Origin of the sequence: Pseudonocardia oroxyli (assembly GCF_900102195.1) — a bacterium.
Taxonomy (GTDB): domain Bacteria; phylum Actinomycetota; class Actinomycetes; order Mycobacteriales; family Pseudonocardiaceae; genus Pseudonocardia; species Pseudonocardia oroxyli.
The window spans coordinates 1-49,518 of the sequence record NZ_FNBE01000005.1 but is presented as its reverse complement, the minus strand read 5'-3'; the positions used below and the strand labels follow the sequence as shown (position 1 = coordinate 49,518).

The window sequence follows — 49,518 nt, the reverse complement described above, 5'->3', positions numbered from 1 at the left end:
CGCTCGTCGAGCTCCCCCGCGGAGAACGCCTCCCGCACCTTGTCCAACCCGGCGTGCAGATCGCGGGCGAGCCGCAACTGGGTGCGCGCCCGGGTGGGCGAGACCCGCAGGGCGAACCCGAGCTGCCCGACGATGCTCGCCTCGACCCGCTCGGGATCGGCGAGCGCCTCCTCCAGGCGGGCCTCGACCTCCCGCTGCGCCGCCGCCCGCACCTCCTCGGCGATCTCGGCGTCGATCCGGTTCCGCAATGCGACCAGCCGCTCGATCCGCCCGAACCCTGCGGCCCGCTCGTCCCGCGACGGCACGACACGTGTCGCCGTCGAAGGGTCTGCGAGAGTCGCGGTCATGCAGTCATCATAGCAGCTCAATCGACACAAAGCGAACATATGTTCGAAGAACAGGAGCAGTCGTCACGTCCTGCCGTGAGTGCATGAGTTGTGCGTGCTGGAGCCGCGCGGCGGAGCATGCACTGAGGGAGCGGCTACTGCGCCCACGTCTCGACGCGGGCCCGAGCAGCGCATCGCCCCGGCCGAGCTGAGCCCACGATCTCGACCGCACGGGCCCGGCCGCGCTAGGTTGGCGCGGTACCGCACCGGTGGCGGGTTCCTGGGACGCGTCGAGTGCGGGAGTGCGTATGGCCACCGATGGTGTGCGGTTGTGTCGTCGGAGCGACCGCGATCAGCTCACCCATCTCGTCAACGCCCACGCCCAGGCCGTCGTGCCGGGCCTGGCCATCTCGGTGAACGCCGTGCTGAGTCAGCTGGAGAACGAGCCGGGCGAGTTCCTCGTGGAACCGTGGGTCGAGGACCGGGTGATGCTCGCCGTCGAGCGCCGCGGCCGGATCACCGCCGCTGCGTACCTCGTGCGCTACGGGTCGGGCGAGCACGTGGGCCAGGCCTTGCGCGGCGTCGGCGAGATCCGATGGTTGCTCTTCCGGCCGGACTCCGCCGCGACCGGGCGGGTGGTGGCGGAAGCGGCTCTGGCGACCATGCGGCGGTGGGGCGTTCGCCGCGTGCGAGTCGACGGCACGCTGCCGGGTCCCGGTGTCTACGGCCTTCCGGAGCAGTGGCCGCACGTGCGGGGCCTGGTCGAGGACCTCGGGTTCGTGCGTGGTGAGAGACACGAGATCGTGCTGCTCGGCGCGGTCAAGGATCTGCGGCGCACTGCGGATCCCCGGCGGTACCGCGTGGACCGGACGCTCGGGGTCAGCGGCACCCGGCTCACGGCCCGACTCGGGGACGTGAGCGTCGGGTACATCGAGGTCGACACCGCCATCGCGGGAGTCGGGCGGGTCTCCGGGACATGGGCCGACATCGGCAACCTGGTGGTGGCGCCGGAGCACCGACGGACGGGCGTGGGGCGCCGGCTGATCGCCGAGGCCGCGGAGTGGCTGCATCTCGCGCGCGTCGACCGTCTCCTGGCCTACGCCGCTCCGGAGGACGTCGCGATGCTCGGGTTGCTGGAGGGCACCGGCTTCGTCCGGCTGACGGAGACGGCCCGCGAGTGGTCGATCGAGCTGTGAACCGGGGACGAGTGGGTTCGACGGCCCGTCAGCCGCCCCGGCCGGTGGCGACGCCGCTGATCAGGATGTCGGCGACGACTCGCGCGCTGCGTTCGGGATCGAGGTCCGGGTTGGCGTCGAGATGGTCCAGCATGCTGTCGACCGCGCCCTGGTAGGTGACGGCGAACAGCCGGGGGTCGACGTCGTCCCGGAAGTCACCGTCGGACTGGCCGCGCCGGACGATGGCCTCCTGCGCGGTGTAGAGGTCGTCGAGGTCCCGCTGGGTGAAGCGGAGCTCGCCGTCAGCCCGTCTGAGGTTCTGGACGATCTCGCGCATCGCACGGCGCTCGGGCCCGTGCGTCAGGCGCAGGGCTGCGGCGGCGCGGACCGCAGCCCTGATCACCGCCGGCGCGGGCGCCCGGAGATCGATGCTGCTCGCCACGGCCTCGGTGAGCAGCCCGAGGGTGCGACGCGCGGTCTCCTCGAACAGCTCGTCGAGGTCGGCGAAGTAGTGCCAGAGCAGACCCTTGGACGTCCCGGCCAGCCGGACGATCTCGTCGGCCGTCGTCGCGTGGAAGCCGCGGACCGCGAGTGTCTGGACCGTGGCCGCCATCAGCTGTTCGCGCCGCTCCGCCGAGGTCAGTCGAACTCGGCGGGTCACCACCTCGCACTCACCGCCGCCTGCCCAGGATGAGCAGCGCGACCGCCACCATGAGGGCCGCCATCGCGAGCATCTCCACCCGCATCCACGGCGGGAAGAACCCCGGCACGGCCGCCTCGACGATGTTCACCACCACCAGGACGGCCGCGATGACTCCCGTGGCCGTGCGGGCTCGGGCGTTCCCCCGCTTCGCGGCACGCCATCGCATGTGCAGCAGGGCCGCGAACACCGCGACGACAACGGCGTGCCCCCAGGCCTCGTTCGTCGCCTGAGCCGGCGCGAGGACCGTCAACGCCACCAGCACACCGACGGTCGCCACGGCGGCCACGACGTAGACCGCGATGAGCCACGTGACCAGCCCGATCTCTCGGCGTGACACGCCGGCGCTACTATTGACCATGCAGTCAATAGTAGCGACCGCCCGCTCACCGCTCAACCGCGGCACATGAGCCCGGCGCTCCGGGCCGGCCGCGCAGGCCGGTCCCGCGGCTGCACTGGACTTCCAGGCCGAGAGCCCAGGACGAGGAGGTCGAGCGGCTCCTGGGCCCGGGTGCGCCACAAGATCGCGAAGGTCGGACCCGGGCGGACGCGTAGAGGGCACGCCGGCGATGTCGATCAAGAAACGACGAAGGCCCAGCTCCGGTGTGGACACCGTCTGAGCTGGGCCTTCGCTATGAGAGCGGATGACGGGAATCGAACCCGCGTATTCAGCTTGGGAAGCTGATGTTCTACCATTGAACTACATCCGCAGTGCGTGGGATGGACTCTAGCATCCCCGCTGCGGGCCTCCCCCGACCTCCCCGACCGGGGCATGTCCTAGGGTCACACGCGTGCTGCTCTCGGACCGCGACCTGCGCAAGGAGATCGACTCCGGGCGTCTCGGGCTGGAGCCGTGGGACGAGGCGATGCTCCAGCCGTCGAGCATCGACGTGCGGTTGGACCGCTTCTTCCGGGTCTTCCAGAACTCCAAGTACACCCACATCGACCCGGCGCTGCAGCAGGACGAGCTGACCAGCCCGGTCGAGGTCGGCGAGGGCGACAACTTCGTGTTGCACCCCGGCGAGTTCGTGCTCGGCAGCACCTTCGAGCAGGTCTCCCTGCCGGACGACCTGGCCGGGCGGCTGGAGGGCAAGTCCAGCCTCGGCAGGCTCGGCCTGCTCACCCACTCCACCGCCGGGTTCATCGACCCCGGCTTCACCGGCCACATCACCTTGGAGCTGTCCAACGTGGCCAACCTGCCGATCACCCTGTGGCCGGGGATGAAGATCGGGCAGCTGTGTCTCTTCCGGCTCTCCAGCCCGGCCGAGCGGCCCTACGGCAGCGACGGCGTCGGGTCGAAGTACCAGGGCCAGCGCGGCCCCACGCCCAGCAAGGCGTACCTGAACTTCCAGCGGAAGTAGCAGGCGGCGCGAGGGCTGCTCCCCAGAAACCCTCGCGCCGCGAAGTCCGATCAGGTGGAGCGGTCCGCGCCGCTCGCTGATACGTCGATCAGGTCCGGGCTTCCCAGCGGAAGTTCCGCCGGGCGTACGTCGCGAACACCGCGGGCCACAGCACCAGCGCCGCGACCTGCACCAGCGAGAACGCGCTGCCGCCGAACGCCACGTTCGACAGGCTGCCCAGCGCCGCCCCCGGCACGAGGTTGACCATGATCGCCATGCCGTCGAGCGGCAGGAACGACAGGACCACGGCCGCGCCGACCATCACGAAGAACAGCGGCAGCGTGGTGATCTGGGCGCGCTCGGCGGTGGGCGTGACGATCGACGTCGCGAGTGCGGCCGTGACCACCAGCGCCACCCCGCCGACGACGGCGAGGACGATCGCGAGCGGAGACGTCGGCACCGGCAGCCCGAACGCCATGTCCACGCCGACGAACAGCACCATCTGGACCAGCGCGAGCACCGCGGCCGGCGCGATGGTCGCGACCAGCAGGCCCCCGTCGGAGATCCCGCTGGTCCGCAGCCGCTTCAGGACGAGGCTCTGGCGGCGGGCGACCAGCGTCTGCGTCGCCGTGACGTAGATGCCCAGCCCGAGCACCATCACGAGCTGCATGGCGATCACGTTCGCGCCGGAACCCTCGCCGAAGCCGGTCAACGCGAAGAAGACGCCCATGCCGAGCGGGATCGCCAGCGTCGAGATCAGCACGGTCTTGTTGCGGAAGATCGTCCGCAGCTCGCTGCGGGTGAGCGCGAGGACGCGGTCCATGTCAGCTCTCCGTCCGGATCGACAGGTAGATGTCGGCGAGCGACGCGGGCGCGGCCCGCAGGTCGCTCAGCGTGACCCCGAGGTCCGCGGCCCAGCCGAGGAACGCCGTCAGGTCGCGCTGCAGGTCGTCGGTGTGGACCAACACGTCCGGGCCGTCGATCCCGGGCGGGGGCGTGACGCCGGCGGGCAGGGTCGCCGAGAAGGAGGCGGGTCTGCTGGCGAGGATCTCCGACAGGGAGCCCGCGACCACGACCCGGCCCTCGTGCATGATCGCCACACGGTCGGCCAGCGCCTCGGCCTCCTCCAGGTAGTGCGTGGTCAGGATGACGGTGCGCCCGCCGTCCTGGAGCTCCTGGATCGCGTCCCACGTCCGGCGGCGAGCGGCCGGGTCCAGCCCGGTCGTCGGCTCGTCGAGCACGACGAGCTCGGGGGAGCCCCAGACCGCGGTCGCCAGGTCGAGGCGCCGCTTCTCGCCGCCGGACAGGGCGGAGACGCGGACGTCGGTGCGGTGTGCGAGGTCGAAGCGCTCCAGCAGCCGGGCCACCCGGTCCGTGCGCGGCGAGAGCTGTCCCCACAGCTCCAGGGTCTCCCCGACCGTCAGCTCCTCGACGAACCCGCCCTCCTGGAGCTGGATCCCCATCCGCTCCCGCAGGGCGTGCCGCTCGCGGCCGGGGTCGAGCCCCAGCACCGAGACGTCCCCGCTGCTGCGGGCGCGGAAGCCCTCCAGCACCTCGAGGGTCGTCGTCTTGCCCGCCCCGTTCGTGCCGAGCAGCGCGAACACCTCGCCGCGCCGCACCTCCAGGTCCACCCCTCGCACGGCCTCGAAGTCGCCGTACCGGACCCGGAGGTCACGCACGCCGATCGCGAGGTCGGTCCGCACTGCCGTCTCCGTCATGCTCACCACGGTGCCGTTCCGGGTGGGCCGCCCGGTAGGACGCCGAGTCACGGGTCCGGCTGACGCCGACACGGTGCCGGGATGACAGCTGTCATGCGGCTACGTTGGTCCGTGTGGTCCTGACGCCGGAGGAGAAGCGCCTGCGCGCGGCGCGCCGGTTCGGCCGGATCGGGCTGATCTGGACGACCCTGTCGTTCCTCTTCGTGCCGGCCTTCGCGCTGCTGCCCGGTTGGGACCCGCCGGGCGCGGTCGCCGTGTTGGCCGTGCTGTTCGTGGCTGCGCTGGTGCTGCACGTGTGGCGGATCCGCCAGCACATCCGGGTGCTCGGCACGGTCGCGCCCGCCTGGTACGCGGTCGTGACGTCCCTGGTCGGGCTCGCGCTGGTCTGGGTCGGTGCCGCGTCGAGCCCGACGGGCTGGATGTGGGCGATCATCGGCGGGATCCTGCTGGGGGACATCGTCGCCGGGCTCCGGGCACGGTTCGCGCTGCTCTGGGTGGCGGTGGCGGTGGTGGTGTCCGCGGCGCTCGCGTTCCAGGCCGCGAGCTACGTCGACTCGCCGCTGGTCATCGCCCAGCAGGTCACGGCCGCGATCCTGACCGCGGTGTACGTGGGTTCCTTCTGGATCCTCGACGTCGAGCGGCTCTGGTGGCTCAAGGCCGTCACCGACCTCGACGACTCGCGCCGCACCGCCGCCCAGCTGGCGACGACCCGCGAGCGCCTGCGCCTGGCGGACGACCTGCACGACATCCTCGGCCACGCGCTCGAGGTCGTCGCGTTCAAGAGCGAGCTGGCGGCGCGGCTGCAGGAGGTCGACCCGGTGCGCGCCCGGGCGGAGATGGAAGAGGTCCAACGGGTGGCACGCGAGTCGTTGACCGAGGTCAGGGCCCTGGTCCGGAGCGGGCGGGACACCGATCTCGCCGCGGAGCTGGCGGGTGCGCGCGCCGTGCTCGGGTCGGCGGGGATCGTCCTGCAGGTCACCGGTGACCCGTCACTCGTGCCGGAGGAGGGTCGCAACGTGCTCGGCCGGGTGCTGCGCGAGGGGATGACGAACGTGCTGCGCCACGCCCAACCCAGCCACTGCAGCATCGAGATCACCCCGAACAGCCTCGTGCTGTGCAACGACGGGGTCGGCGGGGACGGCTGGGACAGCGACGGGACCGGCACCGGGCTCGTCGGGCTGACCCGGTACCTCGAGGAGCACTCGGGACGGCTGCAGGCGGGCCGCGACGGCGGGACGTTCCGACTCGAGGCGGTGCTCGGATGATCCGGCTGGTCCTGGCGGACGACGAGTCGCTCACCCGTGGGGCGGTCGGTGCGCTGCTCGGTCTGGAGTCCGACCTGACCGTCGTCGCGGAGGCGGGCGACGGGGACGAGGCCGTGGCGGCGATCGCCGAGCATCGGCCGGACGTCGCGGTCCTGGACGTCGAGATGCCGGGTCGAGACGGCGCCGAGGTCGCCCAGTGGGTCAAGGCCAACGCACCCGAGGTGCGGTGCATCATCCTCACCCGGCACGCCCGGCCCGGAGTGCTGCGCCGGGCGCTGGCGGCGGGGGCGGCCGGGTTCGTCACGAAGAGCGCACCGGCGACACAGCTCGCCGACGTGATCCGACGGGTGCACGGCGGCGGCCGGTACGTCGACAACGACCTCGCGATGACGGCCCTGACCACCGAGGACTGCCCGCTGACCGACCGCGAGCTGGAGGTGCTCCGCGCGGTCGACGCGGCCGGTCCCGCCGGTACCGCGGCCGACATCGCGGCGAAGGTGCACCTCTCCGCGGGCACCGTCCGCAACTACCTCTCCGCCGCCATGCAGAAGCTCGGCACCGCGACGCGCGCGGAGGCGGTGGAGCAGGCGAGAGACCACGGCTGGATCTGACCGGGCCAACCCACTCCTCCGACCCCACCACCGCCCCGCGAGTCCCCCGCGCCGGCCCCGCGAGTCCCTGGTTTTCGGACGCGCGAGTCGGACGTCGCGTCCCCGGCGCTCGCTAGGCTGGTCGGCGATGGACTCGCCCGAGCGCCCGCGCACCCCCGCCGAGCCCGGCGGAGAGGTCGAGACGTGGCGCAGTGGGCGCCACACCCCGGCCCACCCGGCCGACGCCCCGATGCGGGACGACCCGCCGTCGTCGGGAGAGGGGGTCAAGGACCCGATCGCCGTCCTGCGACGCTTCCGCCCGCGCAGCCTCAAGGGTGCGACCGGGCTCGGGATCGCCGCCGCCGCGGTGCTGCTGTTCGTCTTCCTGGCCTTCGACGACCGCGCCCGCTTCTGGGTGCCGCTCGCCGCGGGTTTCGTCGTGCTCGTGCTGTTGGCCCTGCTGCGGCTCGACCGCTTGCTCAAGGGCTGGACCTGGCACGTCGCGGGGCTGGCGTTGCTGGCCGGGCTCGTGGTCGAGACCAGCGGGAACCCGTGGGCGTGGGCGTTCGCCGCGAGCATCGGGATCCTGGTGGCCGGGCTGCTGCGGCTCCCGCGGTGGCGGCTGGTGGCGGTCGGGGCGGTGCTCGTCGCGGTGTCCGCGATCGGCTACCAGCTGCGGGCGTCCGAGGTGCGGGAGCAGGAGGCGCAGGTCGCGCAGCAGGCCGGCACCGAGATGCGATCGGCGTTGGGGGTGTCCCGGCCCGCCCTCGTCCTCGTCGGGCTGGAGAAGGGCATCCGGACCCCGGACGCCCAGGCCGTGTGCCGCCTCCTCGACCCGCAGCCGACCACGCAGCTCCTGCAGGCGACCGGCGCCCCGACCTGCGAGGCCGCCGTCGCCGGGCTGCACGACAAGGTCCCCGCCGCGACGCCCGAGCCGAGCGCGCCGCGAGCCTCGGGCGCGGAGGTGCAGCCGCCCGGGACGGTCGTGGCGCTCGACGGCTGCGGCTCGCTCTGGGGCCACACCGTCCCGGCCCTCGGGACGGTCGACGCGATCCGCACCGACGCACCCCGCGAGACCTGGCGGGTCACCGCCTTCCGTCCCTGCGCCTCGACGGCCTGAGTCCCCACGGGCCCGACACCGCAGCAGCCGATCCGCTGCAGCTCGACGTCGGCTCGCGCGCCCGGAGGGGACGCGTGTGGAGTGGGGGACTCGCGGGTGGCGGGCCGGGACACGGGTCGGCCCCGCGACCTGAGGCCGCGGGGCCGGTGCCGGTGCCGGTGTGGCGACTACTTCGAGTCGGGCTTCGCCTGGGACTCCGAGCCGACGTGGCCGTTGGTCTCCGGCTTGCCGGTGATCGGGTCCTGTGCCGGCTTCGCCTCGGTGCCCGGGGTGGGCGAGTCCGTGATGAGGGCGTCCTTGGCCGGGCCGTCCTCGGTCTCGGCCGGGGCGTCCTTCGCCGAGGCGGCGAGTGCCTCGTCGTTCTTCTCCGTGGTGACCTCGGAGCGCTCCGCCGCAGGCTCCGTGGTGGCCGACGCGGTGTCCGGCTCGGTGGTGGTGCTTTCGGTCAGGGGGGTCTCGGTCGTCTGCTCGACGTCACCCTCGGTCGTCTCCGACGGGGTCTGTGCGTCGCCGCGTTGGACGGAGGCGAGCAGCATCTGTGCCACGTCCTGGACCTGGACGTTCTCCCCGACCCCGGCGGCCTGCTTGGCGGTGAGGCCGTCGCCGATCATCGTGCGGCAGAACGGGCACCCGACGGCGATCGTGCCCGCGCCGTCCGACGAGGCGGAGGAGAGCGTGTCGACGGCCTCCTCGGTGCGGGTGACGTTGATCCGCTGCCCGATCCGCTCCTCCATCCACATGCGCGCGCCACCGGCGCCACAGCACATGGAGCGGTCGGCGTGGCGCGGCATCTCGGTGAGCGTGCCGACGGCCGAGACCAGCTCGCGCGGCTCCTCGTAGACCTCGTTGTGCCGGCCGAGGTAGCAGGGGTCGTGGTAGGTGACCCGGGTGGCTGAGTCCGGGTCGGCGACCGGGACGAGCTTGCCGGTGCGGACCAGCTTGTTCAGCAGCTGGGTGTGGTGGATGACCTCGTAGTGCCCGTCGAGCTGCGGGTACTCCCGCGACAGCGAGTTGAGGCAGTGCGGGCAGGTCGTGACGATCTTGCGGGTGCCGGGCTCGCGGCCCTCGAACACCGCGTTGAGCATCTCGGCGGTCTGCTGGGCCATCATCTGGAACAGGAACTCGTTGCCCGCGCGCCGGGCCGGGTCACCGGTGCAGGTCTCCTCGGTGCCCAGGACCACGTAGTCGACCCCGGCGCGGTGCAGCAGCTCCGCGGTGGCCTTGGTGGTCTTCTTGGCGTTGTCGTCGAACGCGCCCGCGCAGCCGACCCAGTAGACGTACTCGGTGTCGGGGGACAGCTCACCGTCGAACACCGGGACCTCGAAGGGCAGCTCCGCAGCCCAGGCGAGGCGGTCCTTCTGGTTCGACCCCCACGGGTTGCCCTTGTTCTCCAGGTTCTTGAACAGCCCCGACAGCTCCGACGGGAACTCGGTCTCGATCATGACCTGGTAGCGGCGCATGTCCACGATGTGGTCGACGTGCTCGATGTCGACGGGGCACTGCTCCACGCACGCCCCACACGTCGTGCAGGACCACAGGATGTCCGGGTCGATGACCCCGAGGACGTCCTCGCCGCCGATCAGGGGGCGCTCGGCCTCCTTGCGGGCGGACTCCGGGATCGCCGCCAGCCGCGCCTCGGCGTCCTCGCCGGTGATGCCGACCTCGTCGCCGGCCATGTCGGTGGAGCCACCGGCGAGCAGATAGGGCGCCTTGGCGTAGGCGTGGTCACGCAGAGCGTTGACCAGCAGCTTCGGCGACAGCGGCTTCTCGGTGTTCCACGCCGGGCACTGCGACTGGCAGCGGCCGCACTCGGTGCAGGTCGTGAAGTCCAGCAGACCCTTCCAGGAGAAGTCCTCCACCCGGCCGACCCCGAACACGTCGGTGTCCGGGTCGGCCTCCTCCAGGTCGAGGGCCTTCCCGCCGGAGGTCATCGGCTTGACGTTGCCCAGCGCCTTGCGGCCGTCGTCCTCACGCTTGAAGTAGATGTTGAAGAACGCGGTGAACCGGTGCCAGGCCACGCCCATGGTGGGCTTGGCGGCGATGACGATCAGCCACACCATCGCCGAGAGCACCTTGATCGCGGCGAACACGCTGATCAGGGCTGGGGAGGCGGGCAGGATCGCGCCGAGGGCCTTGGACACCGGCGCGGACCAGGTGGGCACGTCGAAGACGCCGAGCGCCTCCTTCGCCCCCCGCACGACCAGGATGCCCAGGCCCTCGAGGAACACCACGATCTCGACGAAGTAGGCCCGGCCCATGTTCGAGCCGTAGAACCGCGACGCGCGCCCGAGCCGCTTCGGGTTCTTGACCTGGCGGTAGACGATCAGCGGGATGATCCCGACGATCGTGCCGACGCCGAGGATCTCCACCCACAGCGAGTACGGGCCCCACTCGCCGATGATCGGCAGGTGGAACCTCGGGTTCCACACCTCGACGAACGCCTCGACCAGCGCCAGGATCAGCCCGCCGAAGCCGACCATCACCAGCCAGTGGAACACCCCGACGTGCGACCACTTCATCATGCGCGTGTGGAGGAGGACCTCCTTGAGCATCGTCGCGAACCGCGGACCGAACGGGCCCGTGCGCGACGGGTCCGGCTGCCCCAGCCGGATCGTGGCGATCATGCTCGCGGTGGTCCGCCACACCATGACCACGGCCACCACGGCCACCGCCACGGTGAGGATGCCGAGCACCCACTGCACCCACGTCATCGGCTGTCTGACCTCCCTGTCGATCCCCGGCAGGAAGGCTAGGTTACTCGCCGGTAACTGGCTGGTACGGCCTCTCTGCGGTCCGCGACTCCTCGCGTGGACCGGAGACTAAGGCAGCGAACGTCCGTTCTGCGCTGTGACCGAGGCGGCATGGGGGCTGTGGCGGCACATTCTCCCCGGTCGGGGCGATATGTGAGGGTGACCTACTGAGATCGGAATCACCGAAAAGTGTGCGCTATGCGAACACAGACGTTGTTCACGCGGAGTGAGGGATCCGGCGAACGGGTGGTAGCGGAGCGCCTTCACGCGGTGCTCGCACGGACTCGTTAGCCTGGTCCGCTGGGCGGCCCGCGCTCCCTGGACCATCTCGCGGGCACGATCAGGCGGGAGACGAGAGCGATGACCGAGTTCGCCCAGGCGGCCCTCACCACAGGGGGGTTGCAGGGCTGGATCCAGCAGAACATCGTGCCGCTGATCCTGCTCGGGATCGCCATCATCCTGCTCTGGATCGGAGGCCGGGGCGACAACGCCGGCGTCGCGCGGCGCAGCATCGGCCTGCTGATCGGGCTGGTGGCGCTGGGGATCGCGGTCAGCGGGCAAGGACCTGCCGTCGGCCAGTTCCTGGCCAACCTGATCGTGGGCTGACCGGGCGTGTTGGTCCGCACGGATGACGAGGTCTACCGGGTCGACTCGGTGTGGCTCGGCCCGCCGCGCGCCACGTTCCCGTGGCGGGCGCGGTACGTGTCCTACGGGGTGGGCCTGCTCGTCATGATCGCGGTGATGTTCGTGCAGCGGCGCGTCGGCATCGGGCTGGACTTCTTCTCCATCGCCTGGTCGCTGATCATCACCGTGCTCATCACCCGGTTCCTGGGCAAGCGGATCGACTACGAGCGGCCGCTGGGTCAGGTCGCGGAGCTGTTCCGACACGAGGTCACCGGCCCCCGACCGCGACGGGCGGGCGCGGGCGGACCCGTTCGCTTCGCGCACGTCCGGACGCAGCGGGTCCTGCCCGCCCAGCGCGGTGCCACCCGCCCGGAGGCCGCGCCCCCGGTCGAGGCGCTCGAGGCGCCCCGGCGGCCCGAGGTCACCGCATCCCCGCAGCCCGGACTGCGCGACATCACGCCCGTGCGCGCCGCCCCGCGCCGGGTCCGCCCCGCGGCCCGCGCCCAGGAGCCCGCCCCGTGGGCCACCGCCGCGCAGCGGAGGGGCCACCGTGGCGCGTGAGAAACGGGACCCGTTCCGGGACGGCCGCCGCCCGGCCGGGCGCGCGCTGCAGGGCGAGGCGAAGCTCCCGACGTTCAGTCCCACGATCGCGCTGCGCAGCATCGACGGCCATGTGACCAGGACCGGCACCCAGGTCATGGCCTGGTACCGGCTCTCCCCGCAGGCGTGGAGCTTCCGCAGCGACGGCCAGCGCGAGATCCTGATCCGCCAGATCGCGGCCCAGCTCGGCGAGCTGCAGGGGCGCTGGCTGCACCTGCGCGTCACCACCCGGCCCTACCCGGTGCACATGTGGGCGGAGTCGTTCGACCAGAACGCCCTCGGCCGCATGCCGGACGTTCCCGGCGCGCTGGGCTGGGAGGCCTTCCTCGAGGGCGAGCAGCGCCACCTCATGGGCCTGTCCATGAGCGACAAGGAGGTCTTCCTCGGCGTCGAGGTCTCCGGGCGCAGCATGATCGACCGCTGGGTGGAGCGGGCCGCGCCGATGCTCGGCCGGGTCGTGCCCGCCGCGGTGCGGGCGGAGCTGAGCGCGCTGGAGTCCGAGCTCAACCACCTGGACGCCCTGGTCGCCGGCGCCGGGCTGGACGCCGTGCCCGCGGGCGCGTCGGACATGTCGTGGCTGATGCACCGTTCCGTCGCGCTCGGGCTGCCCGCGCCGCGCAGCCTGTCCGACGTGCCGGTCGGGGTCGGGCGCTGGGAGTCCGAGGACCTCGCGACCTTCACCGACGGCGTCGAGCTCTACCAGGACCCCTACGCCCCCACCGTGAAGGTCACCGGGCGGGTGCGCGGGCAGTCCGTCACCCGGGACGTCGCCGTGCTCTCCGTGGGGCTGATGGAGGGCCTGCGCATCCCCGAGGTGGACGACCCCTGGATGCAGCACTCGGACCGCCTGCCCTTCCCCGTGGAGTGGTCCGCGCGGATGTACATCCGCAAGCCGGAGGAGGTCACGGGCGAGCTGCAGCGCCAGATGGGCAAGGTGCGCAGCCAGATCCGGCACTACACCCACGACCACGACCTCGAGCCGCCGATGTCGCTGGCCCGCCAGGCCGACCGGGTGCTCGAGGTCGAGGACGAGCTGACCAGCGGGCTCACCCAGCTCAACACCCGGCTCTACGGCTGGTGGCGGATCGCCGTCTCCGGCCGGGACGAGTCCGAGGCCATCCAGCGCGCCCAGCAGGTGCTGGACCTCTACTCCCCCAAGGTGCAGATCGAGCACCCCGAGGCGCAGTACCGCTACGCGCGGGAGTTCATCCCGGGCGAGCAGCTGGCGTCCACCGCCTACCGCCGCCGCGGGTCGGTGACCTGGGCGGCGGCGGGCGTGCCCGCGGCCACGGCGTCGGTCGGTGACCGGCGCGGGATCATGCTCGGCGAGACCTGCACCGCGACCCGCCGCCCGGTGGCCTGGGACCCGTGGCTCGCCCAGGAGGTCCGCCGGGCGTCCGGCCTGACGGCGGTCGTCGGCGGCCTGGGCTCCGGCAAGTCCTTCCTCACCGGCCTGATCGTCTACAAGACGCTGCGCGCGGGCGCCCGCTGGACGGTGCTGGACCCCTCCGGGCCGCTCGCCGAGCTGACCCGGCTGCCCGAGCTGGCGTCCTTCTCCCGGCACATCAACCTGCTGCGCGCCGATCCCGGCATCCTCAACCCGTACCGGGTCGTGGCCGAGCCGCGGCCCGAGCACTTCCTCGACGACGAGGACCCCGAGCGCTCCTGGCGCCGCGAGCGGCTGCTGGCCGCCGCGACCCGCCGCCGCCTGGTCCTCGACGTGCTGTCCGGTCTGCTGCCCTACGACGTCGCGCGGATGCCGCACACCCGGATCGTGCTGCTCCGCGCGGTCCGCGAGGTCGGCGGCGCCGCGGACCGACACCCCGGCCTGGTGATCGACGCGCTGCGCCGCCACCAGCGCGAGGGCGAGGACCACTCCGGCGTGGTCGCGGACTTCCTCGAGGAGCGGCGCGAGCTCCCGCAGGCGGCCCTGCTCTTCCCGGACACCAGCCGGGACGACCCGTGGGCCGCGGACCGGGACTACCGGCTCACGGTGCTGACCATGCAGGGCATGACCCTGCCGCGACCCGGCAGCCCGCGCGAGGAGTGGACGGACAACGAGGCGCTCGCCGTCGAGCTGCTGAACCTGGCGTCCTGGCTGACCCAGCGCACGATCTACGACGCGGACCGCAACATCCGCAAGGGCGTCGCGCTCGACGAGACGCACTTCCTCTCGCAGGTCCCCACCGGGAAGGTGCTGATCGACCGGCTCGCGCGGGACTCCCGCAAGTTCAACGTCCGGGCCCTGTTCGCCTCGCAGCTGGCGGGCGACCTGCTCCGGGTCTCCGGCTTCGCGTCGCTGGTCAACGCGGTGTTCGTCGGCCGGACGGACGACGAGGAGGCCCAGACCGAGGCGCTGCGGCTGCTGCGGGTGCCCACCGGCGTCGGCTACGAGCAGATGCTCGGCACGCTGTCCCCGCGCCCCCGGCACGACGACCGCCCGGACGACACCCCGCGCCAGTTCGTCTTCGCCGACGGGCACGGCGGCGTCGAGAAGATCCGGATCGACCTCGAGGCGCCGCACCTGGACCACGTGCGCGAGGCCCTGGACACCAACCCGGACGCGAACCGGGTCGCGGTGCGCGGCGTGCCGACCGAGGGCACCCGGGCGCCCGACGAGCCGCGGGCCGTCGGCGCCCGCCAGGTCGTCGTGCCCGCGGGCGGAATCGATCTGGACGACGACACCGACCCGGCCGACCTCCCCGACCTCAGCGCGGCCGAGGTGCGCTCCGGCGCCGCCACCCGGGTCGGCCCGGGGGACGAGTCGTGGGGCCTGCAGGTCATCGACCCCGAACGGGACACCGCGGACGACACGCAGCTCGAGCTCCTCGACGACCTGGAGGAGGGCTGGGCGGACATCGACGAGCAGGACGGGCTCGCCGAGCCCGCCGAGCTGCAGGACCACCGGGCCGGCGAGGGCGGGCGGTGACCCCCGCGGGTCTCACGGGCGGCGGACTGCTCGGGCTGCTCGCGGTGCTGCTCGTGCTCGTCGCCGCCCTGGTCCGCGGCCTGCGCCGCCGCCCCGACCCCGCCTTCCTCCCCCGAGATGGACATCAGGGCGATTCCCGGCCCTCCCGAACCGCCCTGAGGTTCCTCTCGGCGCGGCCTGCCGCCTTGCTCGTCGTCGTCGGCATCGTGGTGGGGACCGGTCTGATCGGGGCGCCCGCGTCCGCCCAGCCCTTCGACTGCAAGAGCGCGCCCGAGCCGGACCGGCCGGGGACGGGGCTCGTCGGCTCGCTCGACCCGCCGCGGATCGACGGCGGCGAGCCGGGTTCGGTGTACCGCGAGGTCGGCTACGCCGGGATGACCTGGCACAACTACGACCTCGGCTGTGGCGGCGGCGTCCTCAATCCCGCGACGACCACGGACACCTGGCTGGGCAACCAGACCTTCAACGTGGCGAAGTTCGCCGTCGGCGGCGTCAACTGGGCGCACTACCTGATCGCGGACGGCGGTGCCCTGCTCGACCCGCTCGACGGGGTCATCACCTCCGCCACCCGGGCGATGTACGAGTCGGTGTTCCTGCCGTGGATCGGCGTGGCGCTGGTGATCCTCGCGATCGTCCTGCTCGTCCTCGCCATGCGCGGCGACCTGGCCCGGCAGACGCAGCGGGCGGCGCTGGGCATCGGCGCGCTGATCCTGGCCGCGGCCGCCTACCTGGCCCCGGTGAACTGGGCGCGGGCCGCGGACACCCTGCTCCTCGACGGCGTCACGCAGATGCAGGAGGGCTTCCTCGCGCAGGTGGGCCTCGGCGACCGGGACACGCTGCCGACGGTGCTGGTCGACCAGGTCGTCTACCAGAACTGGCAGCGCGGGAACTTCGGGTCGCCGGACGTCCCCCAGGCCCAGGATCTGGGCCGACCCCTGCTGCGCGCCTCCACGTTCACCATCGACGAGGTCGCCACCGGGGCGGACACCCCCGAGCTCGCCGAGCAGAAGAAGGCGGACTTCGAGGCGCTCGCCGGGCAGATGGGCGACCGCTACTCCTACTTCCAGGGCGAGTCCGGCAGCCGCGTCGGCGTCGGGGTGCTCGCGGTGATCCAGGCGGTGTGCATCGCGCTGTTCCAGCTGCTGTCCAAGGTGCTGGTGCTGGTCTCGATGCTGCTGCTGCGGCTCATGGTGATGACGGCGCCGGTGATCGCGGTCGTCGCGGTGCTCAAGCCGGACGTGCTGCCCGCGCTGCTGCGGGTGGCGGGCGCGGCGATCGTGAACACGGTGATCGTCGGGGCGCTCGCGGGCCTGCACGCGCTGCTGGTGGTCTCGCTGTTCCGGCCCGGCTCGGGCATCGACCTGTGGCTCGCGCTGCTGGTCACCGGTGTGGTGACGGTGGTGCTGTGGGCGGTGGCGCGGCCCTTCCGCAGGCTCGTGTCCATGGTGTCGTTGACCCGGGACCAGTTCGGCGGGATCGTGCCCGGCGCCGGTGGCGGCCCGATGTCCCGGGTCTGGCAGCGGATGCGCGGCCCCGAGCCGGAGTCGCGGCAGGGCCGCTGGTGGGACGAGCGGCGGGTGGGCTCCGCGGGCGGCGACCCCGACGCGGTCCGACCCGAGGCCGAGTACCACGCGCCCCCGGTGCAGGGGACCGTCACCCAGGCCGGGCCGGGGGCACGGACCCCGCGCAGGCACCCGCAGCCCGTGGCGCCCGCCCAGCGCGGCGCCCTGCCCGCCGTGGGCGGCGGCGCCCAGGCGATCGCCGCCCGCCCGCCCGCCCGCACGGACCCCGGCGAGATCGACGAGCGGGTGATCTACCGGCGTCGCGCCCCCGAGGTGCGCGCGGCCGAGCCCGAGGTCGTCGACGGCACCACCGTCTACCGCATCTACCGCCCCGCGAGGTCCGGCCGTGCCGATTAGGTCTCCGCGCGGACGGGCCGCCGCGTACCGGGCCCTCTGGTCCTGGCCACTGGGCAGCCCGCTGCGGCTGGCGGCCACCGCCGTCGTCGTCGTGGGGCTCCTCGTGCTGGCCGGGTTCGCGCTCGGCGGGCGCGAGTCCGCGGAGCGCGGGATCGCCTCGCCGACCACGACGACGGCCGTCCGGGCCCCGTCCTCGGCGGGCCCGACGGCGTTGCCCCCGGTCGCGCCGCTCACGCCGACCACGCTGCCGTTGAGCGCGGTCCCGCCCGCCGCCCTGCAGGTGGCGGCGAACTGGGCGGCGGCCTGGGTGAACCACCCCGACGGCGTGACGAACGAGGTGTGGGTCAACGGCCTGGCCCCCTTCACGACGTCGGAGTACGTCGGCACCCTCTCCGGCGTGGATCCGGCCAACATCCCGGCGAGCCGGGTGACGGGCCCGGCGCGGGCCACCGAGGTCTCCCCGCGCAGCGTGGACGTGGACGTCCCGACGGACGCGGTGACCCTCGCGATCACCGTCGTCGAGACCGAGGCGGGCTGGCGGGTCGCCGGCTACGACCAGGCCTGAGCGATGCGCCTGTTCCGGCCGCTGCGCCTGCTGCTGCCGTTCGTCGCCATCGGGGTGGCGCTGGTGGTGTTCCTGGCGCTCGGGTTCCTCGCGTTCGCCCCGAACCAGGCGCAGCCGGGCCCCACCATGGGCGCCTGCGACGCGGGCATCGGCGCGGTCGGGCGCTCCACCGCGGGACAGCAGGCGGGCGCGACGCTGGAGACGCTGAGCGACGAGCAGAAGCAGAACGCGAACACGATCATCGGCGTCGGCAAGGAGATGAACACGCCCCCGCGGGCCTGGCTGGTCGCGCTGGCCACGGCGATGCAGGAGTCGACCCTGCGGAACATCGACTACGGGGACCGGGACTCGTTGGGGCTGTTCCAGCAGCGCCCCTCCCAGGGGTGGGGCTCGCCCGCGCAGGTCACCGACCCGCTCTACAGCTCGCGGACCTTCTACGAGCGGCTGCTGCAGGTCCCGCGCTGGGAGCAGATGCCGGTGACCGTGGCCGCGCAGACCGTGCAGCGCTCGGCCTTCCCGGACGCCTACGCGAAGTGGGAGACCCTCGCCGCGGGTCTGGTCGGGCAGTTCGGCGGGGTCGCCGACCCGGCGGGGTGCGGGCCCTCGGCCGCGTCCCTGCCCGCGGGCGTGGCCCGGGCCGCGATCGAGTTCGCCCTCGGCGAGGTGGGCAAGCCCTACGTGTGGGGCGCGACCGGGCCGAACACCTACGACTGCTCCGGGCTGATGCTGCGGGCCTTCGAGGCGGCGGGCGTGCAGCTCCCGCGGGTGTCCCGGGACCAGTACCGGGCGGGCGGGCACCTGCCCGTGCGCGACGCCCAACCCGGCGACCTGATGTTCTACGCCTACGACCGCAACGATCCGCGCACCATCCACCACGTGTTCCTCTACCTGGGCAACGACCAGATGGTCGAGGCGCCCTACAGCGGGCAGAACGTGCGGGTCCAGCCGGTAAATTGGGAGTACGACGAGCTGGTGCCCCTCGCCACCCGGCCCGGCACGCCTGCCAACACCGCCTGAACAGGAGCCCCGTGAGCCGCCCGGACCGCCCCCAGTCCGCCCCCTCGTCCTGGTCCACCCCGCCGCGGCCGCGCTCGACGACGCCGCTCGCGGACTACCTCGACCGCCCGGTCCCCGGCGCGGGGCCGGACTACCTGGTGGTGCCGCGGTCGCTGGCGGAGGCGATGCCGCTGCGCTGGCAGCAGGTCTTCGCGGGCCTGCTCGCGGACCTGCACGACGCCTACGGCCACCTCGACTGGCCGGACTACCGCGTCGTCCCCTCGCGGTGGGAGCTGCTGGCGGACCTGGACGAGGAGCAGCTCGCCGCGGCGGGCTACGTCGCCGACCTGACCGCGGACGGCACCCTGGAGTACCGGGACGCCGCCGGGCGGCCCGCGCCGGACTCCCAGCGTGCGCTCGCGCCGGTCGAGGAGACGCTGCCGCACCGGGGCGACGAGGTGCCCCCGCCCCGGCCCGCCCCGCCGCTGTAGGGGCGTCTTCGGCTCTCTAGTCCGAACCCGAGAATGCGGGATACGGAGAAAGTTGAGCCGGGTGGGAACAACCTCCGGAGGCCGCCCGTTGGACCGGTCAGAGAGTTGAGCGAACCAGGCTCAAGCCCGAGTTGACGGGCCGCGCCCGGAACGCAAGACTTGAGCCCGATCCGCTCAACGGAGCGGTCACCAACATTTCGGAGGCATCAACCATGGCTCGTGCGGTCGGCATCGACCTCGGGACCACCAACTCCGTCGTCGCCGTCCTCGAGGGCGGGGAGCCGACGGTCATCGCCAACTCCGAGGGCGCTCGGACCACGCCGTCGGTGGTGGCGTTCGCACGCAACGGCGAGGTCCTCGTGGGCCAGTCCGCCAAGAACCAGGCCGTCACCAACTCGGACCGCACGTTCCGGTCGGTGAAGCGCCACATCGGCGGTGACTGGAAGACCCCGGACATCGACGGCAAGACCTACAGCACGCAGGAGATCTCCGCGCGCGTGCTGCAGAAGCTCAAGCGGGACGCCGAGTCCTACCTCGGTGAGCCGATCACCGACGCGGTGATCACCGTCCCCGCGTACTTCGAGGACGCGCAGCGCCAGGCCACCAAGGAGGCCGGCCAGATCGCGGGCCTCAACGTCCTGCGCATCGTCAACGAGCCCACCGCGGCCGCGCTGGCGTACGGCCTGGACAAGGGTGAGACCGAGCAGACGATCCTCGTGTTCGACCTCGGCGGCGGCACGTTCGACGTGTCCCTGCTCGAGATCGGGGACGGCGTCGTCGAGGTCAAGGCCACCAACGGCGACAACCACCTCGGTGGAGACGACTGGGACGAGCGGATCGTCACCTGGCTCGTCGACAGGTTCAAGAGCGCGCAGGGCATCGACCTGACCAAGGACAAGATGGCCATGCAGCGGCTCCGCGAGGCCGCGGAGAAGGCGAAGATCGAGCTGTCCAGCTCGAACAACGCCACCATCAACCTGCCGTACATCACGGTCGACGGTGACAAGAACCCGCTGTTCCTGGACGAGACGCTCTCCCGCGCCGAGTTCCAGCGCATCACGCAGGACCTGCTCGACCGCACCCGCGCCCCGTTCAACCAGGTGGTGAAGGACGCCGGCATCTCCGTCGGCGACATCGACCACGTGGTGCTCGTGGGTGGCTCCACCCGCATGCCCGCCGTCACCGACCTGGTGAAGGAGCTGACCGGCGGCAAGGAGCCCAACAAGGGCGTGAACCCGGACGAGGTCGTCGCCGTCGGCGCCGCCCTGCAGGCCGGTGTGCTCCGCGGTGAGGTCAAGGACGTCCTGCTGCTGGACGTCACCCCGCTGTCCCTGGGCATCGAGACCAAGGGCGGCGTGATGACCAAGCTCATCGAGCGCAACACCACCATCCCCACCAAGAAGAGCGAGATCTTCACGACGGCGGACGACAACCAGCCGTCCGTGCAGATCCAGGTCTTCCAGGGTGAGCGCGAGATCGCGGCCTACAACAAGAAGCTCGGCATGTTCGAGCTGACCGGCCTGCCGCCCGCCCCCCGGGGCGTCCCGCAGATCGAGGTGTCCTTCGACATCGACGCCAACGGCATCGTGAAGGTCACCGCGATCGACAAGGGCACCGGCAAGAGCCAGGACATGACGATCACCGGCGGCTCGGCCCTGAGCAAGGACGAGATCGACCGCATGATGGCCGAGGCCGAGGCGCACGCCGCGGAGGACGCCAAGCGTCGTGAGGAGGCCGAGGTCCGCAACCAGGCCGAGACCCTCGTGTACCAGACGGAGAAGTTCCTGAAGGACAACGAGGAGAAGGTCCCCGCGGACGTCAAGGAGTCGGTGGAGTCCGGGCTGAACGAGGTGCGGGAGGCCCTGAAGGGCACCGACGCCGAGGCCATCAAGTCCTCGATGGAGAAGCTGGCCACCGAGTCGCAGAAGCTCGGCCAGGCGCTCTACCAGCAGCCCGGCGCCGAGGGTGCCCCCGCGGGTGACGCCCCGGGTGCGGACGCGGGCGGCGCCAAGGCCGCGGACGACGACGTGGTGGACGCCGAGATCGTCGACGACGAGGAGAAGAAGGACAAGTGAGCACTCCCTACGGATCCGACCGCAGGCCGGGCCCGGAGGGGGAGCAGGAGCAGCCGATCCGCTTCACGGACCGGCGCCGGATCGACCCCCTGACGGGCGAGGTCCGGACCCCGGAGGAGGGGGGCGCCCAGCAGGGTGCCCCCGCCCCGGGGGCGACTCCCCGCCCGCAGCCCGAGCCCGAGATCGAGCTGGACGACCCGCGCATCGCGGACCTCGAGAAGCAGCTCGAGGAGCGCACCAACGACCTGCAGCGCGTGCAGGCCGAGTACGCGAACTACCGGCGCCGGGTGGACCGGGACCGGGAGGCCACCCTGGTCAGCGCGAAGGTCTCCTTCGTCAGCGACCTGCTCACCGTGCTGGACGACATCGCGCGGGCCGAGCAGCACGGGGACCTCACCGGGCCGTTCAAGTCGGTGGCGGACAAGATCGCCGGTGTCGTGGCCGGGCTGGGGCTGGAGTCCTTCGGCGAGGACGGGGAGCTGTTCGACCCGTCGTTGCACGAGGCCGTCCAGCACGAGCCGGCCGAGGCCCCCGGGCCCACGGTCACCGTCCTGACCGCCGTGCTGCGGCAGGGCTACAAGATCGCCGACCGGGTGCTGCGGCCCGCGATGGTCACCGTCGCGGACCGCCCGGACACCGCGCCGGACGACCCGGCGGCGACCGCTGAGCACACTTCGGAAAGCTGAGAGGAGGCGGGATGACCCAGCGCGACTGGATCGAGAAGGACTTCTACCGTGAGCTGGGCGTCTCGTCCACGGCGTCGGACTCGGAGATCAAGAAGGCGTACCGCAAGCTCGCTCGCGAGCTGCACCCGGACGCCAATCCGGGCGACTCCAAGGCGGAGGCCCGGTTCAAGGCCGTCTCCGAGGCGTACGGGGTGCTCGGCGACCCGGCCAAGCGCAAGGAGTACGACGAGACCCGCAGCATGTTCGCGGGCGGCGGCATGCCCGGCGGTTTCGGGGGCGGCCAGGGCTTCCCCGGCGGGTTCGGCCCGCAGGGCGGGGCCCAGGGCTTCGACCTGAACGACCTGTTCGGGCAGGCGGGCCGCGGCGGCGGTGGCGGCGGTGGGCTGGGGGACCTCTTCGGGGGTCTGTTCGGCAACCGCGGCCCCGCCGCGGGTCCCACGTCGCAGCGGGCCCAGCAGGGCTCCGACGTGGAGAGCGCGCTGCAGATCTCGTTCGAGGACGCGGTCCGCGGCGCCACCATGACGCTGACGGTCACGTCCCCCGGCACCTGCGACACCTGCCACGGCAGCGGCGCGCGGCCCGGCACCTCGCCGCACACCTGCCCGGTGTGCGGCGGATCCGGGTTCGTGAACCGCTCCGAGGGTGCCTTCGCGATGTCGGAGCCCTGCCGCGAGTGCCGCGGCACCGGGTCCGTGATCGACGACCCGTGCCCCGAGTGCCACGGGGACGGCGTCAGCACCAAGGCACGGCCGCTGACCGTCCGCATCCCGGCGGGCGTGGAGGACGGCCAGCGCATCCGGCTGGCGGGCAAGGGCGGTCCGGGGCGCTTCGGCGGCCCGTCCGGCGACCTGTACGTGAAGCTCTCCGTGACCCCGCACCGGCTGTTCGGCCGGTCCGCGAAGGATTCGCGCGATCTCACGCTCAAGGTGCCGGTGACCTTCCCCGAACTCGTCCGGGGTGCGACCCTGACCGTGCCCACCCTCGACTCGACCGTGTCGCTCAAGATCCCCGCGGGGACCGCGAGCGGCCGGACCTTCCGGGTCCGCGGGCGCGGGGTGCAGGCGAAGAAGGGTGCGGGCGACCTCCTCGTCACCGTCGAGGTGGCCGTCCCGCAGCGGCTGGACGACGAGGCGGCGGCGGCACTGGAGGCCTACGCGGACGCCACGAAGTCCTTCGACCCGCGAGCCGACCTGCTCGCGCGATAGGAGGTGACCGATGGCTGACGACACCGGGCTCCCGCCTGGCGCGAGTGCGGACACGCCGGTCTTCGTCATCTCCATCGCCGCGGAGCTGTCCGGGCTGCACGCCCAGACGCTGCGCAGCTACGACCGGCTGGGGCTGGTGAGCCCCGGCCGGTCGCCGGGCGGCGGTCGGCGCTACTCGGCGCGGGACATCGCGCTGCTCCGCGAGGTGCAGCGGCTCTCCCAGGAGGAGGGCGTCAACCTGGCCGGGATCAAGCGGATCATCGAGCTCGAGCAGCTGGTGGACCAGCTGAGGGAGCAGGTGGCGGCGCTGACGGAGGAGCTCCGCCAGCGCGACATCCCCGCGTCCTACCGCACCGACCTGGTCCCGGTCGACCGCAGCGCCGTGGTGGTGTGGCAACCCCGCCCGTCCCGCCGCAAGACCTGACGCATTATGGGCATTATGGAACCATAATGTCGGTTCTGGGCCCAAAAAACGACGTTATGGTTCCATAGTGCGTTCGACCACGCCCGCGTCGATCTCGCGTTCGACCTGGGCCAGGGGCTTTCTCGCGATCGTGCCCGGGACGGCGGTGTCGAGGATGGACTCGTCGTCCTCCACCACGTCCGCGATCACCGCGCTGCCGCCCGCGGGCACGGCCTGGGCGATGTGCCGCAGCGCCAGCCCCTCCTCGGACTGCTCGGCGGCGCCGTAGAGCGCCACGAGCTGGTTGCCGAACAGCAGCGTGTCGACCGGGCCCAGCAACAGCGTGACCAGCGCGCCGAGCCGCGGGTGCGTGTCGGCGAAGGTCAGCGCGTCCCCGGTCTGTTCGTCGAGGGTGAGCTTCCCGTCCGCCGCTCGATGGACGATGGCCGCCGCGCGCAGCTCGATCGCCTCGGACGCCCGCAGTGCGCTCAGCGCCTCGGCAGGATCCGAACCCGTTACCACCAGCACGTTCTCGGCCACGACCGCACGCTATCCAACCCGGGCGACGGGTGCGCGGCCGAGTAGCCCGCCCAGCACGACGGCGGCGACGAGCGGCACCACCGCCAGCACCAGCCACGGGACGACCGGCGGCCCGTCGAGCAGGGCGCCCACCGCGGTGCTCCCGATGAGCACGGCGACCCCGCCCGCGGACGACAGCACCCCGAAGTACGCGCCCAGCCTGCGTTCCCGCGCGAGCTGCGGCACCAGGTCCTGCGCGATCGGCACGGCCAGCATCTGCCCGGCCGTGAGCACCACCACGAACACCACCGCCGGCCACAGCGCCCGCAGCGGCAGAGCCACGGCGACGACGGCGAAGGCCAGCGCCATGAGCGCGAACCCCGCCACCAGCGCGCGGGTGCCGTTCGTGCGGGCCCACCGCGTGACGGGCACCTGGCCCGCGATCACCATCACCGACGCGACCACGAACAGCCACCCCAGCGCCGACTCCGACCCGGTGCGGCTCAGCTCGGCGGGCAGCGCCAGGTACAGCTGGTTGTAGCAGAGCAGGTAGGCCGAGTAGCCCGCCGCGAAGGCGAGGAACCGGCGGTTGGCGAGCACCTCCGCCCAGCCCGCGAGCATCGGCTCGTCGGCGTGCGGGGCCGGGCGGCGCGGCAGCCAGACGGCGTGGGCCACCAGGATCAGCACGAACGCGCCCGCGGCGACCAGGCAGGCCAGCCGGAAGTCCACGAGCAGCAGCGCGGTCCCCACCAGCGGCCCGACCACGGTCCCCAGCTGCCCGCTCACCGCGAACATCGCGAAGACGTCCGCCCGGGTGAGCCCGCCCCGTCCTCCCGCCCGCTCCAGCAGGCCCGCCTCCCTGGCCAGCGACGACTCGACCGCCGGGGAGAACAGTGCGGCCGCGAAGCCGGTGAGCAGGGCGCCCCCGATCACGCCCGCCAGCGAGCCGGAGACCCCGAGCAGGACGAAGCCGCCGACGCGCAGGATGCAGCCCACCAGGATGACCGGTTTCGCACCCCACCGGTCGGCCAGGATCCCGCCGACCATGAACAGCCCCTGCTGGCTGAACGTCCGCAGCCCGAGCACCAGCCCGACGACCCCGCCCGCCAGCGCCAGGTCCTCGGACAGGTGCGCCGCCAGGTACGGCAGCACCATGTAGAAGCCCACGTTGAAGGCGCCCTGGGTGGTCACCAGGAGCTTCATCACCAGCGGCAGTCGGCCGAAGTCGGCGAGGGCCGCGAACCGGCGCAGGCCGGTGCGGGAGGCGGGTCCGGACATAATCGCCTATTAGTAGCATCAGCAGGTGGTTCGCGACACTGTGACCTGTTCCGTCAAACATGCAGGTCGACGCACATGATTGACAGAGCGTTCAGGTATCCGCACGATCTCTGCGGCCCTCACCCGATCGCCTGAAAGGCCCTCGATGCCCTCCACCGTTCGTCGGCTACTCGCCGTGGGAGCCCTGCTCGGGCTCGTCGCGGGCTGCGGCGGGAACGCCGCGTCGACCGGCACCCCCGTGCCGGACGGCGAGCTGCGGATCGCCGCCCAGTTCGCCCCCCGCTCCGGCTACGCGATGGACACCGACGACGCGTTCGTCGTGGCCAACCTCGGTTCGTCCGAGACCCTGGTGAAGGCGGGTTCCGACGGGACCGCGCAGCCGTCGCTGGCCACCTCGTGGACGCAGGACGGCGCCCGGTGGACCTTCACGCTGCGGCCGGGGGTGACCTTCCACGACGGCACCCCACTCACCCCCGCCGCCGTGGTCGACTCCCTGACCTGGGTCGCCGGGGTGTCCGCGCCGCCGCGGGCGATCAGGGGCATCGGCCTGACGGCCGCCGAGAGCGGGCCGGACGCCGTCACGGTCACCACGGCGAAGCCCGACCCGATCCTGCCGCTGCGGCTGAGCTCGGTGAACACCGCGATCCTGGCGCCGAGCGCGTACACCGGCGGGCCGCCGAACGTCGTGGGGACCGGCACCGGTCCGATGCGGATCGTGTCCGCGCAGGGCACCCAGGAGGCCGTCGTCGAGCGGAACGACGCCTACTGGGGCCCGCGCCCGCAGCTGGCCCGGGCCACGGTGCAGTTCGTGACGGACCCGGCCGCGCGGGCGCTCGCGCTGCGCGCCGGGGACGTCCAGATCGCGCAGGGCCTGCCCGAGTCGTCCCTGCTCGAGTTCACCGAGGGCAACGGCTACACGAACCAGAGCGTCGCGGCCCCGCGCACGGTGTCGCTGATGCTCAACGAGTCCCGCGCCCCGTTCGACGACATCCGGGTCCGGCAGGCCGTCGCGAAGGCGATCGACCGCACCGCGCTGGCCGAGCAGGCGCTCGCCGGGTCGGCCCTGCCCGCGTCGGAGCTGTTCGGCCCCGCGGTCGCGTGGGGCAGCCAGGACCCGCCGCCCGCCCCGGACGTCCAGGGCGCGAAGGACCTGCTGGCCGCGGCGGGCAACCCGCAGATCAGCGTGACGCTGGCGACCTACCCCAACCGGCCCGAGCTGCCGACCCTGGCCACCGCGGTGCAGGGCATGCTGCGGGAGATCGGCGTCGACGCCCGGATCCAGATCGGCGAGTACGGCCCGCAGGAGCCGGGGCTGCTCGCGGGGGACTACGACATGTTCCTGCTCTCCCGCAACTACCTGACCGACGTCCCGGACGCCGGGTCCACGCTGGTCAGCGACTACTCCTGCGCCGGGTCGTACAACATCAACCGCTACTGCTCGCCGGAGTTCGACGCGCTGCTCGCCCCGCTGGGCACCACCTCCGACCCCGCGGAGCGGCAGCGGATCTTCACCGCCGCGGCGGCGAAGCTGGACGCGGACGCCGTCGGGCTGCCGCTGGTGCACTCGCAGGAGAACGCGGTCGGCAGGGATGTCGCCGGTTACACGATCGACCCGCTGGCCAAGCAGCTCCTCACGACCGAGGTGACCCGGACCGAGTGACCGGACTCGTCGGACGTCGGCTGCTCACCGTGCCGTTCGTCCTCCTCGGCGCCGCCCTGCTGATCTTCCTGCTGCCGCGGCTGGCCGGGGTGGACACGGTGCGGGCGGTGCTGCGCAGCCGGACCGCGGAGGCCGAGCCGGACCCGGCGGTCGCCGCCCGCGTCACCGCCGAGCTGGGGCTGGACCGCTCCTGGGTCGAGCAGTTCCTGCGCTGGCTCGGCCACGCCCTGCGCGGTGACCTCGGCACCTCCTTCGCCACCCGCACGCCGATCGCCCCGCAGCTGGGGGCGGCGCTGGAGGTCTCCGCCGTGCTCTCCGCGCTGGCCCTGCTGGTCGCCGCGGTGGTCGGCATCCCGCTCGGGGTGCGTGCGGCGCGGCGCCGCGGCGGGCTCGCCGACCGGGTGGTCACCGCGATCTCCGTGGTGGGGGTGGCGGTGCCGGAGTTCGTGCTGGCCCCGGTGCTCGTGCTGCTGCTCGCGATCGCGGTGCCACTGCTGCCCGCGACCGGCTGGGGCACCCCCGCGCAGGCGGTGCTGCCGGTGCTCACCCTCGCCTGCTTCCCGGTCGCACTGGCCGCGCAGCTCACCCGGGCCGAGACCCTGGACGCGCTGGCCCGTCCGCACGTCACCGTGGCCCTGGCCAAGGGGCTGGGGCCGTCCCGGCTCGTCTGGCGGCACGGGGCGCGGCTGGCCCTGACCGGGGTCACCGCCCTGTCGGGGATGTTCTTCGCGGGGCTGCTGGGCGGCGCGGTGGTCGTCGAGGTGGCCTTCGGCATCCCGGGGCTGGGGCGGCTGCTCTACGACTCGGTGATCGGTCAGGACCTGCCGATGCTGCAGGCCGGGCTGCTCGCCGTCGTCGCGGTGGCGGTCGTCGCGGGCATCGGCGCCGAGGCGGTGGCGCTCGCCCTGGATCCCGTCGCCCGCAGCGAGGCCGAGGGATGAGGCGCGATCCGGTCCTCGTGACCTGCGCCGTCGTGGTCGCGGTGCTGCTCGTGGCCGCCTTCCTGCCGCTCGACGCCGTCTCGACGAACCTGGCCGAGCGGTTCGCGGGGCCCTCACCCGCGCACCCGCTCGGCACGGACAACCTGGGGCGGGACGTGCTGGCCCGGCTCGTGGTGGGCACCCGGCTCTCGGTCTGGTTCACCCTGGTCGCGGTGGTCGTCTGCGCCGCGATCGGCACCCTGGTGGGTCTGCTGGCGGGCTACGCGGGCGGGGCGGTGGGGCAGCTGCTGCAGCGCGTCCTCGACGTCCTCGTGGCCATCCCGACGATCATCGTCGGCCTGGTCGTGGCGGCGGTCCGCGAGCCCGGGCTCGGCACCCTGGCGATCGCCGTCCTGCTCACCGGCTGGACCCCGTTCGCCCGGCTCGCCTACCAGCTCACGGTGCGGGAACGGGCCCGCGAGTACGTCGAGGGGGCGGTGGCGCTGGGCGCGGGCGCGGGCCGGATCGCGCTCGTCCACATCCTGCCGAACGCGATCCGACCGCTGACCGCGCACGCCTGCCTGCGGTTCGCCAACGTGCTGTTGTCGCTGGCGGGCCTGTCCTTCCTGGGGCTGGGCGCCCAGCCGCCCACCCCCGAGTGGGGCGCGATGCTCGCCGAGGGCAGGCAGTTCCTGTTCGCCGCGCCACAGCTCGTCGTGCTGCCCGGCGCGGCGGTGGTGGTCGCGGCGCTCGTCGTCACGCTGCTCGGGCGACGGCTGGATGCGCGGTGGTCCGGCAGATAGGGTGCTCTTGCCAGTGAGTGGCGAGAGAGGGTCGGTGCCGGGATGGCGGTCACGAGCGCGAGCGGTCGACGGAGCGGCGAGGTCCGCCCCGAGTGGAAGGAGACCCTCGGGGCCGTCGGCGTGGTGCCCCCCGTCGTCACGGACCTGCGGGCCGGGCTGGCCGAGGCGGGCGCGGTGATCGTCCCGGGTTACGCGACCGACCCGGAACGACTCGTCGACGCCGCCGCCACCGCACTCGGCGGCGGACTGCGCGAGCTGTTCGGGATCCGGGCCCAGGGCGGCACCGACGCCCCGATCCTGGGCCTGCACTCCGACGGCGCGAACGTCGTCGTCGACGTGCACGGGCACCCGGTGCGGCTGCGGGACCCGGACGAGGACTGGCTGCTCATGCTCTGCGGGCGCGCCGCGGACTCCGGCGGGGACTCGGTCCTGGTCGACGGGTACGCGCTGGTCGAGGCCCTGCGCACCGCCGCGGAGCCGGAGCTGCGCGAGGTGCACGAGTTCCTCGTGGGCACGGACGTCGACTTCTTCGGCAGCTGGGTCCAGCCCGCCCGCGGGGTACCGGCGACCCCGCTCGTCCGCCGGATGGTGGAGTACACGCGCGCCGGCCGTCGGGCGGTCCGGGCCAGTGACTACGCCGCCCCCGTCCCGCGCTCGCCGTACTGGGACACCGAGCTGGCGCTGATCGAGCGGTACGCGGACGTCCTCGCCACCGCGATGGAGGTCGCCCCGCGCTTCCGCCTCGACGCGGGCGACCTCTTCGTGCTGGACAACTACCGCTTCCTCCACGGCCGGGACGCCTACCGCGGCGAGCGCACCCTCCACGTGCTGACGGTCCGCTCGGTCGGCGCCTTCGGCGCCCGTGCGTGGTAAGTGGTGCCAGAGCACCACTTACCACGCACGACCGCGGGGGGCGCCCGCTAGCGTTGCGCTGTGGAATTGCTGATCATCGGCGTCTGCGGGCTGCTCGCGATCGCGGCGTGCGCCGTGCTCTCGGAACGGGTCGAGGTGGCGGCGCCGCTGGTGCTCGTCGTGGTCGGGCTGCTGGTCAGCATCGTGCCGGGCGTGCCGGAGTTCGCCGTCGACCCCGAATGGATCCTCGCGGGCGTCCTGCCGCCGCTGCTGTTCTCCTCCGCGGTGTCGATGCCCGCCATGGACTTCCGGCGCGAGCTGGGCGCGATCAGCGGGCTGTCCGTGCTGCTCGTCGTGCTGTCGACGGCGGTGCTCGGCCTCGTGGTGAACGCGCTGGTCCCCGACCTGGGCCTGGCCGCGAGCGTCGCGCTCGGGGCCATCCTGAGCCCCACCGACGCCGTCGCCACGTCCATCGTGAAGAAGGTCGGCGTCGCACCGCGGATCACGACGCTCCTCGACGGCGAGAGCCTGCTCAACGACGCCACCGCCCTCGTCGTGCTCCGCGCGGCGATCGCCGCCACCGCGGCGTCGGTGTCGGTCGGCGGGGTGCTGGCGGACTTCGTGGTCGCCGTCGTCGTGGCCGTCGTCGTCGGCCTGGTGGTGGGCAGGCTCGGGCTCGTCGTCCGCTCCCGCATCCGGCAGGCGCCGGTGAGCACCGTGGTGTCCTACGCGCTGCCGTTCGCGGCGTCGATCCCCGCGGAGGAGCTCCACGGGTCCGGGCTGGTCGCGGCCGTCGTCGCGGGGCTGGTGACGGGGCAGGGCGCCATCCGGTTCCTGTCGCCGCAGCACCGGCTGTCCGACAGGCAGAACTGGCGCACCGTCGAGACCGTCCTGGAGGGCGGGATCTTCCTGCTCATGGGTCTGGAGCTGACGACGGTGCTGGGCGACCTGCGGGCGGACGCCGGCTCGGTCTGGGCCGGCGTCGGGCTGGCGGCCCTCGCCCTGGTGCTCACCCTCGCGGTCCGGGCGGTGTTCCTCGCCCCGCTGATCACCATCCAGAACCGGTTCGCCCGCCGGGGCGCGTCCCTGCGCCCGCGGCTGGCGGGGGTGGACGAGAAGCTGCAGGTGGGGAACACGATCGAGTTCCGCGGCCGCTCCCGCGAGATCGACGACCCCGAACGCGCCGAGCGCTTCCGCACCCGGCTGCGCCGCAAGATCGCCGACATCGACTACCTGCTCGCCGTGCCGCTCGGCCCCCGGGAGGGGGCCGTGCTCGTCTGGGCCGGGATGCGCGGCGCGGTCACCCTCGCCGCCGCGCAGACCCTGCCCGAGGACACCCCGCTGCGCTCGCTGCTGGTGTTCGTCGCGTTCCTGGTCGCGGCCGCGTCGCTGCTGGTCCAAGGCGGCACGCTGGCCTGGTTCGTCCGGCTGGTCAAGCCCGCGGCCCCCGATCCCGACGAGGTCGCGGCCGAACGCGGGGAGCTCATCGACCGGATGCGCGCGGCGAGCTGGACGGTGCTGGAGCAGCACGCGGCCAACCCGCAGGTCGCGGAGTTCCTGGAGCGTTCCGCCGACGAGGCCCAGCGACCCGACCCCGGCGACCTGCGCGCGCTGCGCCTGGAGATGATCGAGGCGCAGCGCACGGCCCTGGTCGCCGCCCGCGCCGAGGGCACCTTCGACGCCGGGGCGCTGACCACGGCCCTGGAGAACCTCGACGCCGAACAGATCAGCATCGAGCTGCGCGGCGGCGGGTGACGGCACCATGGGGTGCATGACGGTGGAGATCTTCGTGGACCCGGTGTGCCCCTTCGCCTGGATCGCCTACGAGTGGATCCGCGAGGTGGAGCGGCAGCGGGAGATCGAGGTCCGGCTGCGGATCATGAGCCTCGCCGTGCTGAACGACGAGGTCGAGTCCGAGAGGGGCCGCGACAGCGCCTGGCGGCCCGTGCGGGTCGGGATCGCGGCCGGTGAGCGGGCATCGCCCCCGTCGGCCTGGACGTCGGCACCCCGACCTTCCACGTCGAGGGGACCGCGTTCTTCGGCCCCGTCCTGAGCGCGGTCCCCCGCGGCCAGGACGCCCTCGACGTGTTCGACGGCGCGATCCTCCTGGCCCGCAACCCGCACTTCTCCGAGCTCAAGCGCACCCGCCGCCCCCTCGACCCGTGAGCGGCGATGGTCGCCAGGGCGACTCCGCTCGCCCACCCCGCCGCCTCCGGCGGCTGCCGACACCCGGCCGCCGCTCACGGGTCAGGACCTGCGGAAGGCCCGGACGCCCAGGGCCAGCCACCCCAGCGCGATCAGGATGATCCACACCCCGGCGACCATGAGGCCGAACCCGCTGGCCAGGGCGCCGACGTAGAGCAGGAGACACAGCGCGAGCGCCACGTAGGTGACCGTCAGCGCGCGGTCCGTGCCGACGGCCTTGCGCACCACCGGCCAGGTGCGGCGCGGCAGGTCGCGGGTGGTCCACCAGGTCAGCGCCGCGGTGAGCACGAGCACGACCGCCGCGGAGACGCGCGCCCCGGTCGTCGAGCCCAGCGAGGCGCCGAGGGTGACGATCGTGACCACGAACAGCCACATCCGCAGGCGCCAGGACAGCTGCCACAGCACCACGACGACGGTCCGCGCGACCTCCGGCATGGTGGGGTCCAGCCGGCCGGCCGCGATCAGCCCGGCGAGGGCCTTCGCGGGGCGGCGGCCGCGGGCGTCGAGCAGGGCGAGATCGTGCTTCGCCGCCGCGTTCTCCGGGTCGATCCGCAGCGTGGCCTCGTACTCCCGGCGGGCCAGGTCCCGGTGCGCCTTGTCCCGCAGGTCGCTGGCGCAGTCCGCGAGCAGCAGGTGCGCCGCCGCCGAGTCGGGATCCAGCTCCACCACCCGCCGCGCCACCTGCACCGCGTCCGCGGGGCGCCCCGCGCGCTGCAGGACCTTCGCGTAGCCGTGGGCGGCGGCGGGCTCGTCCGGCGACAGGGAGACGGAGACGTACCCGGCCTGGAGCGCCTCGGCGTGCCTGCCGAGCAGCGACAGGTGCAGGGCACGCAGCCGGTGCGAGCGCTCCAGTTCGGGGCCCGCGGCGCACGCGGCCTCGGCGACGGCGAGCCCTTCCGCGTACCGCTTCGCCAGCAGCAGCGTCGAGGACAGTGTGCCCAGCAGCCGCGGGTCCTGCGGGTCCAGCGCGACGGCCTCGCGCGCCGCCTGCTCGGCCTCGGCGAGGCGGCCGACCTGGCCGAGCTGCTCGGCCCGCAGCGCCAGGTCGAACGGCCCGCTCACAGACGTCGGTTCTTCTTGAGGTAGGCCGCCAGGTCGTCGTACGACCCGTCGTGGTTGGCGAACAGGGCCACGTTGCGGGCCGTGGCGAACCACGGGCCGGTGCTCGGCTGGACCTCCTTGAGCGCGGCCTGGAGGTCCTTCATGGTCAGCGGCCGGACCTGTCCGCTGCGCATGGAGTCCGCCAGCGCCCGCTCGGCCGCCGTCTCGACGAGGTGGGCGAGATCGGCGCCGGAGAAGTGCTCGGTGGCCTTGACCAGCTTCCCCAGGTCGATGCCCTCGACCGGCCGCTTCTCCAGGTGGCGGCGCAGGATGGCGGCCCGGGCGCCCTCGTCGGGCGGCAGGACGAGCACCATGCGGTCGAAGCGGCCCGGCCGACGCAGGGCCGAGTCGATGTCCCACGGGTGGTTGGTGGCCCCGAGGACGTACACGCCGTCGTTGTCCCCGGACATCTCGGCCAGCAGCGTGTTCACGGTGTTGCGCAGCGACGAGCTGTGCGTGAGGTGGGAGCGCTTCTGGCCCAGCGCGTCCACCTCGTCGAAGAACAGGACGTGCGGGGCCCGGCGCCGGGCGTCGTCGAACACCGCCTTGAGGTTGCGCTCGGAGGCGCCGACCCACATGTCGAGGACGTCCGCGATCCCGATCTCGGTGAACGACGCGCCCAGCTCGCCCGCCACCGCGCGGGCGAGGAAGGTCTTGCCGCACCCGGGCGGGCCGTAGAGCAGCAGGCCGCCGCTCGCGCTCTTGCCGAAGGCCTTCGCCATCTCCGGGTTGCGCATCGGGCCGAGGAAGGAGAGCTCGAGGCGCTCCTTGACCTGCTCCATCCCGCCGACGTCCGCGAGCCGGACGGCGGGCCGCTCGGCCTCGGCGACCACCGGGTCGCCCGCCTCCTCCACGAACGCGGGCGCCGGGGCGAAGTCCTTGACCTGCTCCTCGGCCTGCCCCCAGTCGAACGACGCCGGGTCGTTCTCGGTGGGCTCGGGCAGCGCCCGCACCGGGAACGGCTGCGTCGGCGGGTGCACCGTCGGGAGCGGGTTGGTGGGCGGGTTCGGCGGGTCCGACAGCGCCCGCGTGACGCGCTGCAGCAGGGCGAGCGCGGCCGGGTCGCCGGGCGCGTTCGCGAGCGCGGTCGTGGTGTGCTGCAGCGCCTCCGCCGCCCGGTCGCGGGCGAGCAACAGTTCCGCGACGTGCAGCCGGAGCGGGACGTCCGCGGGGGCGGCTTCGACCGCGGCCAGCAGGCTGGTGAGGAGCGGATCGGTCATCGCGGACCAGTATCCCCGGTCGTGGAAAATAGTTGGCCTTGAGTGGAACAGACTCAAGTTTCCTGCCGTTGAAGACAGCGACGGGGTTACGATGACCCCGGAGACACGCACGATCCGAGGAGAACATCGGTGGATTCCTTCAACCCCACCACCAAGACCCAGCAGACGATCTCCGCCGCCGCCCAGGCCGCGGCCCTCGCCGGGAACCCGGACGTCGGTCCCACCCACCTGCTCGGTGCCTTGCTGGCCCAGGGTGACGGGATCGCCGCTCCGCTGCTGTCCGCCGTCGGGGCCGACCCCGCCCGCGTCCGGTCCGAGCTCACGCAGCTCGGCAACCGGCTCCCGAGCGCGTCCGGCTCCAGCGTCAGCGCGCCCCAGCTCAACCGCGAGGGCCTCGCGGCGATCACCGCCGCCCAGCAGCTCGCCACCGAGATGGGGGACGAGTACGTCTCGACCGAGCACCTGCTCGTCGGGCTCGCCGAGAAGGGCGGCCCGGTCGCTGCACTGCTGAGCAGGCACGGCGCCACCCCGGACGCGCTGAAGGAGGCCTTCACCAAGGTCCGCGGCTCGTCCCGGGTCACCAACGCCGACCCCGAGAGCACCTACCAGGCGCTGGAGAAGTACGGCCAGGACCTCACCGCGCGGGCGCGCGAAGGCGGCCTCGACCCCGTCATCGGGCGGGACACCGAGATCCGCCGCGTCGTCCAGGTGCTGTCCCGGCGCACCAAGAACAACCCCGTGCTGATCGGCGAGCCGGGCGTCGGCAAGACCGCGATCGTCGAGGGCCTGGCCCAGCGGATCGTGGCGGGCGACGTGCCGGAGTCCCTGCGCGGCAAGCGCGTCGTGGCCCTGGACCTGGGCTCGATGGTGGCGGGCGCCAAGTACCGCGGTGAGTTCGAGGAGCGGCTCAAGGCCGTCCTCAAGGAGATCACCGACTCGGCCGGTGAGGTCATCACCTTCATCGACGAGCTGCACACCATCGTCGGTGCGGGCGCGTCCGGCGAGGGCGCGATGGACGCGGGCAACATGATCAAGCCCATGCTCGCCCGCGGCGAGCTGCGCATGGTCGGCGCCACCACGCTGGACGAGTACCGCCAGCACATCGAGAAGGACCCCGCCCTGGAGCGGCGGTTCCAGCAGGTCCTGGTGGGCGAGCCGTCCGTGGAGGACACCGTCGGCATCCTGCGTGGGCTCAAGGAGCGCTACGAGGTGCACCACGGCGTCCGGATCACCGACACCGCGCTCGTCGCCGCCGCCACCTTGTCGGACCGCTACATCACCGCGCGGTTCCTGCCGGACAAGGCGATCGACCTGGTCGACGAGGCCGCGTCCCGGCTCCGCATGGAGATCGACTCCCGGCCCGTCGAGATCGACACCGTCGAGCGTGCCGTGCGCAGGCTCGAGATCGAGGAGATGGCGCTGGAGAAGGAGTCCGACGCCGCCTCCGCCGAGCGCCTGACCGCGCTGCGCGCCGAGCTCGCGGAGAAGCGCGAGGAGCTCTCCGCGCTCACCGCGCGCTGGCAGAACGAGAAGGGTGCGATCGAGGCGACCCGCGAGCTCAAGGAGCAGCTGGAGCAGCTCCGGGGCGAGGCGGACCGCGCCGAGCGGGACGGTGACCTGGGCAAGGCCGCCGAGCTGCGCTACGGCCGGATCCCCGCGCTGGAGAAGGAGCTCGCCGAGAAGACCGAGGTCATCGAGCGGCACGAGGACGTCATGCTCAAGGAGGAGGTCGGGCCGGACGACGTCGCGGACGTCGTCAGTGCGTGGACCGGCATCCCCGCGGGCCGCATGCTCGAGGGCGAGACCGCCAAGCTGCTGCGCATGGAGGACGAGCTCGGGCGCCGCGTCGTCGGCCAGGCCGAGGCCGTGCGTGCGGTGTCGGACGCGGTCCGGCGTGCCCGCGCGGGCATCGCGGACGAGAACCGGCCCACCGGCTCGTTCCTCTTCCTCGGGCCCACCGGCGTCGGCAAGACCGAGCTGGCCAAGGCGCTCGCCGAGTTCCTGTTCGACGACGAGCGGGCCATGGTCCGCATCGACATGAGCGAGTACTCGGAGAAGCACTCCGTGGCCCGGCTCGTCGGTGCGCCCCCCGGCTACGTCGGCTACGACCAGGGCGGGCAGCTCACCGAGGCCGTGCGGCGCCGCCCGTACACGGTGGTGCTGCTCGACGAGGTGGAGAAGGCCCACCCGGACGTCTTCGACACGCTCCTGCAGGTGCTCGACGACGGCCGCCTCACCGACGGCCAGGGCCGCACCGTGGACTTCCGCAACACGATCCTGGTGCTGACCTCCAACCTGGGCAGCCAGGCGATCGCGAACCCGGGGCTGGACGACCGGGAGCGCAAGGACGCGGTCATGTCCGTGGTGCGCGGGCACTTCAAGCCCGAGTTCCTCAACCGGCTGGACGACGTGGTGGTCTTCCACGCGCTGTCCACCGCGGAGCTCACGCACATCGTGGACATCCAGCTGGACGTGCTGCGGACCCGGCTGGCCAAGCGCCGGCTCGTGCTGCAGGTGTCCGAGGGTGCCCGCGAGTGGCTGGCGATGAACGGGTTCGACCCGGTCTTCGGCGCCCGCCCGCTGCGCAGGCTCGTGCAGTCGAGCATCGGCGACCAGCTGGCGAAGGAGCTGCTCGGCGGCACGGTGCGCGAGGGCGACACGGTCCGCGTCGACCTCGACCCCACGGCCGAGGGCGGCACCGGCGGGCTGATCGTCGGCAAGGGCATCCCCGCCGCCCTGTGACCCCCGCCGAACGGCGCGTTCGCTCACCCCGGTGAGCGGACGCGCCGTTCGTGTCTGCGGGTTCTGACGTCGGGGTGTTCTCGATCGCGAACGGCTCCGGCGAAAACGCCCCGGGCCGCGGGCGCGGTGTCTACGGTCCGCCGCCATGACCACCGACGGGCGGGCCTGGCTCGCCGACTACCGCAACCGGCTCGACGAGCTGCGCGAGCGCGCGGCCCGGGTCCAGCTCGAGATCACCACCCTCACCGCCACCGTGACCAGCCGGGACGGGGCGGTCAGCGCCACCGTCGACCACACCGGCGCGCTCAGCGGGCTGTCCTTCGGCCCGGCCGCCGAGTCCGTCCCCCGGGAGCGCCTCGGCATGCTCGTCGTGCAGGCCACGGCGGACGCCGCCGCCGAGGTCGCCCGCCGCGCCGCGCGCGCCCTCGACCCCCTCCTCGACCGGTGAGCGGGTTCCGGGTCGACCCCGACCTCCTCGCCGGACACGCCGTCGAGCGGGACCTCGCGGCGGACCGGGTGGCCGCCCATCCCCCGCCCGCCGCCGCCCCGGAGGGCTCCTTCGGGATGATCGGGGAGGTCTTCGCGCTCGGGGTGGGCGCCGCGGCCGAGGCGGGCGCGCACGCCGTCGGGGAGACGGTGGCCCAGTTCCGCCTCGTCGCCGACGAGCTGGCGGCCGCGGCGGCGGCCTACCGGGCCGCGGACGGTGCCGCGGCGGTCGGGCTCGCCGCGGCGCCGTCGGATCCACGGTCCGGGAGCTGAGCGTGCTCGAGGGTGCGGGGATCGTGTCCAGCGTGGCGGACGTCCTCGGGGCGGACGGCGCGGTCGGGCTCGGCGCCGCGGGCGTCGGGCTCGCCCTGGACGCGGTCGACTTCGCGAGCGATCCCCTCGGTGAGTTCACGTCCGCGGGGTTCGGCTGGCTCATCGAGCACGTCTCGTGGCTGCGCGAACCGCTCGACGCGCTGGCCGGGGACCCCGGGGCGATCACCGCCGCGGCCGCGGGCTGGGGCGAGACCGCGGACATGCTGCGGCGCGAGTCCGCTGGGCGCGGCGCCGCCCCGGCCTGGGAGGGGCGGGCCGCGCAGCGCTACGCCGAGGCGGAGCGCGCCCTCGGCGACCGGCTGGCGGAGGCGGCCGACCGGGCCGATGCGGTCGCGCAGCGGATCGTGCTCGCCGGCCTCGCCGTCGGCACGGTCCGCGCCCTGGTCAGGGACGCGATCGCGGACTTCCTCGCCGCCGCGGTGCGGTGGCTGGTCGCCACCCTCGCGACCTCGGGCGTCGGGCTGCCCGCGCTGATCGTCTCCGTCGTGCAGGAGGCCCTGGTCCTCGCGGGGCGGGCGGCGCTGCGCCTGGAGGACCTCCTCGCCACGCTCGCGCTCGAGTCCGCCGGGCTGCTGCGAGACGCAGGCGTGGTGCGCGAGCTCGTGTCGCACCTCCCGGTGCGCGACGCCGCCGTGGAGTGGACCAAGCAGGCGAGCACGGCGCCGTTCGGCGCAGGTCCGACGACGTCCCCGGACGGGTGATCGTGGCGTTCCCGGACTCCGGGGCGTCGCAGCGCTAGGGTCGCGGGCGTGCCTACCTGGGTGTGGTTCCTGATCGCGGTGGTGGCGTTGCTGGCGGGCGTCGCCCTGCTCCTCGCCGACCGGCGCGCCGGGGGCGCCGCGGAGCCGGGCGCCCGCGACCGCAGGCGCTGGGCGTCGGTGCACGACTGGGAGTACCACGACTCGGACTCCCTGCTGACCAACAAGTGGCGCTACGGCACGGTGCAGAACGGCGGGCCCGGCATCGCCCGGGCGGTCGCCGCGGGCACCGTCCCCACGCCCGAGGGCGGCCGCGCGGGCTACGTCTTCGACCACGAGCAGCAGAGCAAGGTCAACGCGGTGGTGGTGGCGGTGGAGCTGCGCGAGCCGCTGCCCGCCGCCGTCGAGCTGCGGCTGCCGTCGGCGCCCCTGCCGGACTCGCACGGCGGCGCGGGCCTGGACCTGCTGGAGCCGGTCGGCGAGCGCTACTCCTTCGTCTCGGACGCCGACGCGATCCGCCCGTTGCTCACCCAGCGCGTCGCGGACGCGTCCGACGCGGTGGGGGACGACATCGAGCTGGTCTGGGCCGAGGACGCCTGGGTGCTCGCCGCCGCTCCCGTCGACACCAGCCCGGAGCGGGCGCAGGACCTGCTGGCGGACGTCGCGCAGGTCGCGACCGCTCTCGAGAACGCCCTCGACGAGGCCCGCCACCCCGCCTAACCGCGCCGGTACGAGTTCGGCGTCAGCCCCAGCACGGTGCGGAAGTCACCGGTCAGGTGGGCGTGGTCGGCGTAGCCGAGGTCCGCGGCCACCTGCGCGATCGTCGTGTCCGGGTCGGTGCGCAGCCGCTCGGCGGCGGCCTGGAGCCGGTAGCGGCGGATCACCGCCAGCGGCGGGAGCCCGACGTAGCGGCGGGCGAGCCGCTGCACCCCGCGCATGGACATCCCCAGCCGTGCGGCCACCTGCTCCACCCGCACGATCTCGGGATCGTCCGCGATCAGGTCCTCGAAGGCGTTGGCCGTCTCCGCCGCCGCGTCGGGGGCGGGCACGTGCGCCGACACCCAGTCGGTGAACGCGTGCACCGCGGCCCCCACGTCCGGCATGGCCCCGACGACGGCGGCGTGCAGGTCGGGCGCGTCGACCGGGATCTCGCGATCCCGGACCTCCTGCGGCTCGGCGTGCAGTGCGGCCAGCGCGGCCGGGCGCAACAGGGCCCCGACCGCCCAGCCGGTCCCCCGCAGGTCGCGCGCGGAGATCCCGGTCGTCGGGCCGGCGAGGGTCACCCCCTCGGGCTGCACCACGAGGTTCGAGGCCGGGAAGGGCAGGACCTGCTGCCGAGACGTCCGGCCCGGGGCGAGGTCCCATTGCGGGATCCAGAACCAGCGCACCAGGCCGGCGAGCTCCGGTGCCGCGGGCACGCGCTGGAAGGTGGGGAGCCGGGCCGGGTAGAGGATGCCGCGGCCGTCGCGCGGGTCGCCCACGTGCCCTCCTGTCGCGTCCGTTCAAGCCGGCACCCCGCACCCTGCCGAACACTGGACGACATGAGCGAGCACAGCGGCGTCACCGGCAAGTACACCACCGACGGCCTCCCTCACGGGGCCACGACCCTCACCCCCTTCCTCGCGATCGCGGGGGCGGCGCAGGCCATCGAGTTCTACCGGGACGTGTTCGGGGCCCGGGTGGTCGACGTGACCGAGATCGGCGGCGTCGTGGCGCACGCGGACCTGGACTTCGGCACCGGCAGGCTGCAGCTCGGCGAGCCCTCCCCGGACTACGGCCTCGTCGCGGCCCCCGCCGGGGACGCCGACTGCTACTCGATCGGCCTCTACACCTCGGACGCCGACGCGGTCGTCGCGGCAGCCGAGAAGGCGGGGGCGGTGATCCGGGAGCCGCTGACCACGTTCGTCTCCGGCGACCGGTACGCCTCGATCCGCGACCCCTTCGGCGTGCGCTGGTCGGTGATGAGCCGGGTCGAGGACCTGTCGGAGGAGGAGAGCGCCCGGCGGGTCGCCGAGTGGGCGGCCACCCAGGGCTAGTCCCCGGACGGGCCCGTGACCGCATAGGCTCGACCGCGTGCCCACCGCCTTGATCACCGGAGCCACCTCCGGCATCGGTGCCGCCTTCGCCGATCGGCTCGCGGCCGAGGGCCGGGACCTCGTCCTCGTCGCCCGCACCGTCGAGCGGCTGGAGGAGGTCGCCGCCCGACACCGGGAGACGGGGGTCTCGGTGGAGGTGCTGGCCGCGGACCTGACCGAGCCCGACCAGCTCGCCCGGGTCGCGCGCAGGCTCGCGGACCCGGACGTCGCCCCGGTGGACCTGCTGGTCAACAACGCGGGCATGGGCCAGGCGGGGTCCTTCCTCACCCTCTCCGTCGAGGACCTGCAGCGCCAGCACGACCTGAACGTGACGAGCGTGCTGCGGCTGACCCGCGCCGTCGTCCCCGGCATGGTGGACCGCGGCCGCGGCGCCGTGGTGAACGTGTCGAGCGTCGCCGGGTTCCTGCCGGGCAGCGGCTCGACCTACACCGCCGACAAGGCGTGGGTCACCGCGTTCACCGAGGGGGTCGCCAACTCCCTGGTGGGCACCGGGGTGCGGGCGCTCGCGCTGTGCCCCGGGTTCGTCCGCACCGAGTTCCACGAGCGCGCGGGCATCGACGCGGGCGCGCGCACCGGCCCGCTCTGGCTCGACGCCGCGCGGGTCGTGGACGACTGCCTGGCCGACCTGGCGGATGGCCGGGTCGTGTCCGTCCCCAGCCTGCAGTACAAGGCCATCTCGTCGGTCGTGGGCGTGCTGCCCCGCCGCGTGGTCCGCAGGCTGGTCGCCACCTTCGACCGGGAGCGATAGAGGTTATGAGCACCTACACCGACACCGACCGGCTCCGGCTGGCCGAGCTCGTCCGCGAGCTGGGCGTCGTGCACGGCAGGGTCACCCTGTCGTCGGGCAAGGAGGCGGACTACTACGTCGACCTGCGCCGGGTCACCCTGCAGCACGAGGCGGCGCCGCTGATCGGGCGCCTGCTCCGGGCGCTGACGGCGGACTGGACCTACTCGTCCGTCGGCGGGCTGACGCTGGGCGCGGACCCGGTGGCGGACGCGATCCTGCACGCCGCCGCGGCCGAGCGCGCCGACGACCCGGCCGTGCTGCCGGTCGACGCCTTCGTGGTCCGCAAGGCCACCAAGGAGCACGGGATGCAGCGGCTGATCGAGGGCCCGGACATCGCGGGCCGGGCGGTCCTGGTCGTCGAGGACACCTCGACGACCGGCGGCTCGGTGCTGCAGGCCGTCCGTGCCGTCCGCGAGGCGGGGGCGACGGTCGTGGGGGTCGTGACCGTCGTCGACCGGGACACCGGTGCCAAGGAGGCGATCGAGGCCGAGGGCGCGCCGTACCGCGCGCTCCTCGGCCTCGCCGACCTCGGCCTCTGACGGGGTGTCCGGCGGGCCCGCCCCATCCCGGCCGTCGACGCCGGGTCGGGCCGCCAGGCCTCGGTCGGGATCAGTGGCGGGACACGCCTACTCGACGGTGATCCGCACGGAGTCGAACGCCGGGATCTGGTTCGCGCGCTCCATCATCGGGATGCGGTGCGAGCCGTCGCCCGCCCACACGGCGCACTGGTACTTCCCGGGCTTGTCGAGCTTCGGGATCTCGACCTTCACGTCGCTCACGCCCTCACCGCCCTTGTTGTCCTGGGTGGCGAGGAAGAAGGCGGGTGCGGGGGCGGGGTCGGGCGCCGCGGAGCCGTTGCCGATCTCCCGGCAGGCGGTGTGGAAGTGGCCGCGCTGGATGCCGCCCTCGAGGACCGAGCTCTCCAGGTAGTAGCCGCCCGCCGCCGCGCCGAGGAAGCGGTCGCGGATCAGGTTCTGGGTGCTCACGGTGAGGGCGAAGGCCTCGCCCGCCTTGATGGTGTCCGGCGACTCGGTGATGAGCAGGGTCGGGTTCTGCGCGGCGGAACCGACCTCGCCGAAGGCGGTGTCGACGCAGCGGTCGCCCTTCTGGAACCCGTCGTGCGGCGGGAGCTGGGACTTCGAGCAGTCCCGGGCGAGGACGTCGAGCCCGTTGTTCGCGGGCGCGGCCGGCTTCTCGTCGTCCTTCTTGCCCTCCCCGCCCTGCTCGGCCGCGGAGGTGGGGGCGGCACTCGAGCTGGTCGGTGCCGCGGTCTCCTGCTGCTCCTGCGGGTCCTCCGACGTGCTCGGCTCGGCGGACCCGGTGGCGGTCGCGCCGGACGAGGAACCGGACGACGAGCTGGACGCGTTCTCCACCGTGCCGTGCCCGGAGTGCTGGCCGGAGGCGCCGTTCGAGTTCTGCGGGATCCGGTCGGAGGCGATCGCGTAGTCGCAGGCGGTGGGAACCAGCACGACGACGGCCGCGGCCGCCGCGGTGGCCAACACGCGCCTGATCCGGCGGGTCTGGGGATCGGTCAGGGGAGCCATCAGCGGGTCATTCCTCGGGTCGGGGTGTGGGGGGAGCGGTCGGCGCGGTCGGGGTGGCCGTCGCCGAGCAGGTCGTCGAAGCGGAAGTTGCCGGAGGTGGCGGAGCGGGCGCGGCGGCGGGCGCCGGTGTCCGACACGGCGCCGAACCCGCCGGAGTCGCTCACCGCGGTCGCGGTGCCGCCGACCCGGTGGCCGCCGGTGTCCGACGAGCCCGCCGATCCTGCGGCGCGGAACCGGCCGGTCCCGCCCGCGGAGCGCCGCGTCGCCCGGAAGGCGCCCGAGTCCGTGGCCTGGGTGGGGATGGCGCCGGAGTCGAGGTCGGCGGGGCGGTCGGTGCGCAGTGCGTCGTCCCAGCGGAAGGCGCCGGAGTCGTCCCGGCGGAAGCCGCCGGTGGCCGAGCTGTCGGCGCCGGAGCGCGACCGCCGACGCCGGTGCCCACCGGTCTGCGACACCGCGGGCGAGCCGCCGACCGGCAGGGACGCCCGGCCGCGTCCGCGCGGTTCGGGGAAGGTCACCATCGGCTGGGCGTGCAGGGACGCGAGCTGGCTGCCGGTCGCGGGCGCCACCGGGGCCGGTCCCTTCCTCTTCCGGCCCCGGCGCAGCGTCACGATCAGCCCGGTCGCGGCGCCGATGCAGGCCAGGAACACCACCGCGGGGACGATCAGGTCGGCGGGCGTGACGGACCCGCTGAACAGGCCGGGGGACGGCGGGGCGGGCAGCGCCGAGTAGTCCACCAGACCGGTGGCCTCCAGCATCGCGATGTGCGTGGTGACGTACTGGAAGGCGGTGTCCGCGAAGGCCCTGACCTCGGAGTTGCGGGTGCTGACCCGCACCTCGGCGATCACCGGCAGGACGATCCCGTGCGCCATCCGGACGATCTGCACCGCGGTCCGGTCGTAGTTGTCGCCCGTTGCGCCGCTGATCTGGTTCATCCACGAGACCTGCTGGGCCGTGGGGCTGCTCGGGAGCTGGACGTCGAGCTTGTCGGCGACCCCGCGGACGATCTGGTCGAGCACGGCGTGCTGCTCGGCCAGGTGCTGTCCGGTCTCCTTGACCTGGGGGTTGGTCGCCTGCTGGGCCATCTGCTGGCCGGTGGGGGCCTCCCACAGACCGGCCTGCCGGACCTTGATCAGCAGGTCGCGGTCGGCGGGGCTGAGCGGACCCCACTGGGTCTGCTGCCAGCCGCCGACGCCGGGGGCGCCCGCCGTCCAGGACTGCACCACGGAGGCCGTGATGGCGCCGAGGACGGCGACGAGCAGGACCCAACGCACGGAGCGTGGGATGCGGTGCAACATCGGGGGGACCTTTCGGGGGGAGCGGCCCACAAGGGGGAGCTTGCGGACCCGCCCGTCGGAACGGGAGCGGGGAGCCTGCCCGGCACGAGGGGGAGCGAGCCGGGTACTGCGGGGTGGTGCGGGGGTGGTGGTGCGGGGTCAGGCCATGTCGAACTGTTCGGTGTGGATCCGGTCGTCGGGCACGCCCATCGAGGTGAGGGCGGCGAGCACGTCGTCGACCATCGACGGCGGCCCGCAGAGGAAGTAGTCCAGTCGCGGGGCGGCGTCGACGGTCGTCAGGACGGTGTTCAGCAGCGCGACGTCGATCTCGCCCGTCGCCCCGGTCCAGGTCGCCGACGGCCTGCGCAGGACCTCGGTGACCTCCAGGTCGAGGTAGTGGCGCAGCTGCGCGAGCTCCTGGCGGAACAGGAGGTCGGCCGCGTCGCGGGCCACGTACACCAGGCGGTGCGGGCGCTGGTCGCCCCGGTCGGCGGCGGTGCGCAGCATGGACATCATCGGGGTGATGCCCACGCCCGCCGCGATGAGGACGAGGCCCTGGGTGGGCACGGCGTCGGAGGTGAAGGAGCCGTACGGGCCGTCGACCCACACGGAGTCCCCCGGCCGCAGCTCGCGCACCGAGGCGGCGAAGTCGCCGTTGCCGCGGATCGTGAACTCGGTGTGCTGCGGATCGTGCGCGCTGCTCGCGATGGTGAAGGGGTGCTCCTCCACCGCGGAGCGCTGCAGCCGCATCCAGGCGAACTGTCCGGGGGAGAACCGGAGCTGCGGGGACAGCACGACGGTGGTGACCGTCGGGTTCTCGGCCCGCACCTGCGCCACGACGAACTCGCCGCCGCGCTCGAGCACCGACCGGCCCCACCACCGCATCACGAACACGGCGACGACGAGCAGGCCGAGCCCGGCGAGGATCGGCGCCATCACGGCGTCGGTCACCATCTGCTTGAGCCACAGCACGTGCAGGGCGGAGCCGCCGAGCACCAGCACCGCGAGGAACAGGTGCATCCAGCGCCAGACCTCGTAGCGCGCCCGGATCCGGCGGCGCTCCAGCGCGAGCACCACCAGCAGCGCCAGGGCGACGGTCGCGCCGACCGCCGCCTGCGCCCGTGCCGGGGCCGACGGCACCAGCAGCAGGGCGACCTGCGCCGGGTTGGCCGCCACGACGGCGGCGAGGTGCAGCGCGATCAGGACCGCGCACAGGATGCCGAGCTGGCGGTGCAGCCCGACGACGGTCTCGATGCCGAACGTCCGGGTCAGGCCGCGCAGCCGCGAGGGGAGGCACGCGGTGCAGACCAGCGCGGACAGCGCGACGAGGCCGGTGACCGAGGACAGCTGCTTCCACAGTCCGGTGGTGGGCGAGGTCAGCAGGTAGGCCACCGCGGGCCCGGCGAGGACCACGAGCAGCACCGCCGCCCACGCCCCGCGCGCCCCGTCGCGGCTCTCCCGCTCAGTCGTCCTGTCCACGGCGAGCGACGGTAAGGAGGGGCCGTGCGTCGGGTACGGAAACTTAAGGGTGGCGCCGGGCGGCGGCGTCCGAGGCGGGACGGGCGGTCGGTCACGTGCCCGAAATGAGACTGAACGCCCCGAATATTGCTCCATTCGCCGAGCAACCTCTTCAGGTTCGCCACGCACCGAGGCCGAACGGTCGCACCGCGCACCCGCTCGCCGACGTCCCCGACCGCACGGCGCACGCCACGCCGAAGGCGCCCCCGAGTCGTCCTGGACGCGGCGCGGTGGGATGGTCACACTCCGGCCGGGGCGAAACCTGGTCGCAACCTGAACGGTGCAGTGTCGCGAGCGTTTCGTGCCGCATACTCGAAGGTCACGGAACAGTCACGGCGGGGGAGGACATCCATGGCAGGACGTACGGGGCGGCCCGTACTCCTCGGGGCGGCGGTCGTGGCGGTCGTGGCGGCACTGACCCTGCTCGTCGGGTGCGGGGCTCCGTCCTGGACCTACGTCACGAACTCCGCGGACCGCACCTACCTGAAGGTGCCGACCTCCTGGAAACAGGTGGACCCGGCCCAGGTCGCCAGCCAGCTCGGGGTCGAGTCGGCGGACGACTCGTCCCAGGGGGTGTGGATCGAGGCCTACGACTCGGACGCGCAGCCGTCGCTCAACCACATCATCGGCGAGGCGGCCGAGTCGCCCGCGATCCTGGTGACCGTCCAGCCGATCCCGGAGGAGTCTCGCGGGCAGATCTCGCTGGACACCGTGCGGGACTTCATCTACCCGGTGTCGCAGTCGGCGCGCCAGCAGATGCAGCTCGGCGGGGCCGCGAGCGGCCTGACCGGCTTCACGCTGCTCGGCGACGAGGTGCTCACCCCCGGCGACGGGATCCGCGGCGTGCACTCGGTGTTCTCCTACCGGGTGAACGGCGGCGAGCCCCAGATCTTCGACCAGACCGGCTATCTCAACGACGACGCGAGCAAACTTTATCTCGCCTTGGCACGCTGTTCGGTTGACTGTTTCGAGAAGAGACAGTCCGAGATCGACGGCGTCGTCTCCTCGTTCACGGTCCGGGAGGGCCCATGACCATCGTTGACGACACCGTCGGCGCGCCGCAGCCCGAGGGCTCGGCGCACCACGAGCCGCCTCCGCCGAAGTACGAGGCGAAGCGCAAGAAGATGTCCCTGTGGGACCGGTCCAAGATCCTGCTGCTACTGGTCATCGCGTTCTTCGTGATCGTCTGGTCGCAGGTGGCGGACAACCCGCTGATGACGTTCCCGGACGCGCTGCGCATCGAGCTCGTCGACTCGCAGTGGCTGCTCTGGCTGGCCGGGGTCGAGGTGCTGCGCCAGCTGCACTACTTCCTCTCGGAGCGGTGGTCGGCCTACCACGTCTTCTGGACCCAGAAGGTCTTCGGCGGCACCGACCGGATGCTCAAGCGGCGCTGGTCGGACTGGACCCGCTTCCGGGTCGCCCGGGCGCTGAAGTGGGTCGCGTTCATCGTCCTGGTGGCGCTGGTCGCCGGCGCGGCGCTGGGCACGTCCCCGTTCCTGGCGATCTTCCAGGCGCCCGCGCTGCTCTTCCAGGCGCTGCCGTTCATCTTCCAGCTGGCCTTCGCGTTCTTCTTCATCGCGTTCCAGTTCGTCGGGCTGTTCTGGCTGCTCTCCCGGGGCGGTGTGGACACCTACTACCCGGACGACATCAAGACCCGCTTCACGGACGTCTGGGGCCAGGACCACGTGGTCCAGCGCATCCGCGAGAACATCATGTTCCTCGAGAAGCCGGAGGAGATCGAGGCCAAGGGCGGGTACGTGCCCGGCGGTCTGCTGCTCTGGGGGCCGCCCGGCACCGGCAAGACGCTGATGGCCGAGGCCGTCGCGGGCGAGACCGGCAAGCCCTACGTCTTCGTCGACCCGGGCGCCTTCATCAACATGTTCATGGGCGTCGGGATCCTCAAGGTCAAGTCGCTGTTCCGCAAGCTGCGCAAGCTCTCGCTGCGCTACGGCGGCGTGATCGTCTTCTTCGACGAGGCGGACGCGCTCGGCAACCGCGGCACCCTCGCGGGCACCGCCCCCGGCGGGGCGCCGCGCGGGTTCACGCCCCCGCCCTTCCACGGCTCGGGCTGCCACGGCTTCTCCTACCTGTCCCGGGACACGCAGTCGATGCTGTTCCGCAACTCGATGTCCTCGGTGCCGCCGCCGCAGGAGACGTCCAGCCGCTTCATGATGGGCGGGATGCAGGGCGGCGGCGGGGGTGGCGGCACGCTCCAGGCGCTGCTCACCGAGCTGTCCGGGCTGAAGAAGCCCCGTGGCCTGCTGAACCGGTGGGGCAGGCGCGCGCTGGGCATGCGGCCCAAGCCGCCGCCCAAGTACCGGATCCTGGTCATGATGGCCACGAACATGCCGGAGTCCCTCGACGAGGCGCTCCTGCGGCCGGGCCGCATCGACCGGATCTACCGGGTCGGCTACCCGTCCAAGGCGGGCCGGATCATGACCTACAAGGGCTACCTGGACAAGGTGCCCCACGAGATCACCGAGGAGCACCTGGACAAGCTCGCCACGATCACCCCCTACGCCACGGGCGCCACGATCAAGGACCTGGTGAACGAGGCCCTGATCACCGCGATCCGGGACGGCCGCGAGGTCATCACCTACCGCGACCTGATGCGGGCCAAGCAGCTCAAGGAGCTCGGCCCGCCCGAGGACGTGGAGTACATCGAGCGCGAGCGGCACGCCGTCGCCGTGCACGAGGGCTGCCACGCCGTCGTCGCCTTCCGGGTGCGCGAGCACATGGAGATCGACCTGGCGACCATCGAGAAGGGCTCCGACTACCTCGGCATGGTCGCGAGCATCCCGCCGGAGGACCAGTTCACCCGGTGGCGCTCGGAGTACGAGGCGGACATCCTGGTGTCCCTGGCCTCGCTCGCCGGCGAGCGGATGTTCTTCGACGGCGACAGCTCGTCCGGCGTCTCGGGCGACCTCGAGTCGGCGACGACCGTGGCGTCGTTCATGGAGGGCATGTGGGGCATGGGGTCGACGGTCTCGTCGTACTCCTCGGCCCGGCGCCTCGAGGTCGGCTCGCCCGGCGGCGGCAAGGGCGCCCCCGGCAAGGACGGCTCCACCGAGGAGGTCATCCGGCGCGCGCTCGCGGACCGGATCGAGGACCACCTCGGCGGGCTGCTGGACAAGGCCGAGGAGATCCTGCGGGAGAACCGGGCGTCCGTGCTCGCCATCGCGCACGCGCTGGAGACGCACAAGACCCTCACGGGCGAGGACGTCGAGGCGGTCCTGACCGGCCGTGAGGGCGTGAACGTCGACGGCCGGATCTACGCCGACCCGGACTTCCTGTCCCAGCTGGAGGAGTACCACGCCGCCGCGGCGGGCGCGCACCGCGCCCACGCCCCGGTCCGGCTGGCGCTGCCCGCGATCCGCGAGCGCGAGGAGGGCCACTCGGCCGCGGCCACCGCGCAGTAACCCGACGAACGGCGCTCTCGCTCACAGCCCTCGTGAGCGAAAGCGCCGTTCGTGTGTCCGGGGGTCAGGGGACGAGGATGGCGCGCCCTCGCACGCGGCCCTCGTCCAGGTCGGTGATGGCCTGCTGGAAGTCGTCGAGGGCGTAGCGCTGGGTGTGCAGGGTGACCAGGCCGCGCGCGGCGAGCTCCATGAGGTCGCAGAGGTCGTTGTAGCTGCCGACCAGGTTGCCCACCACGTTCTTCTCCGCCGAGACCAGGTCGATCGTCGGCAGGTTGAGGTTCTCCCCGTATCCGACGACGTGGTAGTCGCCGGCGGGCTTGGTCATGGCCAGTCCCTCGGCGGTGCTGCCGCCCTCGCCGACGAAGTCGACCACCACCTCCGCCCCGCCGAGCGCGAGCACCTCGTCGACGTGCCCGCCGTCGGCCACGATGGCGAGGTCCGCGCCGATGGACTCGGCCAGCTTCACCGCGTCGGGGTTGCGGTCCAGTACGACCAGCCGGGCCGGGCTCAGCGCCTTCAGCACCTGGATCCCGATGTGCCCCAGGCCCCCGGCGCCGATCACCACGCAGGTGTCTCGCGGGCCGAG

Annotated in this window: 45 protein-coding genes, 1 tRNA gene and 2 pseudogenes; 32 read left to right on the top strand and 16 right to left on the bottom strand. The window is 73.1% G+C overall.

What is annotated here, in order from left to right; genetic code table 11:
* A pseudogene (locus BLS43_RS29910) lies at positions 1 to 347 on the bottom strand (hypothetical protein); the annotation flags it as partial.
* 287 nt (positions 348 to 634) lie between these two features.
* On the opposite strand from BLS43_RS29910, the gene BLS43_RS09230 reads away from it, so the two are divergent.
* Positions 635 to 1,522 carry a GNAT family N-acetyltransferase gene (locus BLS43_RS09230; RefSeq protein ID WP_093080284.1) on the top strand — a complete coding sequence of 296 codons (888 nt, stop codon included), beginning with the start codon at positions 635 to 637 and terminating at the stop codon, positions 1,520 to 1,522.
* A 28-nt stretch (positions 1,523 to 1,550) separates the two neighbouring features.
* On the opposite strand, the gene BLS43_RS09225 is transcribed toward BLS43_RS09230, so the two are convergent.
* The 3 genes from BLS43_RS09225 to BLS43_RS09215 all read right to left on the bottom strand — a co-directional run bounded on the left by BLS43_RS09225 (position 1,551) and on the right by BLS43_RS09215 (position 2,911).
* The gene (locus tag BLS43_RS09225) at positions 1,551 to 2,114 is read right to left on the bottom strand and encodes a TetR/AcrR family transcriptional regulator (RefSeq protein ID WP_093080280.1); all 564 of its coding nucleotides are present in this window, start codon (positions 2,112 to 2,114) and stop codon (positions 1,551 to 1,553) included.
* A gap of 58 nt (positions 2,115 to 2,172) precedes the next feature.
* Positions 2,173 to 2,562 carry a hypothetical protein gene (locus BLS43_RS09220; RefSeq protein WP_143029986.1) on the bottom strand — a complete coding sequence of 130 codons (390 nt, stop codon included), beginning with the start codon at positions 2,560 to 2,562 and terminating at the stop codon, positions 2,173 to 2,175.
* Between the two features lie 278 nt (positions 2,563 to 2,840).
* Positions 2,841 to 2,911: transfer RNA gene (locus BLS43_RS09215), tRNA-Gly, on the bottom strand.
* Between the two features lie 81 nt (positions 2,912 to 2,992).
* On the opposite strand from BLS43_RS09215, the gene dcd reads away from it, so the two are divergent.
* Positions 2,993 to 3,562, top strand: a complete 570-nt coding sequence (gene dcd / locus BLS43_RS09210; protein WP_093080271.1) for a dCTP deaminase — start codon at positions 2,993 to 2,995, stop codon at positions 3,560 to 3,562.
* Between the two features lie 88 nt (positions 3,563 to 3,650).
* Here dcd and BLS43_RS09205 read toward each other — a convergent pair whose 3' ends face one another.
* Both BLS43_RS09205 and BLS43_RS09200 read right to left on the bottom strand, forming a co-directional pair.
* A complete protein-coding gene (locus BLS43_RS09205; protein WP_093080266.1) occupies positions 3,651 to 4,364 on the bottom strand; it encodes an ABC transporter permease in 714 nt (237 codons plus the stop codon).
* A 1-nt stretch (position 4,365) separates the two neighbouring features.
* Positions 4,366 to 5,259: an ABC transporter ATP-binding protein gene (locus BLS43_RS09200; RefSeq protein WP_093080261.1), complete on the bottom strand. Its 894-nt coding sequence runs from the start codon at positions 5,257 to 5,259 to the stop codon at positions 4,366 to 4,368.
* A 113-nt stretch (positions 5,260 to 5,372) separates the two neighbouring features.
* Here BLS43_RS09200 and BLS43_RS09195 point away from each other — a divergent pair, with 113 nt between their 5' ends.
* From BLS43_RS09195 to BLS43_RS09185, 3 genes are all read left to right on the top strand, one after another.
* A complete protein-coding gene (locus BLS43_RS09195; RefSeq protein WP_093080256.1) occupies positions 5,373 to 6,524 on the top strand; it encodes a sensor histidine kinase in 1,152 nt (383 codons plus the stop codon).
* Positions 6,521 to 7,135 (top strand): response regulator transcription factor, encoded by a 615-nt coding sequence (locus tag BLS43_RS09190; RefSeq protein ID WP_093080251.1) that lies wholly within the window; start codon positions 6,521 to 6,523, stop codon positions 7,133 to 7,135. The genes BLS43_RS09195 and BLS43_RS09190 overlap by 4 nt, the downstream gene beginning before the upstream one ends.
* Before the next feature lie 127 nt (positions 7,136 to 7,262).
* Positions 7,263 to 8,234: a hypothetical protein gene (locus BLS43_RS09185; protein WP_093080247.1), complete on the top strand. Its 972-nt coding sequence runs from the start codon at positions 7,263 to 7,265 to the stop codon at positions 8,232 to 8,234.
* Between the two features lie 167 nt (positions 8,235 to 8,401).
* Here BLS43_RS09185 and BLS43_RS09180 read toward each other — a convergent pair whose 3' ends face one another.
* Positions 8,402 to 10,945 (bottom strand): (Fe-S)-binding protein, encoded by a 2,544-nt coding sequence (locus BLS43_RS09180; RefSeq protein ID WP_093080244.1) that lies wholly within the window; start codon positions 10,943 to 10,945, stop codon positions 8,402 to 8,404.
* 399 nt (positions 10,946 to 11,344) lie between these two features.
* Here BLS43_RS09180 and BLS43_RS09175 point away from each other — a divergent pair, with 399 nt between their 5' ends.
* From BLS43_RS09175 to BLS43_RS09120, 11 genes are all read left to right on the top strand, one after another.
* Positions 11,345 to 11,590: a hypothetical protein gene (locus tag BLS43_RS09175; protein ID WP_093080239.1), complete on the top strand. Its 246-nt coding sequence runs from the start codon at positions 11,345 to 11,347 to the stop codon at positions 11,588 to 11,590.
* Positions 11,591 to 11,596: 6 nt separating this feature from the next.
* Positions 11,597 to 12,169 (top strand): hypothetical protein, encoded by a 573-nt coding sequence (locus BLS43_RS09170; RefSeq protein ID WP_176921244.1) that lies wholly within the window; start codon positions 11,597 to 11,599, stop codon positions 12,167 to 12,169.
* Positions 12,159 to 15,137: an ATP-binding protein gene (locus BLS43_RS09165; protein ID WP_245707397.1), complete on the top strand. Its 2,979-nt coding sequence runs from the start codon at positions 12,159 to 12,161 to the stop codon at positions 15,135 to 15,137. Before BLS43_RS09170 ends, BLS43_RS09165 begins: the two co-directional genes overlap by 11 nt.
* A complete protein-coding gene (locus BLS43_RS09155) occupies positions 15,134 to 17,056 on the top strand; it encodes a hypothetical protein (protein WP_245707396.1) in 1,923 nt (640 codons plus the stop codon). Before BLS43_RS09165 ends, BLS43_RS09155 begins: the two co-directional genes overlap by 4 nt.
* The gene (locus tag BLS43_RS09150) at positions 17,046 to 17,621 is read left to right on the top strand and encodes a hypothetical protein (protein WP_093080234.1); all 576 of its coding nucleotides are present in this window, start codon (positions 17,046 to 17,048) and stop codon (positions 17,619 to 17,621) included. The genes BLS43_RS09155 and BLS43_RS09150 overlap by 11 nt, the downstream gene beginning before the upstream one ends.
* 3 nt (positions 17,622 to 17,624) lie before the next feature.
* Complete coding sequence (locus BLS43_RS09145; protein WP_093080230.1) at positions 17,625 to 18,638, top strand: C40 family peptidase; 1,014 nt, start codon at positions 17,625 to 17,627, stop codon at positions 18,636 to 18,638.
* An 11-nt stretch (positions 18,639 to 18,649) separates the two neighbouring features.
* Positions 18,650 to 19,108 (top strand): hypothetical protein, encoded by a 459-nt coding sequence (locus BLS43_RS09140; protein WP_093080225.1) that lies wholly within the window; start codon positions 18,650 to 18,652, stop codon positions 19,106 to 19,108.
* Positions 19,109 to 19,320: 212 nt separating this feature from the next.
* The gene (gene dnaK, locus BLS43_RS09135) at positions 19,321 to 21,183 is read left to right on the top strand and encodes a molecular chaperone DnaK (RefSeq protein ID WP_093080220.1); all 1,863 of its coding nucleotides are present in this window, start codon (positions 19,321 to 19,323) and stop codon (positions 21,181 to 21,183) included.
* The gene (gene grpE / locus BLS43_RS09130; protein ID WP_093080217.1) at positions 21,180 to 21,869 is read left to right on the top strand and encodes a nucleotide exchange factor GrpE; all 690 of its coding nucleotides are present in this window, start codon (positions 21,180 to 21,182) and stop codon (positions 21,867 to 21,869) included. The genes dnaK and grpE overlap by 4 nt, the downstream gene beginning before the upstream one ends.
* Positions 21,870 to 21,880: 11 nt before the next feature.
* Positions 21,881 to 23,074 carry a molecular chaperone DnaJ gene (gene dnaJ, locus BLS43_RS09125; protein ID WP_093080213.1) on the top strand — a complete coding sequence of 398 codons (1,194 nt, stop codon included), beginning with the start codon at positions 21,881 to 21,883 and terminating at the stop codon, positions 23,072 to 23,074.
* A 10-nt stretch (positions 23,075 to 23,084) separates the two neighbouring features.
* The gene (locus BLS43_RS09120) at positions 23,085 to 23,498 is read left to right on the top strand and encodes a heat shock protein transcriptional repressor HspR (RefSeq protein WP_093080209.1); all 414 of its coding nucleotides are present in this window, start codon (positions 23,085 to 23,087) and stop codon (positions 23,496 to 23,498) included.
* Between the two features lie 54 nt (positions 23,499 to 23,552).
* Here BLS43_RS09120 and BLS43_RS09115 read toward each other — a convergent pair whose 3' ends face one another.
* Positions 23,553 to 24,017, bottom strand: coding sequence for a hypothetical protein (locus tag BLS43_RS09115; RefSeq protein ID WP_093080205.1), 465 nt, complete (start codon positions 24,015 to 24,017; stop codon positions 23,553 to 23,555).
* Between the two features lie 9 nt (positions 24,018 to 24,026).
* Positions 24,027 to 25,274: an MFS transporter gene (locus tag BLS43_RS09110; RefSeq protein WP_093080201.1), complete on the bottom strand. Its 1,248-nt coding sequence runs from the start codon at positions 25,272 to 25,274 to the stop codon at positions 24,027 to 24,029.
* A 145-nt stretch (positions 25,275 to 25,419) separates the two neighbouring features.
* Between BLS43_RS09110 and BLS43_RS09105 the strand changes: the two genes are divergently transcribed.
* The 6 genes and pseudogenes from BLS43_RS09105 to BLS43_RS09080 all read left to right on the top strand — a co-directional run bounded on the left by BLS43_RS09105 (position 25,420) and on the right by BLS43_RS09080 (position 31,675).
* Positions 25,420 to 26,934, top strand: a complete 1,515-nt coding sequence (locus BLS43_RS09105) for an ABC transporter substrate-binding protein (protein WP_093080196.1) — start codon at positions 25,420 to 25,422, stop codon at positions 26,932 to 26,934.
* A complete protein-coding gene (locus tag BLS43_RS09100) occupies positions 26,931 to 27,875 on the top strand; it encodes an ABC transporter permease (protein WP_093080191.1) in 945 nt (314 codons plus the stop codon). Before BLS43_RS09105 ends, BLS43_RS09100 begins: the two co-directional genes overlap by 4 nt.
* Positions 27,872 to 28,657 (top strand): ABC transporter permease, encoded by a 786-nt coding sequence (locus tag BLS43_RS09095; RefSeq protein WP_093080187.1) that lies wholly within the window; start codon positions 27,872 to 27,874, stop codon positions 28,655 to 28,657. Before BLS43_RS09100 ends, BLS43_RS09095 begins: the two co-directional genes overlap by 4 nt.
* A 42-nt stretch (positions 28,658 to 28,699) precedes the next feature.
* Positions 28,700 to 29,530: a TauD/TfdA family dioxygenase gene (locus tag BLS43_RS09090; protein ID WP_093080182.1), complete on the top strand. Its 831-nt coding sequence runs from the start codon at positions 28,700 to 28,702 to the stop codon at positions 29,528 to 29,530.
* Positions 29,531 to 29,590: 60 nt separating this feature from the next.
* Positions 29,591 to 31,264, top strand: a complete 1,674-nt coding sequence (locus tag BLS43_RS09085) for a cation:proton antiporter (protein ID WP_093080178.1) — start codon at positions 29,591 to 29,593, stop codon at positions 31,262 to 31,264.
* A gap of 7 nt (positions 31,265 to 31,271) precedes the next feature.
* Positions 31,272 to 31,675 (top strand): annotated as a pseudogene (locus tag BLS43_RS09080) (mycothiol-dependent nitroreductase Rv2466c family protein).
* 81 nt (positions 31,676 to 31,756) lie between these two features.
* On the opposite strand, the gene BLS43_RS09075 reads toward BLS43_RS09080, so the two are convergent.
* On the bottom strand, positions 31,757 to 32,776 hold the full coding sequence (locus BLS43_RS09075) for a tetratricopeptide repeat protein (protein ID WP_093080173.1): 1,020 nt from the start codon (positions 32,774 to 32,776) through the stop codon (positions 31,757 to 31,759).
* On the bottom strand, positions 32,773 to 34,035 hold the full coding sequence (locus tag BLS43_RS09070; RefSeq protein WP_093080169.1) for an ATP-binding protein: 1,263 nt from the start codon (positions 34,033 to 34,035) through the stop codon (positions 32,773 to 32,775). Before BLS43_RS09070 ends, BLS43_RS09075 begins: the two co-directional genes overlap by 4 nt.
* Before the next feature lie 129 nt (positions 34,036 to 34,164).
* Between BLS43_RS09070 and clpB the strand changes: the two genes are divergently transcribed.
* From clpB to BLS43_RS09045, 5 genes are all read left to right on the top strand, one after another.
* Positions 34,165 to 36,777 carry an ATP-dependent chaperone ClpB gene (gene clpB / locus BLS43_RS09065; RefSeq protein ID WP_093080164.1) on the top strand — a complete coding sequence of 871 codons (2,613 nt, stop codon included), beginning with the start codon at positions 34,165 to 34,167 and terminating at the stop codon, positions 36,775 to 36,777.
* Between the two features lie 145 nt (positions 36,778 to 36,922).
* Positions 36,923 to 37,225 (top strand): YbaB/EbfC family nucleoid-associated protein, encoded by a 303-nt coding sequence (locus BLS43_RS29905; RefSeq protein WP_093080159.1) that lies wholly within the window; start codon positions 36,923 to 36,925, stop codon positions 37,223 to 37,225.
* On the top strand, positions 37,222 to 37,536 hold the full coding sequence (locus BLS43_RS29900; protein ID WP_093080154.1) for a type VII secretion target: 315 nt from the start codon (positions 37,222 to 37,224) through the stop codon (positions 37,534 to 37,536). The genes BLS43_RS29905 and BLS43_RS29900 overlap by 4 nt, the downstream gene beginning before the upstream one ends.
* Positions 37,537 to 37,538: 2 nt before the next feature.
* Positions 37,539 to 38,297, top strand: coding sequence for a hypothetical protein (locus BLS43_RS09050; RefSeq protein WP_093080150.1), 759 nt, complete (start codon positions 37,539 to 37,541; stop codon positions 38,295 to 38,297).
* 48 nt (positions 38,298 to 38,345) lie between these two features.
* On the top strand, positions 38,346 to 39,014 hold the full coding sequence (locus tag BLS43_RS09045) for a type III secretion system chaperone family protein (protein ID WP_093080146.1): 669 nt from the start codon (positions 38,346 to 38,348) through the stop codon (positions 39,012 to 39,014).
* Here BLS43_RS09045 and BLS43_RS09040 read toward each other — a convergent pair.
* Complete coding sequence (locus tag BLS43_RS09040) at positions 39,011 to 39,775, bottom strand: helix-turn-helix domain-containing protein (RefSeq protein WP_093080142.1); 765 nt, start codon at positions 39,773 to 39,775, stop codon at positions 39,011 to 39,013. The two genes, BLS43_RS09045 and BLS43_RS09040, sit on opposite strands and share 4 nt — an antisense overlap.
* A 60-nt stretch (positions 39,776 to 39,835) precedes the next feature.
* Here BLS43_RS09040 and BLS43_RS09035 point away from each other — a divergent pair, with 60 nt between their 5' ends.
* From BLS43_RS09035 to pyrE, 3 genes are read left to right on the top strand one after another with little or no spacing between them, the layout of a single operon-like run.
* On the top strand, positions 39,836 to 40,330 hold the full coding sequence (locus BLS43_RS09035; RefSeq protein ID WP_093080138.1) for a VOC family protein: 495 nt from the start codon (positions 39,836 to 39,838) through the stop codon (positions 40,328 to 40,330).
* A 37-nt stretch (positions 40,331 to 40,367) separates the two neighbouring features.
* Positions 40,368 to 41,138 (top strand): SDR family NAD(P)-dependent oxidoreductase, encoded by a 771-nt coding sequence (locus BLS43_RS09030; RefSeq protein ID WP_093080134.1) that lies wholly within the window; start codon positions 40,368 to 40,370, stop codon positions 41,136 to 41,138.
* A gap of 5 nt (positions 41,139 to 41,143) precedes the next feature.
* Positions 41,144 to 41,716: an orotate phosphoribosyltransferase gene (gene pyrE / locus BLS43_RS09025; RefSeq protein ID WP_093080130.1), complete on the top strand. Its 573-nt coding sequence runs from the start codon at positions 41,144 to 41,146 to the stop codon at positions 41,714 to 41,716.
* An 87-nt stretch (positions 41,717 to 41,803) separates the two neighbouring features.
* Here pyrE and BLS43_RS09020 read toward each other — a convergent pair whose 3' ends face one another.
* The 3 genes from BLS43_RS09020 to BLS43_RS09010 form a co-directional block, all read right to left on the bottom strand.
* Entirely contained in the window at positions 41,804 to 42,721 is a 918-nt protein-coding gene (locus BLS43_RS09020; protein WP_093080126.1) for a hypothetical protein, read from the bottom strand.
* Positions 42,721 to 43,992, bottom strand: a complete 1,272-nt coding sequence (locus tag BLS43_RS09015; RefSeq protein ID WP_176921243.1) for a DUF4142 domain-containing protein — start codon at positions 43,990 to 43,992, stop codon at positions 42,721 to 42,723. Before BLS43_RS09015 ends, BLS43_RS09020 begins: the two co-directional genes overlap by 1 nt.
* A gap of 162 nt (positions 43,993 to 44,154) precedes the next feature.
* On the bottom strand, positions 44,155 to 45,474 hold the full coding sequence (locus tag BLS43_RS09010) for a ferredoxin reductase family protein (RefSeq protein ID WP_176921242.1): 1,320 nt from the start codon (positions 45,472 to 45,474) through the stop codon (positions 44,155 to 44,157).
* A gap of 390 nt (positions 45,475 to 45,864) precedes the next feature.
* On the opposite strand from BLS43_RS09010, the gene BLS43_RS09005 reads away from it, so the two are divergent.
* Positions 45,865 to 46,545 (top strand): hypothetical protein, encoded by a 681-nt coding sequence (locus BLS43_RS09005; protein WP_143029984.1) that lies wholly within the window; start codon positions 45,865 to 45,867, stop codon positions 46,543 to 46,545.
* Positions 46,542 to 48,932 (top strand): AAA family ATPase, encoded by a 2,391-nt coding sequence (locus BLS43_RS09000; protein WP_093080109.1) that lies wholly within the window; start codon positions 46,542 to 46,544, stop codon positions 48,930 to 48,932. Before BLS43_RS09005 ends, BLS43_RS09000 begins: the two co-directional genes overlap by 4 nt.
* Before the next feature lie 64 nt (positions 48,933 to 48,996).
* Here the strand turns inward: BLS43_RS09000 and BLS43_RS08995 are convergent.
* Positions 48,997 to 49,518 (bottom strand): zinc-binding dehydrogenase (locus tag BLS43_RS08995; RefSeq protein ID WP_143029983.1); only part of this gene is annotated, 522 nt, incomplete at its 5' end.

Bases quoted from the DNA above. Each gene is read 5' to 3' on its own strand.
- BLS43_RS09200 (WP_093080261.1), bottom strand. From the start codon at position 5,259: ATGACGGAGACGGCAGTGCGGACCGACCTCGCGATCGGCGTGCGTGAC.
- pyrE (WP_093080130.1), top strand. From the start codon at position 41,144: ATGAGCACCTACACCGACACCGACCGGCTCCGGCTGGCCGAGCTCGTC.
- dnaK (WP_093080220.1), top strand. From the start codon at position 19,321: ATGGCTCGTGCGGTCGGCATCGACCTCGGGACCACCAACTCCGTCGTC.
- BLS43_RS09020 (WP_093080126.1), bottom strand. From the start codon at position 42,721: ATGGCTCCCCTGACCGATCCCCAGACCCGCCGGATCAGGCGCGTGTTG.
- BLS43_RS09230 (WP_093080284.1), top strand. From the start codon at position 635: ATGGCCACCGATGGTGTGCGGTTGTGTCGTCGGAGCGACCGCGATCAG.
- BLS43_RS09145 (WP_093080230.1), top strand. From the start codon at position 17,625: ATGCGCCTGTTCCGGCCGCTGCGCCTGCTGCTGCCGTTCGTCGCCATC.
- BLS43_RS09110 (WP_093080201.1), bottom strand. From the start codon at position 25,274: ATGTCCGGACCCGCCTCCCGCACCGGCCTGCGCCGGTTCGCGGCCCTC.
- BLS43_RS09095 (WP_093080187.1), top strand. From the start codon at position 27,872: ATGAGGCGCGATCCGGTCCTCGTGACCTGCGCCGTCGTGGTCGCGGTG.
- BLS43_RS09180 (WP_093080244.1), bottom strand. From the start codon at position 10,945: ATGACGTGGGTGCAGTGGGTGCTCGGCATCCTCACCGTGGCGGTGGCC.
- dnaJ (WP_093080213.1), top strand. From the start codon at position 21,881: ATGACCCAGCGCGACTGGATCGAGAAGGACTTCTACCGTGAGCTGGGC.
- BLS43_RS09220 (WP_143029986.1), bottom strand. From the start codon at position 2,562: ATGGTCAATAGTAGCGCCGGCGTGTCACGCCGAGAGATCGGGCTGGTC.
- BLS43_RS09000 (WP_093080109.1), top strand. From the start codon at position 46,542: ATGACCATCGTTGACGACACCGTCGGCGCGCCGCAGCCCGAGGGCTCG.
- BLS43_RS29905 (WP_093080159.1), top strand. From the start codon at position 36,923: ATGACCACCGACGGGCGGGCCTGGCTCGCCGACTACCGCAACCGGCTC.
- BLS43_RS09005 (WP_143029984.1), top strand. From the start codon at position 45,865: ATGGCAGGACGTACGGGGCGGCCCGTACTCCTCGGGGCGGCGGTCGTG.
- BLS43_RS09185 (WP_093080247.1), top strand. From the start codon at position 7,263: ATGGACTCGCCCGAGCGCCCGCGCACCCCCGCCGAGCCCGGCGGAGAG.
- BLS43_RS09205 (WP_093080266.1), bottom strand. From the start codon at position 4,364: ATGGACCGCGTCCTCGCGCTCACCCGCAGCGAGCTGCGGACGATCTTC.
- BLS43_RS09225 (WP_093080280.1), bottom strand. From the start codon at position 2,114: ATGGCGGCCACGGTCCAGACACTCGCGGTCCGCGGCTTCCACGCGACG.
- BLS43_RS09070 (WP_093080169.1), bottom strand. From the start codon at position 34,035: ATGACCGATCCGCTCCTCACCAGCCTGCTGGCCGCGGTCGAAGCCGCC.
- BLS43_RS09120 (WP_093080209.1), top strand. From the start codon at position 23,085: ATGGCTGACGACACCGGGCTCCCGCCTGGCGCGAGTGCGGACACGCCG.
- BLS43_RS09105 (WP_093080196.1), top strand. From the start codon at position 25,420: ATGCCCTCCACCGTTCGTCGGCTACTCGCCGTGGGAGCCCTGCTCGGG.
- BLS43_RS09035 (WP_093080138.1), top strand. From the start codon at position 39,836: ATGAGCGAGCACAGCGGCGTCACCGGCAAGTACACCACCGACGGCCTC.
- BLS43_RS09090 (WP_093080182.1), top strand. From the start codon at position 28,700: ATGGCGGTCACGAGCGCGAGCGGTCGACGGAGCGGCGAGGTCCGCCCC.
- BLS43_RS09175 (WP_093080239.1), top strand. From the start codon at position 11,345: ATGACCGAGTTCGCCCAGGCGGCCCTCACCACAGGGGGGTTGCAGGGC.
- BLS43_RS09190 (WP_093080251.1), top strand. From the start codon at position 6,521: ATGATCCGGCTGGTCCTGGCGGACGACGAGTCGCTCACCCGTGGGGCG.